A 46,158-nucleotide genomic window follows, 5' to 3' on the forward strand; every position below is an offset into this window, starting at 1 on the left:
GGCTGTGAAGCACGGTTAGATATAGAACGCATCTCCTCAAACGAAGATAGCCTCAAACACTAAACGAATCACAACGGTCTATATTGATCGCTTACCCTACAAACGCTGTGAGTGATCTTACCTAAATGATGAAAGATTAATTTATACTAAAGTATAAAGCTATTGATTATATTGAAGTTTTTAAAAATTAGTCAAAAGTCGTACAAGAATCTTTCTTAAATCTCTGTAATTCAATATGGCGGTAATAATTGGAAGGAATACTATGAACATGTCACAAGGAAACACGACGAGTCACGGATTGAGTCAAGGATCATCAATGGAATAAGTTAGGACAACTTAAGGATGAGACTCCCACAAGGCAGTGGGGAAAGGGAAAGGAAAGCAGATAGGACACTGCATTAACAGGATGTTAGAAACGGATTTTAAAGGATATAGAGGGATTCAGGGACGTAAAATGTGAAAGGACTTCGCATACAGGATGTAGCAGGGAAAAATGGACGAGAGCTAGCAGGGAGCTAGAGGCAAGAAGCCAACGGCAGGATAGCCATTAAGGAATTTCTAGTTTGCATGGACGAGCAAACCAAGGACGAAAGAAGGACATGCTAAGGGATTGGCAAAGCTGTAGCAGGATGTACAGCAAACAATGGAATGAGGGAAGGGAACGTCAGCGGAGTCTGACAAGGACAGCCTCAGGAAGAGGAACACTGTATGAAGGATGTACAGTAAATTAGGATAAAAGGAAAGGGACCTACGCATGGATGTGTAGCTCGCACAGGAAGGCGCGAGAGTAGATGGAAAGGGGCGTATACGGATTTTAATCGGGAAGATTTTAGTCGCAAAGGATCGCGGAGAAGGATACTCAAAATTCCAGGAAAAAGGGGAGCCGCTAGGTTCCCCTTTTTTTTTGCGTTGTTTATTACCAATCCGTATGCATTTGTTATGTAAAACCTGACCTGAATGGTGAATTAATAACCGCTCACGCTTTTTGACATAGAAGCTTAAACTCTATGCGGCGGCACCTCTGTTCGCATAATCCTTACACCTATCAATTCAACTTCCCCAGTATATCGGTCCTCACCATTACTCGAAAACTCAAAGTTGAATACACTGTGCCAGTCAGGCTTTCCATATTTGAATGAAAATCGTGTTTTAGCTCTTGCCACACTCAGCAATTGTAAACCGTGTTTATCGCAGTATTGCTTTAGGTAAGTGTTTGTTTGCTCAGAAATGGCTCGAATGCGCCAAAACTGATAGCCAGTGAACCCAATAACCATCCACACCACTAACTCAAGTAACGTCATTTACTTTCTCGCTTGTGCAAACAATTGTTGAAATGCATTGCTGAGAATCTGAGGGTTGGCTTTGGAATGCAGGAGTGTTAGCACTTGTCTGCGTAACTTCGGGACTTGTACTAAATCTGAAAAGAACCCTGCGAATAAGGCGCCTTTATGACCCTCTTTTTCATCAACGTTTGCTGCCTGCTCTAAAAAGGCACTAAGCAGTAGTGGTTCCATTTGTTCGAAATGGCGTGCTGCAATAACGCTTAAAATATCAAGTCTCTGCGATTTTTCGCTCTTTAATAATTCGAGTAGTTTATTGTTGATGGTCGGGTGGAAACTACCTTCTGACGTGCCTCTCAGCGCCGCTAAATTGATGTCGTCACTTTTATCTATCTCAATTAAATACGCCGCTAATAGATTCTCAGGCAGAGAAACGCTTTCGCTCATTTCCATTAAAGTGTTAAGGAAAACGTCCGAGTAAAGTGAGGTGTTGGTTTTAATTGCCTGCGCTAATACATCTTGTTTGGGGTGATGGCTTAGACTTTGTACAAAGTCGGCCACGCTTTGCATGGATATCTGCTGCCAGTCAACCAGTTGTGGGGCTTGAATGTAGGCCTCAACTTTCTGCGCCTCTTCACTTAAAGGTTGGTTTAGGGTGCGTTTAACTAGTGCGTTAAATTGAGCGAGCTGCGATTGATTGGGAACAAACGAATAAGGATTATCAGGCAGAGTTTGCGCGTTTTCAGTATCTTCAGCAACAGACTGCCCTAGTGCATCAACAATAATCTCTAGAAAATGATTTCTTGCTGCGGCAACCACTAATCCTTGCTCATCAAGCGGCAGTTTCACAAACCAAATGTATTGTTGGGTAGAAGCATTTTTATTCCAAAAGACGATGCCGAACCACGCGTGTTGCTGACGAGGGTAGGGCGCGTAAGCACTGCCGTTTTCTATTTCTAGAAAGGTTTGACTATCGGTGGGTTCAAGGCGACGACCTAAATCAAAAACCTGATATTCAGTGCCTGCATGTAACAAAAACTCGCTGATAGAATTAATACCGTTAGCGCTCATAACTCGTTCCAAAATACTGCTTTAATCAAAATTTGCCAGGCTGTCACATCTATTCAAAGGGGCACGTCGATGAGATACCGCCAACAAAGACGGGTAATGGTATCACAGCAGAAGAAATTCAACGATAAGACACGTGGACTTATGTTGACCTTTAGCCCCTGATATACTGCGCGCTTCGAAATAGAAGCGTTTTTGAGTTGCGGAGAGGATGTGATTAAAACGAATAGCACTCATCACATAGCATTAAGTAAAGCATTGATACAATTAGAAACAGACATGTATCAGGATGGTATTTGGCCAAATGAAGAGCCTGCGGAACAAGACCTAAAAAATGCCACGGAAAGCTCAGTTCCTTTTGCGGTCGACTGTTTAGCGTTTGAGAGTTGGTTGGCTTTTATTTTTATTCCCAAAATGCGCATTTTGTTGAAACAGGAAATGCCTTTACCACCCATGCAAATTACGCCTGCAGCAGAAATATATCTTTCATCGGCGCATCAGCGCACTCTGTCCCAGCTTCAAGTTATTGATAATATTGCCAATGGAGACATTGGGTGAGCAAACACAACGCACTATGCAGAACGATTTAAAAGGCCAATTAACTGTGCATTCAGACGAGCAAATAATAGAAAAGGCAAGCGTTGGTGAGGAAGGTCGTGTTGACGCTCTTCATTTACCTGTGTTGTACCAAGATGAACATATCATCGCAATTGAGAAGCCGCCAGGCCTACTAGTACACAGAAGCCCGATTGATAGACATGAAACGGTGTTCGCAGTACAGACACTCAGAGACCAAATAGGCCAGCACGTCTATCCTGCTCATCGTTTAGACCGACCCACTTCAGGTGTGCTGGTGTTTAGCTTTAGCTCAGAAGTTGCAGCAAAGCTTGGACAGCAGATGATGGACAAGCAGGTAGTAAAAACGTATCACGCTATAGTACGCGGTTTTGTGCATCACACAGGGTATATCGATTACGCCCTAAAATACCGCTACGACAAAATAGCCGACAAGCATAAGCGCCCGCAGCAGCCGCCACAACCAGCATCAACTATGTATCAGTCAGTGGCAAAATTCGAAGTGCCTGAGCCTGTAGGCAAATACCAAAGTGCACGATATTCGCTAGTTAAGCTTTCTCCTAGTACCGGTCGTAAACATCAGCTTCGTCGGCACATGGTTCATATTCGTCACCCCATTATCGGCGATACTACCCATGGAGACGGCAAACAAAACAAATTCGCCAAGCAGCACTTTAATTTTAACAATTTGGCCTTAAGTTGTACTCAAATGGGCTTTTCTCATCCTATCACTGGAAAGTGGGTAACGATTAATTCACAGATGCACAGTGAAATGCGACTATGGCTCGAAAAATTAGCGCCGTTTTGCGTTTAGGTTGATAAAATAGTAAGAATTTCCGCCTGTCGACAAAGGCGACGATCATTGGTTTAAGAGGTAAAAATGGCAACATTGAAAATTATTGCGGGTACAGTTTACGGCAATGCGCAACACGTAGCTGAGCAGGTGGAAGAGAACTTAGCTGAACAGGGCGTGGATTGCTCACTAGAAAGCGACCCGTCGGTTGCAGATTTTACTGATGCTGACGCACTTTTGATCATTACCTCTACAACAGGGCAGGGCGATGTACCACCAAACCTTGAGTTTGTGTTTTCAGATCTGAAAGACGAATCGCCTATGCTAACCGGCAAGCCATTCGCGGTAGCAGCGCTAGGCGATAGCAGCTATGGCGATAGTTTCTGTGGTGCAGGTAAACAGTTTCATGCGTTACTGACCGAGCTACAAGGTAACGCAGTTGCCGACATGTTAGAGGTTGACGCGATTGAAACCCTAGAGCCCGAAAAAGACGTAGTAGAGTGGGTAAACACCATTAAAGATAAGCTGTTGGCTTAAGTCTTAGAAATGTTCTGATTACGAAAAGAAAGAGGCGCATAAGCGCCTCTTTTAATTTGTGAGTCTTTCAGCATGTGGCTCGGCTAATTGAAATTAACCCGAGCCGTTAGCGATAAGCCAGAAATACTGCTTATTCTACGCCGCGAAGTAGCGCGTTGATACCTACTTTCGCGCGGGTCTTCGCATCTACTTTCTTCACGATGATAGCGGCGTAAAGGCTGTATTTACCATCTGCGCTTGGCAGGTTACCCGCCACGACTACTGAACCTGCTGGTACACGGCCATAGTGAACTTCACCGGTTTCGCGGTCATAAATACGAGTGCTCTGACCGATGTAAACGCCCATTGAGATAACAGAACCTTCTTCAACAATCACGCCTTCTACAATTTCAGATCGCGCGCCGATAAAGCAGTTATCTTCAATAATGGTGGGGTTAGCCTGAAGTGGTTCTAATACGCCGCCAATACCCACGCCACCTGAAAGGTGAACATTCTTACCAATTTGCGCACACGAGCCTACTGTCGCCCATGTATCAACCATAGTACCTTCGTCAACGAACGCACCAATGTTTACGTAAGAAGGCATAACAACCGCGTTCTTGCCTACGAATGTACCCGTACGTACCGCTGCTGGTGGAACAATACGCGCGCCGTCAGCCGCAAACTGTTCAGCAGTATAGTTTGTATACTTAAGCGGTACTTTGTCATAAAACTTACTTTCGGCGCCTTCAATCACATCGTTGTTGTGAAGACGGAAGAAAAGTAGAACAGCTTTTTTAAGCCATTGATGTACTACCCATTCGCCAGCAATTTTTTCTGCAACGCGCGCTTTACCTGTGTTTAAAAGGTCAATAGCTTGTGCTACTGCATCTCTTACTTCATCAGATGCAGATGAAGGGCTAATGCTATCGCGATTTTCGAAGGCGTCTTCAATGATGGCTTTCAATTCATTCATGGTATTGTGATATCTTCAAGTTGGTCGAGTTTGAACAGGATACGCTTTTTAAGGTTCACCTGTTGTTCTTGGGTTAATGCTTTGCCAGCCTCATTGCTGACGATAAAAATATCTTCGGCTCGCTCTCCAATGGTGGCAATTTTCGCAAGCTTAAGCGTCATATTAGTATCAACGAATGCGTGACCAATTTTAGCTAAAATGCCCGGAGCGTCTAGGGCTTCTAACTCAATAAGCGTGGCTTCATCGTTGATATTGAAAAAGCGTACCTTAGTAGGCACATCAAGTTGTTTCATTTGCCGAGGCAATTTACGCTTATTTTCGTGCGAACGCCCCGGCTTTTCAAGTTGGGCAGAAATAGCATTTTCAATGGACGCAATGCGAGACTCTGAGCTTATACGACTGCCGTCATTTTCAAGAATAAGCATGCTATCGAACACATAGCCATCTCTGGTCACGGTAACGTGGGCGTCGTGAATTGAACAGTTTCGACTGTCCAGCACTGACGCGACTTGCGCAAACAATGCTTTTCTATCTTTGCCGTAAACAAACACCTCAGTGCCACCTTTCGCACTGTTATCATTTGCTTTTACCAACAGGCCATCGTGCTCTGGTGTAAGCCATTCATTCTGAGCTTTAATAATTTCATCAGTATGCCACGCAATTTGAGTAGGCTTAAAGCGAACAAAGTAATCGTCGTCCAGGCGGGCCCACAATGCATCAATAGCAACAGGCTCAATAGCGCGCTCTTGCAAAATTTGCCTTGCTTGGTGTTTGTGAGTAGTTACTCGCTCGTTCAATGTTACTTGACACTGTAGTCCATTATCCAATGCCTTTTGCGTCATTAAATATAATTCGCGAAGTAAAGATGCTTTCCAGTCGTTCCAAAGGTTGTCATTGGTGGCACGAATATCGGCAAGGGTTAGCGTATAAAGCAAATTAAGGTGATTGTGGCTTCTTACCGCGCCAGCAAACTCGCTTATAACGTCTGGGTCATAAATATCACGGCGTTGGGCTACCACTGACATCAGTAGGTGGTTTTCTACAAGCCATGCAATCATTTCAGCATCGTCGCTGGGAACATCGTGTTGCTGACAGAACTTTGCTACATCTTGGGCACCTAATGTGGAATGATCGCCATTTCTACCTTTGGCGATATCGTGGAAAATAGCCGCGATATAAAGCACTTCTGGTTTATCGAGGTTTCTACAAATTCTGCCGCAGCGCGGGAAGTCTTTATTTGCCTTTGAGAAAAAGTAGTTAACGTGCTTCACCAATCGGTGAGTGTGTTCGTCCACCGTGTAGGCGTGAAACAGGTCGAACTGCATCATACCTACAATGGCATCCCATTCAGGAAGATAAGCTTGTAAAATGCCGTATTGATGCATGATGTCCCATGCAAAATCAAAGAACTCAGGCTGTTTCATTAAGCGCATGAATTTTTCGCGGCACAGCGGGCGCTCAACATAGTATTCTGCTTCAAAAGCGCGGTGAGCGTTGCGCAGCTGACGTATGCAAATCGTACTGAGGCCTTGTACTTCTGGCGTGTTGGCCACCAAATGCAGAAAGTCCAAGATTGCTTCGGGAGAGGAGAACACGGTTTCGTGTCGTGGCGATATCATATTATCGAGCAGCTCGAAATCTTCGTTTATGATCACGCTTTTCTGAACGCTTTGGTTCAGCATGTCGTACTTGAAGCGCTGAAGCAGCATTTGATTCAGTTCAGACACCCGCGCCACTGTGCGGAAAAAGTCCCGCATCATTTTTTCGACAGACGATTTACCTTCTTCACCATACCCCATCATTTTTGCAACGTCAGGTTGGTAATCAAACAGCAGCCGGTTTTCGCTTCTGCCTGCAACCAGATGTAGTGCACAACGCATTTTCCAAAGGTGCATGCGACAAGCAATTAATTCACTGTGCTCTTGTTCTGTAAAGTAGCCGTGGCCTACTAAATTCCAGCCGTCATATTCTTTAAAATGCTTTTTGGCGACCCAGCCAATAGATTGAATATCACGCAAACACCCGGGGTTTTCTTTGATGTTAGGTTCAAGGTTATAAGCGGTACCGTTGAATTTGGCGTGGCGTTTTTTCTGCTCGTCGTACTTGGCTGAGAAAAACGCTTTGCTCGACCATGAGTTTCGACCGTTAACTTCATCCCACAATTTTTCAAAGGTGGCTTCACTGCCGCAAAGTAATCGGCTTTCCACTAAATTGGTCGCAATCGTAATATCGTCTTTTGCTAGCTTGACCGTTTCTTTGATAGTGCGAACTGACTGGCCAACATCTAATTTGATATCCCATAAAAGGGTGATGAACATGCCAATTTTTTCTTGTACATCGGGCTTAAGCTTCTTTTTACAAACTATGAGTAAATCGATGTCTGAATGAGGTTGCAGATGACCACGGCCGTAACCACCAACGGCGCAAAGCGATAATTCGTCGACGGTATCTAAACCATAAAGTTGCCAAAGATGACAAAGCAACGCATCGACGAACTGTGCACGACCGGTAACGAGTTGATTAACCGGCGTAGCGTCGAAGGACTCCGTTATCCAGGCATAACTGGCTTCCACGCACGATTTAATGGCGGGGATTTCATCAACAGAGCTAATTGTGTCGATATTCTTTATCAGTGATTGCAGCGTCAAAATACACCTTTGAAATAGACTTCTTTTTAGACGCTAAGAACAATAGCATGAATTGCTAGTAGTTCGCAGTAGCAAATTAATGCATAAGTTAGGTTGAATTGTGAATATTTATGGTTTTTTGTTATAGGTGTGTAGCGCAGTAAATATGAGGGGAGTGGGCACACGATGCCGAACTTTGATAGTTGGAATTTGAGCTAACGAGCCAATAAAAAAGCAGCCGCGAATTCAACGGCTGCTTTGCATAATTCGATAGACTCAATCTTCTGAAACCATATTTTAACGCGATTATTCGAAACGTTATCAATATTGTCGAAGTCGATTTATCCGTGAGAAATGATGCGTTCCAAGGTTTCTTCTTCGCGAAGCGTAAGAATCTCAACGCCGGTTTCAGTGACCAATAGGGTGTGCTCCCATTGGGCGCTTAAACTTCTGTCTTTAGTTACCACAGTCCATTGGTCTGGTAGCACTTTTGAGTAGCGCTTGCCTGCGTTGACCATAGGCTCGATGGTAAAGCACATGCCCGGCTCTAACACATCACCTGTACCTGGCTTACCGTAGTGAACAATTTGTGGTTCTTCGTGGAAACTAGCGCCAATACCGTGGCCGCAGTATTCACGAACTATTGAATAGTTATGCGCTTCTGCGTGGGTTTGACAAATATGACCGATATCGCCAAGGCGCATACCCGGTTTCACTTGCTCAATAGCTTTATATAAGCATTCTTGGGTAACGCGAATTAGGCGCTCTGCAAGGATAGAAGGCTTACCCACCACAAACATCTTTGACGTATCGCCATGATAGCCATCTTTAATAACTGTGACGTCGATATTAATGATGTCGCCGTCTTTCAGTTTCTTGTCAGAAGGAATACCGTGGCAAATACAGTGGTTTACTGACGTGCAGATAGATTTAGGAAAAGGCGGATGGCCGTAATTTAAAGGCGCGGGTACCGCTTTTTGCTCATTTACGATGTAGTCGTGGCAAATAGTATTTAGCTCATCAGTGGTAACGCCTTTTTTTACGTAAGGCCCTATCATAGTAAGCACTTCGGCTGCCAGTTTACCGGCTACGCGCATTTTTTCGATTTCTTCTGGGGTTTTGATAATAGCTGTCACAGCGCCTCTCAAATCGTTTGAAACTAGTTTGATGAAGAATTTTGATTACTTACGCATTATAACACTATTCAGGTCATTCTTAGTAAGGTGATGATATTGCTGGTTTTTATTTGATAAAGTCAGAGGTGTAAAGCGACCTTATCAAAGGTTCTATACTTTCTTTAATTTAAATACTTCAAATTGTCGCTTTTTACCCTCAAAACTTGAGGCTTAGGTGGTATTGTGGTATAAAGCGCGCGCCCTGACGGAAAGCTCATTTTGCCACGTGCATTTGGCACCGTTTTAGAGGGTAAATTTATTTTATTAAAACACACATATACCGACACTTCGTATCGGGGTGTTCAGTTCAATTTAGGTTGGTCTGAATCGATACAAGGGGTATATGGAGGCCTAACCCCAAGAGGAAAATAAAATGGCTAATGTTTCTATGCGTGACATGCTGAAAGCAGGTGTGCATTTCGGTCACCAAACTCGTTACTGGAACCCAAAGATGAAGCCTTTCATCTTCGGCGCTCGTAACAAAGTTCATATCATCAACCTTGAAAAAACGGTTCCACTTTTCAACAACGCACTTAACTACCTTTCAGGTGTTGCGTCTAAGAAAGGTAAAATCCTTTTCGTTGGTACTAAGCGCGCAGCTGGCGAAGCAGTTAAAGATGCTGCTCTTAAGTGCGACCAGTACTACGTAAACAAGCGTTGGTTAGGTGGTATGCTGACTAACTGGAAAACAGTACGTCAGTCAATCAAGCGTCTTAAAGATCTTGAGCAGCAAAGCCAAGACGGTACGTTTGAGAAGCTAACTAAGAAAGAAGCACTTATGCTTCAGCGCGAAATGGACAAGCTTGAAAACAGCCTTGGCGGTATCAAAGACATGGGCGGTCTTCCAGACGCGATCTTTGTTATCGACGCAGATCACGAGCACATTGCTGTAACAGAAGCTCGTAACCTAGGTATTCCTGTTGTTGGTGTTGTTGATACTAACTCTAACCCAGACGGTGTTGATTACATCATCCCTGGTAACGACGATGCTATCCGCGCTATCCAACTTTACTTGGATGCTGCTGCAAACGCTATCAACTCAGGTCGCGAAAGCAACCTTGAAGTACAAGCTGAGCAAGACGACTTCGTAGAAGCAGCAGAGTAATTCTGATTGCTTACTGTCATATCTTAATAATATGGCAGTACTACAATACGAAACGTATTGAGAGGGGCGACATCGCCCCTTTTACCTAACGAATTTATATTTAATGCTGAGGAATTGAAAAATGGCAGTGACTGCAGCACTAGTTAAAGAACTGCGCGAACGTACTGGCGCAGGTATGCTGGATTGTAAAAAAGCCCTGGTTGAAACGGATGGTGACATTGAGTTAGCCATTGAAAACATGCGTAAATCAGGCCAAGCGAAAGCGGCTAAAAAAGCAGGCCGTATCGCAGCTGAAGGTGTAATCCTTACTAAGGTTGAAGCAGGTCGTGCGACTATGCTTGAACTTAACTGTGAAACTGACTTCGTAGCACGTGACGAAGGTTTCCTTAAGTTTGGTAACGAGCTACTAGAAGTAGCTGCTGCTAACAACATCAACGACATCGACGCGCTTAACGATGCAGAACTTAACGGTTCTAAAGTAAGCGAAGTTCGTGACGCACTTGTTGCTAAAATCGGCGAAAACATCTCTCCTCGTCGCGTTATCAACGTTGAAGGCGATACACTAGGCGCGTATGTACACGGCGGCCGTATTGGTGTTATCTCTATCCTTACTGGCGGTGACGAAGAGCTAGCGAAAGACGTTGCAATGCACGTTGCAGCTGCAAGCCCGCAGTTCGTTAAGCCTGAAAACGTTCCAGCAGAAGTTGTTGAGAAAGAGAAAGAAATCCAAATCGAAATCGCTATCCAGTCTGGTAAGCCGGCTGATATCGCTGAGAAAATGGTTGCAGGCCGCATGAAGAAGTTCACTGGCGAAGTGAGCTTGACTGGTCAGCCTTTCGTTAAAGATCCTTCAATCTCTGTTGCTGAGCTTCTTAAGAACAACAGCGCAGACGTAATCAACTTCGTACGTTTCGAAGTTGGTGAAGGTATCGAGAAGAAGACTGAAGACTTCGCTGCTGAAGTAGCTGCTCAAATGGCTGCTGCTAAGAAATAATTGAGTGTTTATCTTTTGCATTAAGCAATAGTTAGATAAACTACAAAGCACCTCTTAGGAGGTGCTTTTTTATAGCTGAACATCTTTAGTGTTGCCAATGTAATGCGTAAGTGTGAAGCTAGGCGAAATACGTACGCGCCTGCCTGACAAACGAAAGCGCTTTGTCCTATGTTTTTTACACCAGTAATTTAACGAAAGACATAGGACAAAACGGGTTTACGAGGACAATTCAAACTATGAGTATCACACCAAAATCAGCATACCGACGCATTTTGTTAAAGCTTAGTGGTGAAGCCCTAATGGGGGCGGAAGGCTTTGGCATAGACCCTAAAGTGCTAGATAGAATGGCACAAGAGATTAAAGAGCTGGTTGAACTTGGTGTTCAAGTTGGTCTTGTTATCGGTGGTGGTAACTTGTTCCGTGGCGAAGGCTTAGCAAAAGCGGGAATGAACCGCGTTGTTGGCGATCACATGGGAATGTTAGCTACCGTTATGAATGGCTTAGCCATGCGCGACGCGCTTCATCGTGCATTTGTAAATGCTCGTATGATGTCAGCTATCCCACTTAATGGCGTGTGCGATGCATACAACTGGGCCGAAGCCATTAGCCTTCTTAAGTCTGGCCGCGTTGTTATCTTCTCTGCGGGTACGGGCAATCCTTTCTTCACTACAGACTCAGCGGCTTGCTTACGCGGCATCGAAATTGAAGCCGATGCGGTATTAAAAGCGACCAAAGTGGATGGTGTATATAGTGATGATCCGGTTAAAAACCCAGAAGCTACGCTGTATGAAGAACTGACTTACCAAGAAGTACTAGAAAAAGAACTTAAAGTGATGGACTTGTCAGCGTTTACTTTGGCGCGCGATCACAGCTTGCCAATTCGCGTATTCAACATGAATAAGCCAGGTTGCCTAAAACGTGTTGTGATGGGCGAAAAAGAAGGTACTGTTATTCGCCACGCTGACAACGATTAATTAAGAACAATAGGATACAAATCGTGATTGATGAAATTGAATTAGATGCGCAAGAGCGCATGGAAAAAAGCCTAGTTTCTCTAAAGGGCCAATTCAGCAAAATCCGCACTGGTCGTGCGCATCCAAGCCTTCTAGATGGCATCATGGTACCTTATTACGGCGTAGACACGCCGCTAAAGCAAGTGGCTAACGTAGTTGCAGAAGACAGCCGTACTCTAGCGTTAACTGTGTTTGATAAAAGCGCCATTCAAGCGGTAGAAAAGGCCATTATGCAGTCTGACCTAGGTTTAAACCCAATGAGTGCAGGTGGTTCAATTCGTATTCCTTTACCTCCTCTAACGGAAGAGCGTCGTAAAGACCTTATTCGCGTTGTTCGCAACGAAGCAGAAGGTGGTCGTGTAGCTATCCGCAACATCCGTCGCGACGCTAACGGTGACATCAAAGATCTTCTTAAAGAAAAAGAGATCAGTGAAGATGAAAGCCGAGCAGCTGAAGAGAACATTCAATCTATTACTAACGATTTCATTAAGAAAGTTGACAGCATGCTTGCTGACAAAGAAAAAGAACTAATGGAAGTATAAGTAAGTATTATGATTGGAAAGCGTTTAAGCGCAGCCAAATCGACGAAAGCTGAGGCGCCGGCAGTGACTGCTGGCCCGAAGCACGTTGCAATCATTATGGATGGCAATGGTCGATGGGCGCAAAGGAAAGGGAAAATTCGTACCTTTGGCCACAAAGCCGGGGTAGAGTCTGTTCGTTCTGTTGTGCGCTTTGCACGTCAAAACGGCATTGAATCACTTACGCTATTCGCGTTTTCAAGTGAAAACTGGAAGCGTCCTGAGGAAGAAGTCAGTGTCTTGATGGAGCTGTTCAATCTTGTCCTCAATAGTGAAGCAAAACGGTTACACAAAAATGGTGTACGTTTGCAGGTTATTGGTGATGTTGAAGCGTTTGACGCTAAGCTAGTCGAAAAAATTCGCAAAGCTGAAGACATGACCAAAGACAACAAAGATTTAGTCTTAAATATCGCCGCAAATTATGGCGGTAGATGGGACATTGTAAACGCGGCTAAGCAACTTGCAACGCAAGTGAAAAGCGGTGAACTTGATGTTGAAAACATCTCTGAAGACGCACTTAACGCGCATATTTCAACGGCTAACCTTCCTGAGTTAGACCTTCTCATTCGCACAGGTGGCGAGCACCGTATTAGCAATTTCTTGCTGTGGCAGTGTGCCTATGCTGAATTGTACTTTACTGACGTACTATGGCCCGACTTTAACGAAGACGTGTTTCAACTAGCCGTAGACGATTTTAATGTTCGCCAACGTCGCTTTGGTCTAACCGGTGAACAAGTAGTCACAGCCGATGGTTAACACCATGCAGGCAATTATCAGGCTAGCCCTGGTAACGAAAGCCAAGGGCAAATTATGCTAAAACAACGAATAATAACTGCATTAATCCTCGCGCCACTGGCGCTTTACGCTATTCTTTTTCTTCCTATTTTTTGGTTTGAAATAGCTATTGCTGGCGTGGTCGGCATTGGCGCCTATGAATGGGCGAATATGTCGGGTGTGTGTGAACGCCCCAAAAAGCTCATCTATATGGCGAGTGCTTTTGCCATATGTATTGCGCTCTCATTAATTGTCGATGCAAGCACGATCTGGTATCAGGGGCAGTTACATGGTTTGTATCGCGCTATATTAACTATCGCCGTTCTGTGGTGGCTAGCCTCATTGTTTATGGTGCTTGCCTATCCTAAATACTCCAAATTCTGGAAAGACAGTCGCAGCGTTAGAACCCTATTCGGTGCACTTACACTAATACCTACGTGGGTAGCGGTAGTGGCGCTTCGAACGAGCTTGCACGATGTAGACCCGTTTTACGGTGCATCACTTATCTTTTACGTATTGGGTATTGTTTGGGCTGCAGACATAGGGGCTTTCTTTGTTGGCGTGAAATTTGGTCGCCATAAGCTACGCCCAAACGTATCGCCGGGTAAAAGTTTAGAAGGCCTATTAGGCGGTATTGCGGCTTCATTCGCTATTATTGCTTTTGCGGCCCTTCACTATCAGGTAGAGCCTTCACGTATTTGGCTCCACCTCGCTATTGGCGGTATCACGGTAGCTGTTTCAGCGCTTGGTGATTTAAACGAAAGCATGCTTAAGCGCTGTGCGGGTATTAAAGATAGTGGCAAAATTCTACCAGGGCACGGTGGTGTACTAGACAGAATTGATAGCTTAACGGCTGCGTTCCCTGTTTTCGCATTCTGCTATGTAACTTGGATGGCGTAATGCAAACAGTAACAGTGTTAGGGGCCACAGGCTCCATTGGTTGCAATACACTTGATGTAATAAATCGCCACCCAGATAAATACCGCGTATTTGCCATTACTGGTAACTCTCAGCTTGAATTACTTATGGAGCAGGCTCAGAAATGCGCACCGCGCTATGTGGTAATTGCCGATGACGCTAACTACAAAGTAGCTTGTGAGTTAGCATCTCAGTACGGTGTTGATGCAGAAATTCTCTCCGGAGCCAAGGCACTGGAAGAAGTATCAAGTGCGCCTGAAGTTGATGCTGTAATGGCTGCAATTGTTGGTGCAGCCGGCCTTTTGCCTACACTGGCGGCGGTAAAGGCAGGCAAACGGGTTTTGCTTGCGAATAAAGAGGCCTTGGTCATGTCTGGCGCTTTATTTATCGAGGCTGCGAACCAAAGCGGCGCTGAAATCCTTCCTATCGACAGCGAACACAATGCCATATTCCAGTGCCTCCCGCACGATTATGAATACGGTAACTTTGCTGCATCCGGTATTCGTAAAATTTTATTAACGGGCTCAGGTGGGCCGTTTAGAGAAAGGCCTTTAGATAGCTTCTCGTCAATTACAATCGATGAAGCCAGCACACACCCTAACTGGTCGATGGGCAGAAAAATAACAATCGACTCGGCGACTATGATGAACAAGGGGCTGGAATTTATTGAAGCCTGTTGGTTGTTCGGTGCTGGTGCAGATGATATTGATGTGGTTATTCACCCGCAAAGTATTATTCATTCTATGGTGCAATATGTTGATGGCTCGGTGATCGCACAAATGGGTAACCCTGACATGCGTACCCCTATTGCCTATGGTTTGGCGCATCCTGAGCGAATCGAAGCGGGCGTGACGCCGCTCGACTTTTCTGACATTGGTAATTTCAGTTTTCAAACCCCTTGCTTTGAACGTTATCCGAATTTGAAGCTGGCTATTGATGCGTGTAAAGAAGGGCAATGTGCAACAACGCGAGTGAACGCATCAAATGAAGTGGCTGTCGACGCCTTTCTAGAAGGCAAAATTCAGTTTTGCGATATTGCTAAAGTAAATGACGCCACGCTTAATGCTATGCCCAATGTGTCGGTGAATTCTATTCAGCAAATACTAGAGCAAGACAGCCTTGCAAGAGCAAAAGCTAACGAGATTATTCGAGGTAAATTCCAGTGCTAGCATTTTTATGGAGCCTTGGTGCATTCATTGTAGCCTTAGGTATTTTGGTTGCTGTACATGAATGGGGGCACTTTTATGTGGCTCGTAAATGCGGTGTGCAGGTAGAGCGCTTCTCAATTGGTTTTGGAAAGCCTATATGGCGTAAAACAAGTAAATCAGGCACAGAATATGTCATCGCTATGATCCCATTAGGTGGATACGTGCGCATGCTCGATGGACGCATTGATGACGTACCGCCTGAGTTAGAAGACAAAGCGTTTAACAATAAACCCGTTTTGCAGCGCATGGCGGTTATTGCTGCTGGCCCTGGCGTTAACTTTATTTTTGCGTTCTTCGCATTGTGGTTGATGTATCTGGTGGGGCTGGAAACGGTTAAGCCAGTAGTTAAACAGGTTGAGCCAGAAAGCATCGCAGCCATTGCTGGTGTACAACCTGGTGATGAAATAATTAAAGTTGGCGACAGGAATACGCCTGATTGGGAAGCGGTAAACCTGGAAATAGTCTCAAACATTGGCGCCGAAAAAGCCAATGTTACGGTTAAAAATTCGTCAAATGTTGAAAAAGAACTGACTTTTACACTGGGTTCTTGGAACTTTGACCCAGATAGCGAGTCTCCTTTAAGCAGCTTAGGGTTAACCCCTTATCGCCCAGATGCAACGTTAACCGTTGGGTTTGTAGGTGAAGGAAGCGCTGCTCAGCAAGCGGGTTTAAAACCCGGTGATGAGCTTCTTGCATTAAATGGCGCTAAGTTGTCATCGTGGGAGCGATTAGTTGACGTTATTGTTGAAAGTCCCGGCGAGAATATCTCGCTTGATATACAAAGGGATGGACAACAACTGACGTTAGATGCCACGATAGCGCGCCGCGATACACCACAAGGGCAAAGTGGATATCTCGGTGTAAGCCCAACATTTGAGCCTTGGCCAGAAGGGTATGTGTTTACGCATCAATATGGCATTATAGAGGCTATTGGGAAGGCGCTAGATAAAACATGGCGTCTTATGACACTCAGTGTCGAAATGATAGGTAAGCTCATCACGGGCGACGTGTCAGTGAAGAATTTGAGTGGGCCTATCTCAATTGCTCAAGGTGCGGGAACAAGTGCTGGGTATGGACTTGCGTACTTTTTGAGTTTTCTTGCCTTAATAAGCGTAAATTTAGGCATAATAAATTTATTACCCTTGCCCATGCTTGACGGTGGTCACCTCATGTTTTTTATCGTGGAGTGGATCACAGGCAAACCTGTGCCTGAAGCGGTGCAGGAATGGGGTTACAGAATAGGTGGCGTGCTTCTGTTTATGATCATGGGTATCGCAATTTTTAACGATATCGCTCGCATAACCTGATACAAATCAGGAAGTACAAAACAGCTAATACAAAACGCGGCCAGGAAAAGAAAAATAGATGAAGTTAAAACAGTTAGTAGCAGCCGGAGCCATTCTTTCCAGTGCTAGCTTTGCCAATGCTGCGGCGCAAGACAGTGAATTTGTCGTTGAAGACATTCGCGTAGAAGGTTTGCAACGAGTTGCACTTGGTGCAGCCTTAACCTACTTGCCCGTTCAAGTTGGCGACGAGCTTAATACATTCAGGGTAACGCAGCTTATTCGCTCGTTGTACTCTTCAACTCACTTTGAAAATGTTGAAATTCTTCGCGATGGCAATACGCTTGTTGTGCGTGTGTCTGAACGTCCAACTATCAGTAATATTATTTTTGATGGCAATGATGACATTAAAGATGAGCAACTTCAGGAAAGCTTGGACGGAAACGGGGTTCGCATTGGTGAGCCGCTTGATAAGACCGTACTAACCTCTATTGAGAATGGCCTGAAAGACTTCTTTTACAGCATCGGTAAATATAATGCTGATGTAACGGCTATCATAACGCCGCTACCGCGTAATCGTGTTGACTTGAAATTACTTTTCGAAGAAGGCGACGCGGCTGAAATTGAACAAATTAATATTGTAGGTAACGAAATCTTCTCAGACGAAGAGCTGATGGAGGCTTTCGAGCTGCAATACGACACGCCTTGGTGGGATTTTCTATCGGAAACTCGCTACCAGCAGCAAACGTTGCAAGGGGACATGGAAACGCTGCGTAACCATTACTTAAACCGTGGTTACCTTCGCTTCAACGTTGACTCTACGCAGGTTTCAATGACACCTGAAAAGTCAGGTATCTACATTGCCATGAACGTAACAGAAGGTGAGCAATACACCATTTCTGAAGTGGAATTGGTAGGCGACGTACTCGGACACGAAGAGTATATTGAACGCGTGCTTCCGCTTACTACGGGTGAACTCTATAACCAAGCCGAAGTAACGTATACAGAAGAATTTATCAGTAAGTATCTTGGTCGCTTCGGGTACGCTTACCCAACAGTAACTACGGTTCCTGAAATTAATGACGAAGACAAAACGGTTAAGCTCACGCTGTCTGTTGACCCAGGTAAGCGTATATACGTCAACCGTATTAAGTTTAACGGCAACGTGGTAACAGCAGATAACGTACTACGTCAGAACGTGAGTCAGATGGAAGGCACGTGGCTGTCGAATAACTTACTGGAGTCTTCTAAGAACCAGCTTTCTCGTCTTACCTATATGGAAGAAGTTGAGTTTGAAACGGTACGTATTCCGGGGTCGGAAGATAAAGTAGACGTTAATTTTAACGTCAAAGAACAGCCTTCGGGCTCGTTCAACGCAGGTATTGGTTACGGTGATAGAACGAAACTTAGCCTGCAGGCGGGTATCCAACAAGATAACTTCTTAGGTACAGGTAAACGAGTAGGCCTGAATCTAAGTACGGTATCTTACCAGCGTAGTGCGCAAATCACGTATAACGACCCTTACTTTACCATTGATGGTATCAGCTTGGGTGGAAGCATAGGCTACAGTGAATTCGACGGCTCTGACTTTAACGTAATCCAGTACAACTCAAAACGTTGGTCTATTGGTGCGAACATTGGTTATCCGATTAACGAGTTCAACCGTATTAACTTCGGTTTGACCTACAGCAACGTAGAGCTATTCAACCGTGGCTACTACGAGCAGACTGAACAGTTCTATAATCAGTTTACTAACGGTGAAGACCCAGACGCAGCGATTAAATACGATAGCTATTTGGCTAGCATAAGTTGGAGCAGAAGTACGCTTAACCGCGGTTTGTTCCCAACCGCCGGTTCATCTCAGCGAGCGTCATTCAGTATTACAACGCCAAACTCAGACGTTAACTACTTCAAGACCGTATTTGACGGTAAGTGGTACTTCCCATTATCTCGTAACCAGCGTTGGTCTTTCCTAGCGCGTGTACGTCTTGGCTACGGTAATGGTTATGGTGATATTAACGGCAATGAACAAATATTACCGTTTACAGAGAACTTTACTGCGGGTGGTTCAGACTCACTACGTGGCTTTGAAAACAACACGGTAGGTCCTCGCGGTATATTCTTAGGCAATACGGGTACCATTGTTGGGCCTGACGGTGAAGTGTTCCCAGGCGATCCAGCTGATGCTCAGCTATCTTGGTCAACGCGAAGCCTAGGTGGTAACGCGATGGCCCTTGGTGGTATAGAACTTATAGTTCCTACACCGTTTGTTGAAGAAGAAATGGATAACTCAGTTCGCACAAGTTTGTTTGTGGATGTGGGTAACGTGTGGGATACTGAGTTCGACTATGACTATTACCGTCAGTTTGACATAGCATCATCGCAAAATGGCGAGCTATTGGACTATTCTGACTGGAGCCTGTATCGTAGCTCGGCAGGTATATCAGTCCAGTGGATATCGCCAATGGGACCGATGGTATTCAGCTTCTCGAAAGCGATACAGCAACGTGATGGTGACGATGCGAGATTCTTCACTTTCAACATTGGTCAAACTTTCTAAGACATTAAAGCGAGCGCGTTTTTAGGCGCGCTCTATAATAAGATTCACAAAAGGAGTTCCCTTTGAAACAGTTGGTTAAACATATCGTTGCAGGAGCAATGCTGGGTAGCGCTTTAGTTAGTACATCTGTAATGGCAGAGCAGAAAGTTGCAGTTGTCGATGTGCAAGGTATTTTCCAAGCGATGCCTCAAGCGGCTGAAATTCAAAACGCTATTCAGGCTGAATTTAAAGATCAGCTTGAAGAAGTGAATCAACTGCAGCGTGATGGTCAGTTCTACGCAGAACGTCTTCAGCGCGACGCGGCGACTATGAGCGATGCAGAGAAGAAAGAACTAGAACAAAAAATCTTGTCAGTGCGTGAAGAGCTAGCTAAAAAAGGTCAACCTTTACAGCAAAACATTCAACGTCGCAGCAACGAAGAGCGCAACAAGCTTCTTGGCCTAATCAAGCAAGCTATTGACTCTGTTGCAGCAAAGCAAGGTTATGACCTGGTACTTAACTCTGGTGCAGTTGCGTTTGCAAAAGAAGAGCACGATTTATCTGAGCAAGTTCTTCAGCAAGTAAGCAAAACTAACTAATAACTGCGCTAGTCAGTTGTAAAATTTATCAGACCAACTCCCCAAAGGTGTTGGTCTGATTTGTTTTTTGCGCTTAACAGCGTATGGTTGCCGCCGTTTTTAGTTTTTACGGCGAGTTTGACCAGAATGCCAATCAATCATCTGTATTGGTATAAAATAGCTGTAGGTCATGCTTGTATACAGGAGAAAGTTTTTGGCCAATTCACTTAATACCATCGAAATTCAGGAAATATTGGAACTGTTACCTCATCGGTATCCATTCCTACTTGTTGATCGTGTAACAGACTATGTTCTGGGTGAGTCTGTAAAGGCTTATAAGAATATCACTATCAATGAGCCGTGTTTCATGGGGCACTTCCCTGAACAGCCAATTTTCCCAGGCGTATTAATTCTTGAAGCTATGGCACAAGCTGCCGGTGTTTTAGGATTTAAGACAATGGGTAACAATGATAAGTTATACTTGTATGCAGGGATTGATAACGCACGCTTTAAGCGTCCTGTCGTTCCAGGTGACAGGCTTGAGTTTGATGTTGCTCTAGTTAAAGAGCGCAGAGGGATTTGGAAATTTAAAGGCACTGCAAGCGTTGATGGCGATATCGCTTGTGTTGCAGAGTTTATGTGTGCGATGAGAGAGATAGCTTAACGTGATCCATCCAACTGCGGTAATTTCAGAAAGTGCAACGATTGGTGAAAATGTCACCATTGGCCCATTTTGTGTGGTAGACGACAACGTCACCATAGGCGATGGCTGTATTCTGAAATCACATGTGGTGGTACGCGGCCCAACGCGTATCGGTAAAAACAATAAATTTTATCAGTTTTCTTCAATTGGTGAAGACTGCCAAGATAAGAAGTATGCGGGCGAGCCTACTGAACTTGTCATCGGTGACGATAACGAGTTTAGGGAAGGGGTAACCGTTCACCGAGGCACTATTCAAGACAACAGCATTACCATAATTGGTTCTCGCTGTTTATTTATGGCCAACTCTCATGTTGCCCACGATTGTGTTCTTGGCAACGACATTATTATTGCAAACAGTGTTGCGATTGCTGGCCATGTTCACATGGACGACCACGTCATTGTTGGCGGTGCCGCAGGTATTCACCAGTTCTGTAAGATTGGAGCTCATTCGTTTTTGGGGGCTGGCGGCATTATTCTGCGCGACGTGCCTCCCTTTGTTATGGTCAGCGGCCAGAAAAATATTCCTCAGGGTATTAATTCTGAAGGACTTAAGCGTCGTGGCTTCAGCAAAGAAGAAGTTATGGCCATTAAACGCGCTTACAAAGCAATATACCGTGAAGGCAATACCGTAGACGAAGCCATTGAAAAACTTGCCGAACCCGCACAGGAGTTCCCTGGTGTGGCCCTTATGGTGAAGTTCTTACAAGACTCTGAGCGAGGCATTATTCGCTAATTATGTCTACGCCTATCCGTATCGGCATGGTTGCCGGAGAGCCCTCTGGTGACGTGCTTGCCGCCGGAATGGTTGCAGAGTTAAAACGCCAATACCCTGATGCTGTTATCGAAGGTATTGGCGGTCCAAATATGATAAACGCGGGTTTTCATAGTCTGTTCGATATGGAAACCTTGTCGGTTATGGGACTTGTTGAAGTTCTCTCCCATCTACCTGCCATCTTGAAAGTTAAAAAGCAGCTTCTTGCTCACTTCGAGCAAAATCCGCCTGATATTTTTGTGGGTATTGATGCGCCTGATTTTAATCTAAGAGTAGAAAAAGCGCTTAAAGCACGCGGTATCAAAACCATGCACTATGTGAGTCCCACTGTGTGGGCGTGGCGTGAAAAGCGCATCCATAAAATAGCGAAAGCGACTAATCGCGTGTTGGGTTTATTTCCTTTCGAACAGCAGGTTTACGATAAATACCACGTTCCCTATACCTTTGTGGGACACACAATGGCTGACGCTATAGCAATTGAGCCCGACCAAAATGCGGCGCGCCAAGAATTAGGTGTAGATGGTAATGCTACCGTATTGGCTGTACTTCCAGGCTCACGCAGAGGCGAAGTAGAAACGCTACTTCCAGTATTTCTGGAGACCATAGAAGCTATTCATGCTAAACGCAGCGACATTCAATTTCTTATCCCTGCTGCTAACGAACATCGTCTTACGCAAATAAAGGCACTCTTGCTGGAAGCCAATAATGCAGAGGAACGTTTACCCATTCAGGTAACGCAAGGCACATCGCGAGATGCGATGATAGCTAGCGATGTTATCTTGCTTGCATCAGGCACGGCTACCTTAGAGGCCATGTTATGTAAGCGCCCCATGGTGGCCGCTTATTTACTCGCACCACTCACGTATAAAATTATGCAGCGCTTGTATAAAGCGCCTTTCTTCACGTTGCCAAATCTATTGGCTAATGAAGCTATTATTCCTGAATTACTACAAGAAGAAGTAAATGCAGAGAATATGAGCAATCAGCTACTCAACTTCTTCGAAAGTGATAATTCAGCCCTGATTTCCCGTTTCACCGACCTCCACCATACGCTAAAATGCAACGCTGATAGAACAGCAGCAAAAGCTGTCGTGGAGGAATTGTTTGCATAAGTTAATTGCCGGCGTTGATGAAGTAGGTCGTGGCCCGTTAGTCGGTGATGTGGTCACCGCCGCGGTCATTCTCGACCCTGAAAATCCCATTGAAGGGCTAACCGACTCTAAAAAACTGAGTGAAAAAAAGCGCGTAGCGCTTGCCCAAGAAATTCGTGAAAAAGCACTCTACTGGAATATAGGTAGAGCTAGCCCTGAAGAAATAGATAAGCTTAATATACTGCACGCTACCATGCTCGCTATGATCCGCGCAGTGGAAGGCCTGCCAGTAAGGCCTGACTTTGTGCGCGTAGATGGTAACCGGGTTCCTGCGTGGAATTTTGAGTCTGAAGCGGTAGTGAAAGGCGATAGCCTGCACGCAGAAATTTCAGCGGCTTCCATTATTGCCAAAGTAGAGCGAGATAACGATATGATTTCGCTTCACGAGGCCTACCCGCAATATAACTTTGCCGGGCACAAAGGTTACCCCACAAAAGCACACTTTGAAGCCATCGCTGAATATGGCATCTTAGATTGCTATCGAAAAAGTTTTAAACCTGTAAAAGCGCTACTCGAAGAGAAATAACATCATGTCATCGCCATTTATTCATTTACGTGTTCACAGCGACTTTTCGATGATGGACGGCCTGAATAAGGTTAAACCTATTCTAGGTAAAGTGGCCGCGCTTGGCATGCCTGCCGTGGCGATCACCGACCAAATGAATATGTGTGGCTTGGTAAAGTTTTATTCCGAGGCACATAACTTAGGTATTAAGCCCATCATCGGCACTGATTTTTGGGTTACTAATGAAGTCTTTGGCGATGAACCTTTCAGACTAACCCTTATTGCGATGAATAATGAGGGATATAAGAACATTACGATTCTTATCTCCAAGGCCTATCTTCGCGGGCACCTCTCACACCGAGCGGTCATTGATCAAGAATGGTTGGCAGAGCACAGCGAAGGTGTGATTGCGTTATCGGGGGCACAGCATGGTGATGTTGGTGTGGGTTTAATGAAAAACAACGCCAAAATTCTCGACAGTGCCCTTGAGTTTTATCAAACGCATTTTCCCGACCGCTTTTATTTAGAGCTTATTAGAACCGGTAGACAAGGTGAGGAAGATTACTTGCACCTTGCCGTGGAGCTTGCTGAGCGGCGCGGCTTACCCGTGGTCGCCACCAATGAAGTGTGCTTTATTGACCGTGAAGGCTTTGATGCTCACGAAATTCGTGTATGTATTCACGATGGCTACACGCTTGATGATAACCGCCGCCCTAAACGATACAGTGACCAGCAATATCTGCGCACTGCGGAGGAAATGGTTGAGTTATTTAGCGATATTCCTGAAGCCATAGAAAATACGGTTGAAATTGCCAAGCGCTGTAACGTTACCGTACGGTTAAACGAGTACTTCTTGCCGCAATTTCCAACCGGCGGCATGACCACCGAAGACTTTTTGGTTAAGGTGTCTGAAGAGGGGTTGGAAGAACGTCTAGAATTTCTATTCCCCGATGAAGAAGTGCGCAAAGCGAAACGTCCAGAGTACGATGATCGACTTCGCATTGAGCTTGAAGTTATCAACCAAATGGGTTTCCCAGGCTACTTCCTTATTGTAATGGAATTTATTCAGTGGAGTAAGGATAACGGAATTCCGGTAGGGCCAGGGCGGGGTTCTGGTGCGGGCTCATTAGTGGCCTATGCCCTAAAAATTACCGACCTAGACCCGCTTGAATTCGACTTGCTATTCGAACGTTTCTTGAACCCAGAGCGTGTATCCATGCCCGACTTCGACGTCGACTTTTGTATGGATAGACGAGACGAGGTAATCGATCACGTTGCTGAGCTTTACGGACGTCAGGCGGTATCGCAGATCATTACATTCGGTACTATGGCGGCAAAAGCAGTAGTACGCGATGTTGGCCGCGTGCTTGGTCACCCTTACGGCTTTGTAGACAGAATCTCGAAGCTGATTCCACCTGACCCTGGCATGACGCTAGAGAAGGCGTTTAAAGCTGAGCCACAGCTACCAGAAGTGTATGAAAGCGATGAGGAAGTGAAAGACCTTATCGATATGGCGCGAATACTTGAAGGGGTTACCCGAAACGCCGGCAAGCACGCCGGTGGTGTTGTTATTGCGCCAACCACAATTACTGATTTCTCGCCTTTGTATTGTGATGACGAAGGTAAAAACCCCGTAACCCAGTTCGACAAAAACGACGTTGAAACGGCCGGCTTGGTAAAATTCGACTTCTTAGGTCTTCGTACGCTGACTATTATTCAGTGGGCAATAGATATGATCAAAGAAGGGAAGAACGTTGATGTCGATATCAGCGCCATACCGCTTGAAGATCCTAAGAGTTTCAGAACCCTTCAAAACGCCGAGACAACTGCGGTATTCCAGCTGGAATCTCGCGGTATGAAAGAGCTAATTAAGCGCCTTAAACCTGACTGCTTCGAAGATATTATCGCACTGGTGGCCCTGTTCCGTCCGGGCCCGCTGCAATCAGGCATGGTAGATAACTTTATTGATCGTAAGCACGGACGTGAAGAAATTTCCTACCCCGATGCTGAATATCAGCACGAGTGCTTGAAAGAAATTCTAGAGCCTACCTATGGCATTATCTTGTATCAGGAACAGGTAATGCAGATAGCCCAGGAAATGGCGGGCTACTCACTGGGCGGCGCTGACTTGCTTCGTCGTGCTATGGGTAAGAAAAAGCCTGAAGAAATGGCGAAGCAGCGCGGCACGTTCGCCGAAGGTGCGAAGGGCAATAATATTGACCCGGACCTTGCGATGAAAATCTTCGACTTGGTAGAAAAGTTCGCGGGTTACGGTTTTAACAAATCTCACTCTGCCGCTTATGCCTTGGTGTCTTACCAAACCCTGTGGCTGAAAGTGCATTATCCTGCGGAATTCATGGCTGCGGTAATGTCGGCGGATATGGATAACACCGATAAAATCGTGACGCTTGTCGATGAATGTGAGCGCATGGGCATCGAAATACTGCCGCCAGATTTAAATGCAGGTAAATACAAATTTACCGTCGATAGCGAAGGTCGCATTGTTTACGGTATCGGTGCGATTAAAGGGGTAGGTGAAGGCCCAATTGAAGCGATTATTGAAGCGCGGGAGACCCAAGGGGCATTTAAGGATCTATTTGATTTCTGCGCCAAGATAGACATTAAACGGGTAAACAAGCGAGTGCTAGAAAAGCTAGTATTAGCGGGGGCAATGGACAACTTAGGTCCGCATCGCGCCAGCCTTATGGCGAGCTTACCCGAAGCCCTTGCCGCCGCTGGACAGCACGCAAAAGCCGAGTCTTTTGGTCAGTCAGACATGTTTGGCCTACTGACTACCGAGCCAGAAGACGTGAAGCAAGCGTTTGCCGACGTCCCTGAGTGGCCTGAAAAAGTATGGCTAGAAGGTGAAAAAGATACCCTCGGGTTGTACTTAACCGGTCACCCCATCAATCAGTACGCGGAAGAACTGCGTTATTACACCGACGGTCGATTAGTTGATTTAAAACCAACCAATAAAGACCAAATGGCCAGTGCAGTAGGATTGGTGCTTGGCGTGCGTGTAATGACGAACAAGCGGGGGCGTCGCTGGGCCATAGTGACACTGGATGATAAGAGTGCCAGAATAGACGTACGTTTCTTCCCCGATATGTACGAGCAGTTCGAAAGTGTGTTAGAAACTGACAGAATATTGCTAATAAAGGGACAGGTCAGCTTTGATGATTTCTCTGGGGGCAATACAATCACCGCCCGTGATGTAATGGACATTGTTCAGGCACGAGAGAAAAACGCGAGAGCGCTGGCACTTAATATTGATACCCAGCTGCTTGAACCGAAGAAAATGAGTCAGATGCAATCTATCCTGCAGGCATTTAACGGCGGAAGTTGTCCTGTTCAGTTAGCGGTAACCCATCCAGACGCTGAAGTAATCTTAGCGTGTGGTGCAAGATGGTACGTTACCCCTGAAGACCAACTTTTGCACGATCTCAAACACTGTTTGGGAGACAAAGCCGTTTCAATTCTCTACCATTAAGGGTAAGAGTTCGATAGATTGGACATCTCGCGTTTGCATAGACGAGCGTAGTACGAATAGGACATGAAATGAGTATACAGTTTTTGGACTTTGAACAGCCAATAGCCGAACTAGAAGCAAAAATTGAAGAGCTTAGGTTGGTGAATCAAGGTGGCGAGTTTGACGTTGGTATTGAAGAAGAAATCAATAAGCTTCGCGGTAAAAGCGCAGAGCTGACTAAAAAGATCTTTTCTGATCTTGGCGCATGGCAAGTTTCCCAACTTGCACGTCACCCAATGCGTCCATACACGTTAGATTACATTCCTCGTATTTTTACAGAATTCGACGAGCTTGCTGGTGACCGCGCATTTGCTGACGATAAAGCGATTGTTGGTGGCCCAGCAATGCTAGATGATCAGCCGGTGATGATTATTGGTCATCAGAAAGGGCGTGACACCAACGAAAAAATTAAGCGTAACTTCGGTATGCCTAAACCAGAAGGTTATCGTAAAGCCTTGCGTCTAATGAAGATGGCCGAGCGCTTCAATATGCCTATCATCACCTTTATCGATACGCCAGGAGCGTATCCTGGTGTTGGCGCTGAAGAGCGTGGCCAGAGTGAGGCAATCGCGAAGAACCTATTCGAGATGGCTGAGCTTACCGTTCCAATCGTGTGTACCGTTATCGGTGAAGGTGGTTCAGGTGGCGCACTAGCAATTGGTGTTGGCGATCGTGTTAATATGCTTCAATATTCTACGTACTCGGTGATTTCACCAGAAGGTTGTGCGTCTATTCTGTGGAAAAGCGCAGAAAAAGCACCACTCGCTGCAGAAGCGATGGGCGTAAGTGCGCCACAAATTAAAGAGCTAGGCCTGATTAACAGTATTGTTGAAGAGCCTTTAGGTGGTGCGCATCGCGATCATAATGGCATGGCGGCTAATTTGAAGGCGGTCATTAAGCAGCAGCTTAACCAGCTTAAAGAGCTAGATAAGACTAAATTGATGGAAGAGCGTTACCAGCGTTTGATGTCGTTCGGTTATTGCTAAGCTCATTATAAGTTCATTAAGAAAACTAGCATGAAAGGTGCATTTAGCCGTTATGTACAGCTGCGTTCTATCAGTTTAAACGCTTGCTATAAAAACTAGCGAGCGGCGGCTTAATTCATGTCGGTCATGTAATGTCGTATACGAACAAGGGGGTTGTTTACCAAAGGTAACCAACCCCCTTGTGTTATTAGAAAGTGTGTTATTAGAAAGCCAGTGCTTAGCCAAATACAAAGTTAAACCTCAGTAAAATATAGCGTTGAAAGAATAAGGTATTACCGGTCTGTGACCCCTCTACAATCCCCAACAATCGAACATATCGTCAACCGCATAGCGACATCTCTCACTGATGTAGAGCTACCACTTCAAACGCCACTCGTCGTTGCTTACAGCGGTGGTGTGGATTCGACCGTTCTGCTCCAAGCCGTTATTGCGTATAGGGAGCAGTTTGATAGCCCAATTCATGCTGTACATGTACATCACGGTTTAAGTGATAATGCCGAACAGTGGGCAAAGCACTGCGAATTACAGTGTCGTCTTGAAGACGTAGCATTTCATTTGTATCGAGTTGATGTTGATACGGGGTCGAGAAAAAGCCTGGAAGCAGAAGCGCGTAAGGTTCGATACAACGCATTGTTAGAAGTGTGTGACCAAATAGGCGGTGTACTGTTATTAGGACAACATGCCGAAGATCAGCTTGAAACCGTATTGCTCCAGCTCAAACGCGGTGCTGGTCCTCAGGGCTTAGCGGGTATGGGAGAAGTTCAGTACCGAGGTGACACCTTGATAATGCGCCCTATGCTAGCACTAGAGAAAGCCGAGATTGTGGCTTGTGCCGAAGAGGAAATGTTGCAGTGGGTTGAGGATGAATCTAATCAGCAAAATAGCTTTGATAGGAACTTCTTAAGGAACGAAATTATACCTCACTTGCTGGCGCGATGGCCTAAGTTAACCAAAACCGTGGGGCGCAGCGCCGAGCTTTGTGCTGAGCAAAGTGCACTAGTCAGCGATTCTGCCCAAAAATATTTTGAAGATTTTAAACGCACAGATCTCAGGCTCGACGGGCAACAACTCGCTGCATTGTCGTTACCGTGGCAGGCTATGGTCATTCGCGCGTGGTTTCGAGCTCAAGGCGAGCTGTCGCCCTCAAAAGCGCAGACAGACCAAGTACTTGCTATGTTAAAAGCAAAGCATGATGCAACCCCTGAAGTGAACTTTAAATGGGGCAGGGTTATACGGTTTGACCAAGACCTTTATTGGGTGGTGAACGCTACTCATGAAGTACCGCAAAACCTAAAATTAGTGCCCAACCAAAATATCGCTCTTCCTTGGCTTAGAGGCCATATTCGAATTGCAGTACCAAAGGCGCGAGAAGAAGATACCGTTTCTCTGCAAACCAATGCTCGCAACCTTAAAGTAAAGCCAGAAAATGCGAACGTATCTAAGTTGCTGAAAGAATGGTTTAAGGTATGGCGCGTGCCAAGATGGGAGCGAAACGGCGTGCCGGCAATCTTGATTAACGACGAGCCCGTCGCACTGATTGTTGAAGGACGTTGTGTTTATCTACAGCCCAAAGCGCCAGATATAGAAATAACCTTTAGTCTCGACTGAATCTATGTAGCACTAAAAGTGCCGTTTTTTTAAAGGGCTAGATACTCTTGTTTATGGTATCCATGGCAATAATGTGCAAAAGCGGCATTGCTTTGCCGCCATCCTGATAAATTCAAATCGCGACGTTACGCTGCGTGATAGCTATTTTTGCCAGAATTTTTCACGCGGTACAGGGCGTTGTCAGCACGGTCAAATAGGCTACTCATCGTATCGCCGTCGCGATAAATCGCGCCGCCAAGGCTGGTTGATACGCCTAAGCGAGATAAGTAGCTAGAGCTATTGATACTCATTTGAATACGCTGGGCTGCACAAGCTAGTTGCTGTTGCGACTGACAGTCTAGCAAACAACAAAACTCATCGCCGCCATAGCGAAATGCTTCGTCTTCATCCCGCAGAACATTAGATAAATGTGATGCAACATGGACAAGTACTTTGTCACCTTCGCCATGACCAAAATTATCATTCACATACTTAAAGTTGTCTAAGTCGATCACCAAAAGTGCGAAAGGATCATCGTGTCTTTGCGCCCAGCCGAGTTGTCTTGTCATTGACTGCTCAAAGCCCGCTCGGTTACCTAAGCCAGTTAACACATCTTTAGTCGCCATCTGTTGCACACGCATTAATGAAAGAGCGTGCTTTACTTGTTTTCCAAATAAATCATGCAGTTGGAATAGACTCTCCCGTTGCGATAACGACAAGGGTGAACTAATGTAATAATAGACATGAGCTTGATCGCCATTAACGGCATTGGCACCTTGTAGTGGTAAATCAATGAGTGTTGACGATATCTTTGCATTACCGTACACCCAACGCGAGTCAAAGTCAGACAAGCTAAACCCGACAATAGGTAACAACGTGTTTAGCTGCTGAAAATACACGCCACCTAGCTCTTGTAGTTCAAGAGTAGAAAGTAGCTGCGTGATAAAGCCTGATAATTCACTAAAAGAGAGTGATTTACCTGTGCTCTCAGCAGGGTAAAAATTGTTATGTTGTGTGCTATCGTAGACTGACGTTGAAAAATCCACAGTAGTGCCCCTATACAAAATGCGTTGATATGCAAAGAAACAAGTGTCAAAGCCCTGACGTTTCTGTGGCCACATCTGCATTTTCGCGGAATTTATGGCGATCACAGCGGCAAAACTTGCCGGATCTGCATTTACACAGGGGATTTTGCAAACTAGATGCCAACAAAGTGTTTCAGGCACTAGTCTTTAGTTTAAAACGTAAAATCGCGTGATTTATCGCGCTTGTTTTACAAATGGAAGTTTATGTAGCTTTAGGAGGTAGTGTGGGGACGAGCTTTTTAAATATCGTGATATTGATGTTTATATCGGTATGTGCGGTCGCATTATTTAAACGCATTCATCTCCCTCCTATTCTTGCTTATCTGTTTGCCGGCGTACTCGCGGGTCCGCAACTATTATCTGTGTTTGCCCACCCAGAAGAAATGCACCTGCTCGCTGAAGTGGGCATAGTGTTTTTGCTCTTTTCACTTGGTCTTGAGTTCTCGTTACCCAAATTGTTGGCAATGCGCTCTTTAGTATTCGGTGTAGGATTAGGGCAAATGGTGTTTACCACGGCAGTGTTTACCTGTGTTCCTCTGTTTCTCGGCATTCCAATGAGTGCGTCCATCATTATTGGTGGTACGCTGGCGTTAAGCTCAACCGCTATTGTAATCAAGCAAGCAACCGAAATGGGCATTCTTAATAACAGGCGTACACAATTAGCGGTAAGTATCTTGCTCTTTCAAGACTTAGCGGTGGTTCCGTTCCTAATTGCTATTCCTCTTTTAGCCCAGACTGGTGAAGTAAGTATTGCGCTAGCTTTAGGCGAGGCGTTGCTTAAAGGTGTGTTTGTCATTGCGTTTCTAATGTCAGTGGGTAAGTGGTTACTACCTTGGGTGTTTAGAGAGGTAGCAAGAACAAGGACTGACGAGCTGTTTGTTCTGACCACTATATTGATTGCCCTATTGGCAGGAGGGCTAACTTATTACTTCGGGCTATCCATGGCGCTAGGCGCTTTCTTGGCGGGTATGATGTTGGGGGAAAGCCAATACAAGTATCAACTTGAAGCCGACATTCGTCCGTTTCGAGATATTTTAATGGGGTTATTTTTTGTTACCGTGGGTATGCAGTTAGAACTCACTGTACTGTGGAACAGCCTGTTTGAGATTGTTTTTGGCGTTTTTGCTTTGATGATAGTTAAAGTCATTTTAGTAAGAGGCGCATCTCTATTAGTTAAAACCGATGCAATAGATGGCTGGTCTGCTGGGGTTAAACTTTGTCAGATTGGCGAGTTTAGTTTTGTAATTGCTGCGCTTGCTACGACACACGGCGTGTTAACGTCAGAGCAGTCATCGCTGATTGTGTGTATGGGTGTAATCAGTATGGCGTTAACCCCGTGGCTTATGAATAACAGCGTCACTATAGCAAGGCGTATTGTTAACAAGGATATCTCGTTCGATGACAATGTGAGCTTTGGTAATGCAGAGCCGTTAACCAACCACGTCATTATTTGTGGGTTTGGCCGCGTTGGACAGTCGGTAGCTCGCATGCTGAAAATGGAAGGCATTCATTTTGTTGCCATAGATATGGATCCTGTCAGAGTACACGAGAGTCGAAACGCGGGAGAGCCCGTCATCTTCGGTGATGCGAGTCAAAAAGATATATTGATTACTGCCAATGTAGAAGGTGCCAAGCTTGTGCTTGTGACGTTTGATCAAGTCGATAAGGCCAAGCAGGTGATAACGCAGACCCGAAGCATTACGAGCACTACAGATGTTATGGTGCGTACCAAACGAGACTACCAGCTTGAAAGCCTATACAGCGCGGGTGCCAATCAAGTCGTGCCAGAGCTGCAAGAGGGGAGCTTGATGTTGGTATCGCAGGTGCTGCATTACGCCGGCGTGCCAATGTCTCGTATTTTAAAGCGGGTGCGAGCTGAGAGAAAAGGTCGCTACGATCATATGCACGGCTTTTACCCGGGAGAAACAACAGAGATCACCTATGGCACAGAAGACAAGTTAGAGTTTATCCATGCTGTGGTGTTGTCCGAACACGCTTCCTGTATTGGCAAAGCCATAAAAGATATCGATTTCTCGAGAATGCGAGTAGCGATTAAGGGCCTAAGGCGGGATGGAAATGAAGTTAAAGACCCAGACCAAGACGCTATTTTGCAAGCCCATGACGTGCTAGTGATTGCGGGTAAACCCCGGCGTGTAGAGCGAGCAGAGCGAAAACTATTAGAAGGGAGCTAGCACGCAGTTAAACTTAGCGTTGTTTAATCTAGCGCGCTTGCCATGGAACGTGTGTTGAATTACGTGAGTTCAAGCTTACGCTACGCGGTCGCTTTCTAAGTCTGCAAATTGCTTTTTTAGGTCGTAGCGCTCGTCTGTCACTATCTTCTCAAGCACAGAAACTCGTTCCTTAAGCTCTGCAATTTCGGCTTTATAAGCATCGGTTTCTTTGCTGCTAAGTTTCTTCTTACTTTTGTCTTTTGCACTTTCGACAATGGTAACTAAGGCCCAGGCACAAATGGCTACTATTGCAATCGCGGTCATATTCACGGTGGTATCCCTCACAAATGGCTTTAAAACAGTGTAGGTGAAAATTTGGCCTGTTGCCTAATTCACCCCGTATTTAGTTAAATACTTATCGGTAAAATTACTGCTTCGCTTCAGGTACTATAGCGGTTATCTAACATACTTTTTAGTAAAAAATGTAACCTGTTAAGTCCATCACACTAGCAGTGTTATAATGAGAGATTGCAAGTAGGTTGCCAAGTGACAAAAGTCATTACTTTCTAAGAAGTTAGAATGTTTACCTAAGCTAATACAAAATAAATGTTAATGAATTTCACCAAGTAAAGTAGCAAAATTGACGAATGAGTGACCAAAATAGCAACCGTCCAACACCAAACTTCGACCTTGCAAACAAGCAAACGCAAGAAAAAGAATCTGTGCAGGAACCGTTGACTGAAATCGCAATGGAAGACATCGCGACAGAAGAAGACATAATGTGGATGAGGCATGCGTTAACGCTTGCCGATAAGGCTGAGTCGATTGGTGAGGTGCCAGTCGGCGCCTGCGTAGTATTAAACGGTGAGCTTATCGGTGAAGGCTTCAATACGCCGATAACGGATAATGACCCATCTGCGCATGCAGAGCTACGTGCTGTTAAAGAAGCAGCAGCTGCGGTGCAAAACTACCGACTTATTGATGCTACGTTGTATGTGACATTAGAGCCCTGCTCTATGTGCGCAGGTATGCTGGTACATGCACGGGTAAAGCGGGTGGTGTTTGGCGCAAAGGATGCGAAGACAGGCGCTGCGGGCTCGGTCATGAACTTATTGCAACATCCTGCGCTTAATCATCAACTTGAGGTTGTATCTGGCGTATTAGCTGACGAATGTGCTAACAAATTGTCAGATTTTTTTCGCAAGCGCAGGAAAGAAATAAAGGCTGCCAAAAAGGCGAAAAGACTGCTAGAGGGTGATGCTTCAAGCTAATTTATAGCGTTGCCTGAAGTTGTGCTTATTCGTGTTTTCGCCCATTTGGTATGTACCGGTTACATGGTCAATCATTGTGAACCAGATGGCATAGAGGTGGCTTAGCCAGGCGTACGGGTTAACTGAGTGAACATATCGCTGGTAACAAATAGCTTGCGGCGCTGAAGTACTTTTTGGTGACAACGCTTAAGCATAAGTCTGCGTCTGTTGTTGTTTTTCAATTTTATTCCTTTTTTCATAAATCGATTTTTTTTCATTTGTTCTCCTTTCTCGCGTTGTGGCCACTTTATGTTTTTCGTGACCACTTTTCTTCCGTTGTGCGTAGCTCTCTTTATTTGAACAAGTCTCACGTTATTCGAGAGATGTTGTCATTAAAAGCCGCTGCTCTTCTAGAGCTTGTCATCGTTGAGAAAATAATTATTCTGAGAAAGTAAGTCAGTGTCTGACTAACTTCTTTTTAGGGTACAGTACAAAGATGACATCGAAATGACAGTTTTCAAGAGAGAAGCAAGGTGAACTGCGTCAAATTTTTCCTTGTTCGTCCAACCATACTAAGCTGTCATAATAACGACGAATATTTTCCACATACTGTAACGCTTCATCGCCTCTTGCATAGCCATAGCGAGTAGTACGGTAATATTTCTTTTGCCTAAGCTGTGGCAAGCGACGCTTTACATCTACCCAAAGGTCTGGATTGCCACCTTGTTGCTCGGTAAGAATGCGTGCGTCCTCCAAATGGCCCATACCAATATTATACGACGCCATAGCCATCCAGGTTCTATCTGGCTCGCTAATTCGCGCAGGTATGCGATTGAGCAAACTGGCAAAATAACGAGAGCCTCCGCGAATGCTTTGTTCAGGATCGGTTCTGTCATCTACGTTCCAGTCACTTGCCGTATCCATGGTGAGCATCATTAGACCGCGAACGCCAGTTCTTGAAATAGCGTCACTGTCCCAGTGACTTTCTTGATAACTCATTGCCGCAAGCAGTCGCCAGTCTAATTCACCTGCATACTGTTGAAATAAGGGTTTGTATTGGGCAAGTGCTGTCTCGGCAGCATAATTAAACGCACGACTGTCGACGTAATCGAACTGGCGAATATGGCCAAAGTACTTGTCTTCTAACACCGTAAACCAGCCTGACTGATGTACAGTACCAAAATATTCAATCAGCGCTGCTTTCACTGAGTCATCTTGATGTAATGGGAGCGCCCACGCCATCGGCATATCTTCATTAAGGGTTTTTGCCACGGCTAAGTTAGGATATCGCCTGCGCTGAAGGGCTAGACGGTTACTGTCTGCTACCGTATAAGCAATGTCGCCATTGGCAACTTGTTGTAACAGTTCTTCGGAGTCAGAATCTTCGGTGGTAACAAGTTGGGTTTTTATTATTGGGCTTTCACTATCACTTGCTTGGTCGGTTACCTGGCCTAATAAACTAGACAGTAAGTGAGCTTGGCTGCTACCTGCCACAGTAACAATAGGGGCATCAAGTTCTAATAAGTCTCTAGGTCTCGATGTCCCTGCTTGGAAGACGAGCTCTTGTTGAACGTGTTGATAGGCTGGACCGTAAGCAAAACGACTTTTAAGTAAAGGCGTTACCGCATCGCCTGTCGCGACAATGTCCAGATTACCTTCTTCTAACTGTTCTAACATGACTTCATAGCTGTAGAAGGGGTAAAGGTCGAGCGTCACGCCAAGGTAATCGGCAAATCCTGCCAGCAGTTCATATTCAAAACCCTGCGGCCCCTCTGCGCCGTTATAAAATGTTCCTGCACCATAAACGGTTCCCACGCGGATCGATTCTCGTTCCAACAATGAAGAGAGGGCAGTGGGTACGGAAGGAACGCCACAACTCATAACAGCAATAGATAATATGATTATTAATTGTAGTTTTAATCGTTTTTTATAGTCTTGTGACTGCATAGACCTTTACTTGTTGTCATTAAACCATCTAAGTTTAAAAAAAAGTTCATGTAAGCGCGTTATGAGGTTACTTACTGCGCATAATTACTCTATAATCCGCGCCGAAATACTCATCAATCCAAGAGGCAACGCGTCGCATTGGTGGTCGTTGTTTCTAACAAACCAGGTAAATCAATATGTTGGTCCTTCGAGGCGCTCCTGCACTATCAGAGTTTAACCAAACTAAACTGATTGCAAAGCTGGGTCAATCCGGCGTTAGGGTTAAAAACCTATATAGCGAATATGTTCACCTAGTCGATTCCCAAGGTGACTTGTCTAAGCAGCAAATAGAGATACTCGAGAAGCTGCTCACTTACGGCCCCGCGAGGCAAGCACAAACCCCTTCTGGAACCTTCTTCCTCATTACTCCTCGCCCCGGCACTATCTCTCCCTGGTCTTCTAAAGCCACCGACATCGCTCACAACTGCAGTCTAAAAAATATCAACCGCATAGAACGTGGTTGTGCGTTTTATATAGAAACAGAAAACGGTGTGAGTGAAGATGATTTTGCGCTTATCGCTAGTTTCTTACACGACAGAATGACCGAATCAGTGTTCACCAATACTGATGAAGCTGCGGTACTCTTTTCACATACCGAAGCCAATACTTTTACCAGTGTAGATGTATTAGGCGAAGGCAAAGACGCGCTAGTTAATGCAAATGTGTCGTTAGGCCTTGCTTTAGCTGATGATGAGATTGACTACCTGTTTGATAGCTTTACTAAGCTAGGCAGAAACCCGACTGACGTTGAACTTTATATGTTTGCGCAAGCAAACTCTGAACACTGTCGCCACAAAATTTTTAACGCTAGCTGGACCATTGATGGCGAGGACCAAGAGAAGTCGCTGTTTAAAATGATTAAAAACACCTACGAGTTGTTGCCTGATCACGTGTATTCAGCTTACAAAGATAACGCAGCGGTAATGGAAGGATGGCAAGCAGGTCGCTTCTTCCCGAACCCGCAGTCACACCAATACGAATACCATCATGAAAATATTGATATTTTGATGAAGGTAGAAACCCATAACCACCCAACGGCAATTTCACCTTTCCCAGGTGCGGCAACCGGCTCTGGTGGTGAAATCCGTGATGAAGGTGCAACCGGTCGTGGTTCAAAACCTAAAGCGGGCTTGGTTGGTTTTACCGTATCTAACTTGCGTATTCCTGGTGCTGAGCAACCGTGGGAATTCGAATACGGCAAGCCACAGCGTATTGTAAGCGCTCTTGATATTATGCTTGAAGGCCCACTAGGTGGCGCAGCGTTTAACAATGAATTTGGTCGCCCTGCGCTACTGGGTTATTTCCGTACCTTTGAACAAGAAGTCAATAGCTTCAACGGTGTTGAAGTGCGCGGCTATCACAAACCGATTATGTTAGCTGGTGGTTTAGGTAATATTCGTCGCGAGCATATTGAAAAAGGCGAAATCACGGTTGGCGCTAAGCTTATTGTGCTTGGCGGCCCCGCAATGAACATTGGTCTTGGCGGCGGTGCAGCCTCATCAATGGCATCTGGCCAATCAAACGAAGACTTAGACTTTGCTTCAGTACAGCGAGACAACCCTGAAATGGAGCGTCGCTGTCAGGAAGTGATTGATGCATGTTGGCAGTTAGGGGATAACAACCCTATCCAGTTTATCCACGATGTGGGCGCAGGTGGTCTTTCAAATGCACTGCCTGAGCTGGTTAATGACGGTGGCCGTGGCGGTAACTTTGAGCTTAGAAAAGTATTGTCAGATGAGCCAGGTATGACACCTCTGGAGCTATGGTGTAACGAATCTCAAGAGCGCTATGTTTTATCTGTCGCGCCTGAAAATATGCCAGTGTTCGAAGCAATTTGTGCCCGCGAACGTGCGCCGTTTGCTGTGGTTGGTGAAGCCACTGCCGAGCAGCACCTCAACCTGAACGACAGCCAGTTTGACAACAAACCAATCGATATGCCTCTTGATGTACTTTTAGGCAAGCCGCCTAAAATGCACCGCGACGTAAGCTCGACCAAGGTTAGCTCGCCAGCGCTAAACGAGGCAGGCATTACCTTGAGTGATGCAGCAAATCGCATTTTATCTTTGCCTACTGTGGCAGAGAAAACCTTCCTTATCACTATTGGCGACCGCTCAGTTACCGGCCTTGTAAGTCGTGATCAAATGGTAGGCCCATGGCAGGTGCCAGTGGCAGATGTGGCGGTTACTGCGACAGCGTTTGACACATACCACGGCGAAGCGATGTCGATGGGTGAGCGTACGCCTGTTGCGTTACTATCGCACGGCGCGTCTGCACGTCTTGCTGTGGGTGAAGCGTTAACCAATATTGCCGCAGCAAACATCGGCGATATTAAGCGCATTAAACTGTCTGCAAACTGGATGGCAGCAGCCGGACACCCCGGTGAAGATGCAGGTCTATATGAAGCGGTTAAAGCCGTGGGTGAGGAGCTTTGCCCAGAGCTAGGCCTAACCATTCCTGTGGGTAAAGACTCTATGTCGATGAAAACGGCATGGAATGAAAACGGTGAAGATAAAGCGGTGACTTCTCCGCTATCACTCGTTATCTCTGCCTTTGGCGCAGTAAAAGATATTCGCAAGACCCTAACGCCTCAGCTACGTACAGACAAAGGCGCAAGCCGCTTGCTGCTACTCGACTTGGGCGAAGGGAAAAATCGCTTGGGCGCAAGCTGCCTGGCACAAGTCTATACTCAGCTTGGTGATAGCCCAGCAGATGTGGTCTCTGCAACTCGCCTTAAAGCCTTCTTTGACGCAATGCAGACGTTAATTGAAAAAGGCTTGGTGTGTGCTTATCACGACCGTTCAGACGGTGGCCTGTTTACCACCGTTGCTGAAATGGCCTTTGCTGGTAAAACAGGTGTAAGCATTAACCTTGATAGCCTAGTTGGAAACGACATTGCCGTATTGTTCAATGAAGAACTAGGTGGCGTAATCCAAGTGCTTGAAAGCGATATGGATGCCGTTAACGCAGTACTGACTGAATTCGGTTTAACTGAATTGGCTCACGATATCGGTACGCTTAATAGCACCGACATGATTGAGTTTAGTCGCGGTGGTGTTGCTGTACTTGCAGATAGCCGCGTATCAATGCGTACAACGTGGGCACAAACCACGTTTGAAATGCAGAAACTGCGTGATAACCCTGAGTGTGCTGAACAAGAACACGCGGCAAAGCAAGATGCTGCCGACCCAGGTTTGCATGCTGCGTTGTCTTATGATGTGAACGAAGACGTAGCAGCTCCCTATATTGCCAAAGGTGTTAAGCCAAAAGTGGCGATATTGAGAGAGCAGGGCGTAAACTCGCATCTAGAAATGGCGGCTGCATTTACCCGTGCAGGCTTTGACGCTATCGATGTGCACATGAGTGACGTGTTGGCAGGTCGTATTACCCTTGAACAGTTTGCGGGCCTTGCGGCTTGTGGCGGTTTCTCTTACGGCGATGTATTAGGTGCAGGTGAAGGTTGGGCGAAATCTATATTGTTCAACAGCATGGCTCGCGACCAGTTTGAAGGCTTCTTCAACCGTAACGATACGTTCAGCTTAGGTGTGTGTAACGGCTGTCAGATGCTATCGAACCTTAAATCACTGATTCCAGGTACTGAGCATTGGCCACATTTCGTGACCAACCAGTCGGCGCGATTTGAAGCTCGTGTTGCAATGGTCGAAGTGATGGAGTCTAAGTCTGTGCTGCTTGATGGCATGGCAGGTTCGCGTATGCCTATTGCTGTGTCGCACGGTGAAGGTCAGGCTGAATTTGCCAATGACAACGCGTTGTCACAAGTAGGCGCGCAGGTGGCGATGCGTTACGTAGACAACTACGGCAAGCCAACCATGCAATATCCGGCAAACCCGAATGGTTCACCGCAGGGGATCACAGGCTTAACTTCACAGGACGGGCGAAGCACCATCATGATGCCGCACCCTGAACGTGTATTCAGAGCCGTGGCAAACTCGTGGCGTCCAGACGATTGGCAAGAAGATGGTGCGTGGATGCGTATCTTCAGAAACGCACGTAAGTTTGTTGGTTAACAAAACACACTTATTTTGACTAAAACAGGGGGAAACCTCTGTTTTAGTCATTAGAAAAATACTGTTTAATAAATATACATACTATAAATAGGCGTCAAAGCTTTGGCAAAGTGTCAAAAATCTGATTTTTGCCCTTGTCATCAGTTTGTCACTGATCTATTGTAGTGCAAGCAAGGAATGCGATTAGGTTACAGGAGTTGAGTTAGGGTTGTACCAGTGAAAGGCATGTGCCAGCTGGTTTAAATAATAAGAGACGACCGATGAATCGTTCTTCTAAAGGGTTTGGCTTAACCGGAGTGGCTGTAGCTGTAGTGCTGATGTTCGTAACTGCTGTTTTTAGCACATCTGCGAAGTCTGCCGAAGCTCCAACAACGCTAAGTGTGCTGTCTTCAGTTAAGTAGTCTGAAAGAAAAATTCTAACGCCCGTATCAAGTTACTTGATACGGGCGTTAATCATTGGGGGACAATAAAAACGTTCAGCATATAGCGCTTCATGAGATAAGCCTAAAAGCTACACCTAAAGACAAGCCCAAAAAAGCAAAGCTGACTCAACGAGTTCTTGCCTCTCATTTTATCCTTTCTTATTTTTTTCTCTGTTAATTAATTTCTGCTGCGGATGCTTTTTCAAAAGCACATATGTAGCACCAAAGCCTCCGTGCATCGGTTGAGCCGTATGGTAGGCAATGACTTCGTTTAGTTCTCTTAGCCAATGGTTAACATAACTTTTTTTCAAAGCGGGAAAGGGTTTGCTATTTTCACCTGTTCCATGTTTTATGAGCAGTGCACGAACCCCGCGTTCGTGACTAGATTTAATGGTGCTATAAATCAGGTCTCGGCTTTGTTCTAAGGTTTTCCCTGAAAGTGTTACGTTGGCCTCTAATGGATATTTACCAAGGCGAAGTTTTTTAAAAACACCGTCTTGAATACCGGGCTGCTGGAAGTGTATAAAATCATCAGGGGGTACCGGCTTCACACCTTCCATGCTCAGTGGGTTAGCGAGTTTTTCGCGGACGCCTAACTGCCTAGCCGCTCTTTTTTGTTTTTCAGCGAGCGCCTTTTCAGGATCGTGTAATAAAGCCTTATCATCTGAAGCGATTGGTTTTACATCTTGCATTTCTGCAAAAAACGAATCGATATCGTCGTTTTCAAATTGGCTCATATTAATCCCCGTATAAGCTACTTCTATCTTTTATACGCTATTTCTGCCCCGTTGGTCTATGGAGCATAACCGCTCGATATATCACCGGGCGCAACGAACAGCAGCACCGTCGATTGCAGTGTAATTATAAAGTGGGGATTAAATTCCAAAAATCATCGTTTAGTAAATGGCACCGGGTTCCGCTAAAGCTTCAATAGCGTCCCACTCTTCTTCAGAAAATGGGCACTGCTCAGCTGTTTCGGCACAACTATCAGCGTTATCAGGTGGGGGGAAATCGAAAGTCATAATGCTCTCCTGTTTTGAAGAGTATTACTTAAATTGGCTAAATTACAACCAAAGTATAATAAATTCTTCAATATTACAGGAGACGGTTTGTATAAGCATCTTTACTAAAAAGCAGAAACGTTGCGCAATTAATGGCGTCCCCAGCTGGAATCGAACCAACATCTAAGCCTTAGGAGGGCCTTGTTTTATCCATTAAACTATGGGGACCTAATGCGTAGGGAGTTTTATTATACGTAGTTCGGGAAAATACGAAACCCTTTGTCAACAAGGTGCAGCGCTATGAGCAGAATGTCTCTGTCATTGACGTGAAAGTAATGAGCCCATGGCCTGGTTTTCTAATGCATATAAAAAGCCCTCGTAGATACGAGGGCTTTGGCTATGGTCAGCGTATTTTAAATATCCGTAGGTGGAAGTTTATCAATCGCCGTTTTCAGTACCTCTGACTCGGTAGGAGATGTCGCGCCCACGTCACTTCCGCTTTCTTTAGTTGTGTCAACTGCTGAGTCGCTTGAACTCGTCGTTGAAACGCTCTCAGAACCTGAGTCAGTCGAAGTAGGCTCTGTTGAGGGAAGAATCAAATCTTCCGGAGGAAGGTCAATGTCCACAACATCAACAGTCACTTCAGTGACAGGCCCAGTAGTAACAATATCGCCTTCTTCAGGAAGGGTGATTGTGTCTTCTGGTACTGTACCGGAAGTGATAGGTTCTGGCGCTGTACTTTCTGGTGTAGAAAGCTCAGGCGAAAGCGGGCTTGTACCCTCGTCCGGCGCGGTGGGCACAGGACCGCCAATATCAACCGTATCAAGCTTAGTGCCAGACAGGTCGATAGTATCAACTCCACCAAAACCATCGCCCACAGTGGTACCAAGTGTGCTTACCTCGTCTTCAGGTAGCGTAATGATATCTGGTGTACTCTCTACTGGCTCCGTTATCGATGAAGGCTCGCTCATAAGCGGTGCAGTAGGCTCGTTTTCTGGTGTTATCAGTCTAGTTTCAGCGTTTAGATCGACTGTTTGAAGCGTTTGCCCTGTTAGGTCAATGACGTCAGGTGCTGTAGGCTCGTCAGTAACCACGGTGCCGCTGCTATCTGATGCACTGACAGACTCAGATGAACTGCTCATTACCACTTCAGGTACACCTTCACCAGATGCCGTTACAAACACGTTAAATTCTGCCTGTTCGATAGTGCCGTCTGGATATTCGATACGGTAAGTAAAGGTATCCGTTAAGGTTCCACCAAACACGGCTTGCGTGTTGTCCGGGGTATAAGTGTATGCGCCAGTTTCATCAATTTGCAGCGTACCGTAATCACCCACTAACGTAATGCCGCCAGTCGCATCTTGGAAGGTTGTTCCATCAGTAGAAACGGTTACGTCGTATGTTGGGCCAAACAGTATATCGTTTTCGAACAGATTGCCGGTGGCGGTTTGTACGCCGCTAACTTCAAACTGGTCAAGGTAGTTGATGGTAGAGGATAGGTCTACACTAATGCTGCCGACTAATCCAGCAGCAACAGTGCCGTCCATTGATAAGCGATAAAGTCCTTCGGTTAATCCGTTGACAGTAAGTGCGGTATCGCCATCAATACCTAACAAGCTGATAAGCTCATCGTTGGGGAACACTCTATAGGGTTCCCATGCTCCGTTTATAAACTTTTCAACCGTTATTGTGATGCTAGAGCCTAATGAGACTAACCCCACTGCATCTACATTTAACGTGATATCTTGAGTAGTATTTGCAGTAACATTAAAAGGGTCACTTTCATCGCTAAAACTTGTAATAAACAAACTTAGGAGATAATCATGCTGTAGCGCATCTAGTTCACTAGGGCCTGCTTCCGAGACAAAATCATAGGTCAATTCAGCACGTGCCGAGTCTGCCGATACCCCTTGTCCTGACAAGTTAAAGTTAAGATTGGCGGTAGAGGTATTCGTGCCATCTGAAATGGTGTAGCTAAAGCTATCTGTATTGCCTAAGCCGTCGCGCACGCCATTGGCTACATAGGTGTAGCTACCGTCTTCAAATATAGTTAAATCACCATAATCACCTTCAATGGTAATGCCAGATAAACCAGTACCCAATACCGTCACCGACTCTCCATTGGTATGAGTAACTTGTGTCACTACGCCGCCCTCGGCAATGCTATCGGCTACATCGCCTGTGTTAGCCGCATCAATAACATTCCCCGACGTTGTCGTGCTACCTTCAAACGCATATTCAGTGAGTGTTGAAGTTATATCGGTAGATTGTAGTAAAGTAACCGTATTGCTGAGCAGTGCTGCTGCGACTTCATCTAATACTGCATCTACAAATGCGCCTAATCCTAATAAGTTAAGCCCTGTGGTAATAGTACTCACTAAGTCGCCGGCGCCTATGGTATCAGCGGTGCTTAAGGCTGGCTCAAGAATAAGATTGCGTACAACCGTGCCCAAACCAAGTCCATTTAATATACTGGCTTCAGTGCCGTTTAGTGCGTCCTCAACAGCAGTTAGCACCACCTCTTGGTTTTCTTCACCCAGTACTACGCCGCCATCACCTAATTCTGTTAGCGTAATTGATCCGTCGCTATCTTGATCGAATAGTGTCTCAAGGGCACTTTCATCATTGCGTACAACCACGGTGTAATCACCAGCAGGTAGCCCAGAGAATTTCACAACCAGTGTATCGTCACCTGTTACTCCAATTAGGTTTACGCCAGCTACATCACCTATTAATGGGTTGTCCGGCGTCATAGCTGAGGCGACCACGTTGCCATCGGCATCGACAATATCAATACGATATGCATCAGCGACGGCGACTAACGCGGTTTGGCTAACTTCTACTACCACTTCGCCGAAGAAACCAGCATCAACGGTAAGCGTTGTGCTAGCCTCTGGCGAACCCGCTGCCGGAGAGCCTTCGGTTAAGCCAAGCACTTGGAAATCACTATCGCTAACTGGTGCATTCACGATGGCCGTTTGTGCGCCTAGCTCCATATCATTGTTATCGGTTTGGGCTACTACTGGCGGGAAGTCGCTCCCAGATATGGTTATGGTAAGTGCCGCGATATCAGACGTTTCACCATCTGATAAGGTGTAGTTAAACACTTCGTCCTGACCAATTGCACTACGATCGCCATCGGCGGTGTAGGTGTATGTGCCGTCTGCAGCAATTTCCAGTACGCCATAGTTTCCTTGAATAGTAACGGTACCAGTAGCAGGAACCGCCACACTATCACCAGAGGCGTTGGTAACGAGCGTTACTTGGGCACCGTTTAAGATAGTGTCGGCGCCTACGCCACTAATATCACCGTCGATTAGGTTGCCTTGGGCTACTAAATCACCGGTATAAGTGTATTCGGTTAATGTGGTGGTGATATCAGTGTCTTGCAATAAGGTTAATGTATTGCTGAGCAATGCATCGGCAACGACACTTAGAATGTCATCAAGGAAGCCAGTTAAACCAATTGCATCAAGAGGCGCGGTAAGTAAATTAACAAGCTGGCCCGCGCCAATTACTGTGGTAGCTTCCAGAAGTGTCTCTAGTACTCCCCTTACCTGCGTACCAACCGTACCAATTGGAATACCTAAAACGCCGGTATTTAACGTTGTTTCAATAGTATCAAGAACAACAGCTTGATTGTCTGGACCAAGTACAACACCAGCTGAACCAAGTTCTTGAAGGTTAACATCGTTACTATTGTCGTTGTCTAACAAGTCTTCAAGTAAGTTCTCATCATTGCGGACCACCACACTGTAGTTGCCAGCATCAAGGCCAGCTAACGCGAACGAAATGGTCTCGTCGCCGGTAACATCAAAAATGTCTAGGCCACCGACATCGGCAAGTTGTGAGTTTGCGCTTACTCCTTTGTAAACAAGTTGACCGCTCTCGTCATACACTTCAACAATGTAGGCATCGGCAACAGCAACCAGTGCTATTTGGTCAACTTCTACTAGCACTTCACCTACATGGTTAGGGGAAACGGTAAAGGAAGCACTTGCGTCTACACCACCTGTTGACTCTGCTAAGCCTATCACCTGCACGTCGCTGGTAGTTTCCGGTGGATTCACAGTAACTACTGGCTCGCCCATATCAACGGTGTTGCCGTCGTTTATAGCATCGAGAGCCTGTACGATAACATTTTGGCTTGCCGTACTCGCCGAGTTACCAGCTTCGTCGGTGACGGTTGCCACCACCGCGTAGGTACCTGCTGGTAGCGTTGTGCCTGTTAAATCAAGGCTCCAATTACCGCTGCCATCAATGGTAAGTTCAGGGTCAGTGCCAAAGGTATACGACGTGCCATCAACGGTAACGGTTAGGGTAGTATTGTCAGCAAGGTCAACCGTGCCATTAAAGATTAGCGTGCTATCGCTAGTAATAAAGTCACCAGCCACCCCAGAGTCGTTTGAGATACTGTCGAACGTTACTGTCTGACCGTTATTGTTTTCATCAATAGTGGTATCGATAACAACTGTACCTGTGTCAGTTGCAACATTGCCTACCGCATCTGTGGCGGTTACCGTTGCCGTGTAATTGCCTTCCGCAAGCAGGGCGACAATATTATCAGCCAGTGTCCACGTGCCGTCACCATTGTTGGTAGCGGTGTAATCGTTGCCGTCAATGGTCACCACCACAACCGCATTGGGGTCGTTCACCGTACCGGTAAGCTCTGGCGTGGTGTCGTTGGTGGTTAGATCGTTTATTGCAACGGTAGGCGCGGTGGTATCAATAACCACTGTACCAGTGTTGGTCACCGTGTTACCCGCGGCGTCCGTTGCAGTAACAGATGTTGGGTAACTGCCTTCTGCTAGCGCAGCAACTGCATTGTTAGCCAACGTCCACGTGCCATCACCATTGTTTGTAGCGGTGTAATCGTTGCCGTCAATCGTTACCACCACAACCGCATTGGGGTCGTTTACCGTACCGGTAAGCTCTGGCGTGGTGTCGTTGGTGGTTAGATCGTTTATTGCAACGGTAGGCGCGG

At 45.7% G+C, this 46,158-nt stretch carries 36 protein-coding genes and 1 tRNA gene; 24 read left to right on the top strand and 13 right to left on the bottom strand.

All coding sequences use genetic code 11. The features are described 5' to 3' along the window. Window positions 1–998: 998 nt before the first annotated feature. Window positions 999–1,301, bottom strand: coding sequence for a DUF3301 domain-containing protein (locus BZA03_RS00005; RefSeq protein WP_110287655.1), 303 nt, complete (start codon window positions 1,299–1,301; stop codon window positions 999–1,001). Beyond that, window positions 1,302–2,351 (bottom strand): DUF3549 family protein, encoded by a 1,050-nt coding sequence (locus tag BZA03_RS00010; protein WP_110287656.1) that lies wholly within the window; start codon window positions 2,349–2,351, stop codon window positions 1,302–1,304. A gap of 210 nt (window positions 2,352–2,561) precedes the next feature. Here BZA03_RS00010 and BZA03_RS00015 point away from each other — a divergent pair, with 210 nt between their 5' ends. The 3 genes from BZA03_RS00015 to BZA03_RS00025 all read left to right on the top strand — a co-directional run bounded on the left by BZA03_RS00015 (window position 2,562) and on the right by BZA03_RS00025 (window position 4,254). Then, the gene (locus tag BZA03_RS00015) at window positions 2,562–2,906 is read left to right on the top strand and encodes a YqcC family protein (RefSeq protein ID WP_249922587.1); all 345 of its coding nucleotides are present in this window, start codon (window positions 2,562–2,564) and stop codon (window positions 2,904–2,906) included. After that, complete coding sequence (gene truC / locus BZA03_RS00020) at window positions 2,899–3,738, top strand: tRNA pseudouridine(65) synthase TruC (RefSeq protein ID WP_110287657.1); 840 nt, start codon at window positions 2,899–2,901, stop codon at window positions 3,736–3,738. The genes BZA03_RS00015 and truC overlap by 8 nt, the downstream gene beginning before the upstream one ends. 66 nt (window positions 3,739–3,804) lie before the next feature. Beyond that, window positions 3,805–4,254: a flavodoxin domain-containing protein gene (locus BZA03_RS00025; RefSeq protein ID WP_069943864.1), complete on the top strand. Its 450-nt coding sequence runs from the start codon at window positions 3,805–3,807 to the stop codon at window positions 4,252–4,254. A 130-nt stretch (window positions 4,255–4,384) separates the two neighbouring features. On the opposite strand, the gene dapD is transcribed toward BZA03_RS00025, so the two are convergent. The 3 genes from dapD to map all read right to left on the bottom strand — a co-directional run bounded on the left by dapD (window position 4,385) and on the right by map (window position 8,972). Next, complete coding sequence (gene dapD / locus BZA03_RS00030; RefSeq protein ID WP_039224762.1) at window positions 4,385–5,209, bottom strand: 2,3,4,5-tetrahydropyridine-2,6-dicarboxylate N-succinyltransferase; 825 nt, start codon at window positions 5,207–5,209, stop codon at window positions 4,385–4,387. Further along, complete coding sequence (glnD, locus tag BZA03_RS00035) at window positions 5,206–7,857, bottom strand: [protein-PII] uridylyltransferase (protein ID WP_110287658.1); 2,652 nt, start codon at window positions 7,855–7,857, stop codon at window positions 5,206–5,208. Before glnD ends, dapD begins: the two co-directional genes overlap by 4 nt. 320 nt (window positions 7,858–8,177) lie before the next feature. Beyond that, the gene (gene map / locus BZA03_RS00040; RefSeq protein ID WP_014948551.1) at window positions 8,178–8,972 is read right to left on the bottom strand and encodes a type I methionyl aminopeptidase; all 795 of its coding nucleotides are present in this window, start codon (window positions 8,970–8,972) and stop codon (window positions 8,178–8,180) included. Between the two features lie 412 nt (window positions 8,973–9,384). On the opposite strand from map, the gene rpsB reads away from it, so the two are divergent. From rpsB to tilS, 17 genes are all read left to right on the top strand, one after another. Then, entirely contained in the window at window positions 9,385–10,116 is a 732-nt protein-coding gene (gene rpsB / locus BZA03_RS00045) for a 30S ribosomal protein S2 (RefSeq protein WP_014948552.1), read from the top strand. Window positions 10,117–10,237: 121 nt separating this feature from the next. Beyond that, the gene (gene tsf, locus BZA03_RS00050; RefSeq protein ID WP_014978551.1) at window positions 10,238–11,110 is read left to right on the top strand and encodes a translation elongation factor Ts; all 873 of its coding nucleotides are present in this window, start codon (window positions 10,238–10,240) and stop codon (window positions 11,108–11,110) included. Between the two features lie 236 nt (window positions 11,111–11,346). Further along, entirely contained in the window at window positions 11,347–12,084 is a 738-nt protein-coding gene (gene pyrH / locus BZA03_RS00055; protein WP_014948554.1) for a UMP kinase, read from the top strand. A 23-nt stretch (window positions 12,085–12,107) separates the two neighbouring features. After that, the gene (gene frr / locus BZA03_RS00060) at window positions 12,108–12,665 is read left to right on the top strand and encodes a ribosome recycling factor (protein WP_014948555.1); all 558 of its coding nucleotides are present in this window, start codon (window positions 12,108–12,110) and stop codon (window positions 12,663–12,665) included. A 9-nt stretch (window positions 12,666–12,674) separates the two neighbouring features. Then, window positions 12,675–13,457 (top strand): polyprenyl diphosphate synthase, encoded by a 783-nt coding sequence (gene uppS, locus BZA03_RS00065; protein ID WP_110287659.1) that lies wholly within the window; start codon window positions 12,675–12,677, stop codon window positions 13,455–13,457. 54 nt (window positions 13,458–13,511) lie between these two features. After that, window positions 13,512–14,375 carry a phosphatidate cytidylyltransferase gene (locus BZA03_RS00070; protein ID WP_110287660.1) on the top strand — a complete coding sequence of 288 codons (864 nt, stop codon included), beginning with the start codon at window positions 13,512–13,514 and terminating at the stop codon, window positions 14,373–14,375. Next, complete coding sequence (gene ispC, locus BZA03_RS00075) at window positions 14,375–15,562, top strand: 1-deoxy-D-xylulose-5-phosphate reductoisomerase (protein ID WP_110287661.1); 1,188 nt, start codon at window positions 14,375–14,377, stop codon at window positions 15,560–15,562. Before BZA03_RS00070 ends, ispC begins: the two co-directional genes overlap by 1 nt. Further along, entirely contained in the window at window positions 15,556–16,908 is a 1,353-nt protein-coding gene (gene rseP / locus BZA03_RS00080) for a sigma E protease regulator RseP (RefSeq protein WP_014948559.1), read from the top strand. The genes ispC and rseP overlap by 7 nt, the downstream gene beginning before the upstream one ends. A gap of 58 nt (window positions 16,909–16,966) precedes the next feature. Further along, window positions 16,967–19,444 (top strand): outer membrane protein assembly factor BamA, encoded by a 2,478-nt coding sequence (bamA, locus tag BZA03_RS00085; RefSeq protein ID WP_039230512.1) that lies wholly within the window; start codon window positions 16,967–16,969, stop codon window positions 19,442–19,444. Between the two features lie 62 nt (window positions 19,445–19,506). Next, complete coding sequence (locus BZA03_RS00090) at window positions 19,507–20,022, top strand: OmpH family outer membrane protein (protein ID WP_039230508.1); 516 nt, start codon at window positions 19,507–19,509, stop codon at window positions 20,020–20,022. A gap of 193 nt (window positions 20,023–20,215) precedes the next feature. Continuing rightward, window positions 20,216–20,665, top strand: a complete 450-nt coding sequence (gene fabZ / locus BZA03_RS00095) for a 3-hydroxyacyl-ACP dehydratase FabZ (RefSeq protein ID WP_014948562.1) — start codon at window positions 20,216–20,218, stop codon at window positions 20,663–20,665. A gap of 1 nt (window position 20,666) precedes the next feature. Beyond that, window positions 20,667–21,437 (top strand): acyl-ACP--UDP-N-acetylglucosamine O-acyltransferase, encoded by a 771-nt coding sequence (gene lpxA / locus BZA03_RS00100; protein ID WP_014948563.1) that lies wholly within the window; start codon window positions 20,667–20,669, stop codon window positions 21,435–21,437. 2 nt (window positions 21,438–21,439) lie between these two features. After that, window positions 21,440–22,588: a lipid-A-disaccharide synthase gene (gene lpxB / locus BZA03_RS00105; protein WP_110287662.1), complete on the top strand. Its 1,149-nt coding sequence runs from the start codon at window positions 21,440–21,442 to the stop codon at window positions 22,586–22,588. Beyond that, window positions 22,581–23,153, top strand: a complete 573-nt coding sequence (rnhB, locus tag BZA03_RS00110; protein ID WP_014948565.1) for a ribonuclease HII — start codon at window positions 22,581–22,583, stop codon at window positions 23,151–23,153. The genes lpxB and rnhB overlap by 8 nt, the downstream gene beginning before the upstream one ends. Before the next feature lie 4 nt (window positions 23,154–23,157). Further along, window positions 23,158–26,622, top strand: a complete 3,465-nt coding sequence (gene dnaE, locus BZA03_RS00115) for a DNA polymerase III subunit alpha (protein WP_110287663.1) — start codon at window positions 23,158–23,160, stop codon at window positions 26,620–26,622. A 68-nt stretch (window positions 26,623–26,690) separates the two neighbouring features. After that, window positions 26,691–27,647 (top strand): acetyl-CoA carboxylase carboxyl transferase subunit alpha, encoded by a 957-nt coding sequence (accA, locus tag BZA03_RS00120; RefSeq protein WP_014948567.1) that lies wholly within the window; start codon window positions 26,691–26,693, stop codon window positions 27,645–27,647. A gap of 282 nt (window positions 27,648–27,929) precedes the next feature. Further along, the gene (tilS, locus tag BZA03_RS00125; protein WP_110287664.1) at window positions 27,930–29,255 is read left to right on the top strand and encodes a tRNA lysidine(34) synthetase TilS; all 1,326 of its coding nucleotides are present in this window, start codon (window positions 27,930–27,932) and stop codon (window positions 29,253–29,255) included. A 125-nt stretch (window positions 29,256–29,380) separates the two neighbouring features. Here tilS and BZA03_RS00130 read toward each other — a convergent pair whose 3' ends face one another. Continuing rightward, a complete protein-coding gene (locus BZA03_RS00130; RefSeq protein ID WP_014975856.1) occupies window positions 29,381–30,280 on the bottom strand; it encodes a GGDEF domain-containing protein in 900 nt (299 codons plus the stop codon). A 263-nt stretch (window positions 30,281–30,543) separates the two neighbouring features. Between BZA03_RS00130 and BZA03_RS00135 the strand changes: the two genes are divergently transcribed. Beyond that, the gene (locus BZA03_RS00135; protein ID WP_080759991.1) at window positions 30,544–32,511 is read left to right on the top strand and encodes a cation:proton antiporter; all 1,968 of its coding nucleotides are present in this window, start codon (window positions 30,544–30,546) and stop codon (window positions 32,509–32,511) included. Window positions 32,512–32,586: 75 nt separating this feature from the next. On the opposite strand, the gene BZA03_RS00140 is transcribed toward BZA03_RS00135, so the two are convergent. Then, window positions 32,587–32,814: a hypothetical protein gene (locus BZA03_RS00140; protein ID WP_014975858.1), complete on the bottom strand. Its 228-nt coding sequence runs from the start codon at window positions 32,812–32,814 to the stop codon at window positions 32,587–32,589. Between the two features lie 323 nt (window positions 32,815–33,137). Here BZA03_RS00140 and tadA point away from each other — a divergent pair, with 323 nt between their 5' ends. Next, a complete protein-coding gene (gene tadA / locus BZA03_RS00145) occupies window positions 33,138–33,761 on the top strand; it encodes a tRNA adenosine(34) deaminase TadA (protein ID WP_110287665.1) in 624 nt (207 codons plus the stop codon). A 101-nt stretch (window positions 33,762–33,862) separates the two neighbouring features. Here tadA and BZA03_RS20365 read toward each other — a convergent pair whose 3' ends face one another. After that, window positions 33,863–34,018, bottom strand: a complete 156-nt coding sequence (locus tag BZA03_RS20365) for a hypothetical protein (protein WP_014975860.1) — start codon at window positions 34,016–34,018, stop codon at window positions 33,863–33,865. Window positions 34,019–34,283: 265 nt separating this feature from the next. Further along, on the bottom strand, window positions 34,284–35,687 hold the full coding sequence (gene mltF, locus BZA03_RS00150; protein ID WP_110287666.1) for a membrane-bound lytic murein transglycosylase MltF: 1,404 nt from the start codon (window positions 35,685–35,687) through the stop codon (window positions 34,284–34,286). Between the two features lie 176 nt (window positions 35,688–35,863). Between mltF and purL the strand changes: the two genes are divergently transcribed. Together purL and BZA03_RS20370 are read left to right on the top strand one after the other, a co-directional pair. Next, window positions 35,864–39,751, top strand: a complete 3,888-nt coding sequence (gene purL, locus BZA03_RS00155; protein WP_110287667.1) for a phosphoribosylformylglycinamidine synthase — start codon at window positions 35,864–35,866, stop codon at window positions 39,749–39,751. A gap of 260 nt (window positions 39,752–40,011) precedes the next feature. Further along, window positions 40,012–40,152, top strand: a complete 141-nt coding sequence (locus BZA03_RS20370) for a hypothetical protein (protein ID WP_012517588.1) — start codon at window positions 40,012–40,014, stop codon at window positions 40,150–40,152. A gap of 170 nt (window positions 40,153–40,322) precedes the next feature. Here the strand turns inward: BZA03_RS20370 and smrA are convergent, their stop codons facing one another. From smrA to BZA03_RS00170, 4 genes are all read right to left on the bottom strand, one after another. Then, a complete protein-coding gene (gene smrA / locus BZA03_RS00160) occupies window positions 40,323–40,910 on the bottom strand; it encodes a DNA endonuclease SmrA (RefSeq protein WP_110287668.1) in 588 nt (195 codons plus the stop codon). A 159-nt stretch (window positions 40,911–41,069) separates the two neighbouring features. Then, on the bottom strand, window positions 41,070–41,195 hold the full coding sequence (locus tag BZA03_RS20535) for a hypothetical protein (protein ID WP_014948577.1): 126 nt from the start codon (window positions 41,193–41,195) through the stop codon (window positions 41,070–41,072). 132 nt (window positions 41,196–41,327) lie between these two features. Next, a tRNA-Arg gene (locus BZA03_RS00165) sits at window positions 41,328–41,402 on the bottom strand. 185 nt (window positions 41,403–41,587) lie between these two features. After that, on the bottom strand, window positions 41,588–46,158 hold a 4,571-nt coding region (locus BZA03_RS00170; RefSeq protein ID WP_220018903.1), incomplete at its 5' end, for a BapA/Bap/LapF family large adhesin.

The sequence above is a fragment of the Alteromonas sp. I10 genome, from assembly GCF_003201515.1.
Lineage (GTDB): Bacteria > Pseudomonadota > Gammaproteobacteria > Enterobacterales > Alteromonadaceae > Alteromonas > Alteromonas macleodii.

Bases quoted from the DNA above. Each gene is read 5' to 3' on its own strand.
- BZA03_RS00005 (WP_110287655.1), bottom strand. From the start codon at position 1,301: ATGACGTTACTTGAGTTAGTGGTGTGGATGGTTATTGGGTTCACTGGC.
- BZA03_RS00010 (WP_110287656.1), bottom strand. From the start codon at position 2,351: ATGAGCGCTAACGGTATTAATTCTATCAGCGAGTTTTTGTTACATGCA.
- BZA03_RS00025 (WP_069943864.1), top strand. From the start codon at position 3,805: ATGGCAACATTGAAAATTATTGCGGGTACAGTTTACGGCAATGCGCAA.
- dapD (WP_039224762.1), bottom strand. From the start codon at position 5,209: ATGAATGAATTGAAAGCCATCATTGAAGACGCCTTCGAAAATCGCGAT.
- rpsB (WP_014948552.1), top strand. From the start codon at position 9,385: ATGGCTAATGTTTCTATGCGTGACATGCTGAAAGCAGGTGTGCATTTC.
- tsf (WP_014978551.1), top strand. From the start codon at position 10,238: ATGGCAGTGACTGCAGCACTAGTTAAAGAACTGCGCGAACGTACTGGC.
- pyrH (WP_014948554.1), top strand. From the start codon at position 11,347: ATGAGTATCACACCAAAATCAGCATACCGACGCATTTTGTTAAAGCTT.
- uppS (WP_110287659.1), top strand. From the start codon at position 12,675: ATGATTGGAAAGCGTTTAAGCGCAGCCAAATCGACGAAAGCTGAGGCG.
- BZA03_RS00070 (WP_110287660.1), top strand. From the start codon at position 13,512: ATGCTAAAACAACGAATAATAACTGCATTAATCCTCGCGCCACTGGCG.
- ispC (WP_110287661.1), top strand. From the start codon at position 14,375: ATGCAAACAGTAACAGTGTTAGGGGCCACAGGCTCCATTGGTTGCAAT.
- bamA (WP_039230512.1), top strand. From the start codon at position 16,967: ATGAAGTTAAAACAGTTAGTAGCAGCCGGAGCCATTCTTTCCAGTGCT.
- lpxB (WP_110287662.1), top strand. From the start codon at position 21,440: ATGTCTACGCCTATCCGTATCGGCATGGTTGCCGGAGAGCCCTCTGGT.
- dnaE (WP_110287663.1), top strand. From the start codon at position 23,158: ATGTCATCGCCATTTATTCATTTACGTGTTCACAGCGACTTTTCGATG.
- accA (WP_014948567.1), top strand. From the start codon at position 26,691: ATGAGTATACAGTTTTTGGACTTTGAACAGCCAATAGCCGAACTAGAA.
- BZA03_RS00140 (WP_014975858.1), bottom strand. From the start codon at position 32,814: ATGACCGCGATTGCAATAGTAGCCATTTGTGCCTGGGCCTTAGTTACC.
- tadA (WP_110287665.1), top strand. From the start codon at position 33,138: ATGAGTGACCAAAATAGCAACCGTCCAACACCAAACTTCGACCTTGCA.
- BZA03_RS20365 (WP_014975860.1), bottom strand. From the start codon at position 34,018: ATGAAAAAAAATCGATTTATGAAAAAAGGAATAAAATTGAAAAACAAC.
- mltF (WP_110287666.1), bottom strand. From the start codon at position 35,687: ATGCAGTCACAAGACTATAAAAAACGATTAAAACTACAATTAATAATC.
- purL (WP_110287667.1), top strand. From the start codon at position 35,864: ATGTTGGTCCTTCGAGGCGCTCCTGCACTATCAGAGTTTAACCAAACT.
- BZA03_RS20370 (WP_012517588.1), top strand. From the start codon at position 40,012: ATGAATCGTTCTTCTAAAGGGTTTGGCTTAACCGGAGTGGCTGTAGCT.
- smrA (WP_110287668.1), bottom strand. From the start codon at position 40,910: ATGAGCCAATTTGAAAACGACGATATCGATTCGTTTTTTGCAGAAATG.
- BZA03_RS20535 (WP_014948577.1), bottom strand. From the start codon at position 41,195: ATGACTTTCGATTTCCCCCCACCTGATAACGCTGATAGTTGTGCCGAA.